Origin of the sequence: Tistrella sp., from assembly GCF_002684955.1 — a bacterium.
Taxonomy (GTDB): Bacteria; Pseudomonadota; Alphaproteobacteria; order Tistrellales; family Tistrellaceae; genus Tistrella; species Tistrella mobilis.
Map to the genome: position 1 here is coordinate 167,555 of NZ_NYWI01000076.1, position 57,210 is coordinate 224,764.

Consider the following 57,210-nt stretch of genomic DNA (forward strand, 5'->3'; position numbering starts at 1 on the left):
CTTCTACGAGGCGATGACCGCGCGCGAGAACCTGGCCTATACCGCCCGCCTCGCCGGAATCGACGGGTCAGAGGCCGCCCGTCGGATCCTGGCGGCGCTGGAGCGGGTGCGGCTGGTGGAGGTCGCCGGCCGGCGGGTCTCCACCTTCTCGCGCGGCATGCGCCAGCGCCTGGGGATCGCCGAACTGCTGATGCGCGACTGCCGGGTGGTGATCCTGGACGAGCCGACCTCGGGGCTGGATCCGCAATCGACCCGCGAGCTGCTGGCGCTGATCCGCAGCCTCGCCGCCGATGGCATGACCGTGCTGCTCTCGTCTCACATGCTGGATGTGGTCGAGACGGTGTGCACGCGGGTGGCCCTGTTCAATCGCGGCCGGATCGGCTTCATCGGCACGGTGGAGGCGCTGGCCGCGCGGATCGGCGGCGGGGTCTATGTCATCGAGGTGGAGGCCGATGCCGGCGACCTGCCGGGCCTGCTGTCGGGGCTCGACGGCATCGAAGCCGTGATCCCCACGGCCCATGGCGGCTGGCAGATCGAGGCCCGTGCCGATCTGCGGGCGGCGATCGCCCGGCGGCTGGTCGAGGCCGGCATCGCGCTCCACACGCTGGATCTGAGGCGCGTGCGGCTGGACGAGGCCTATGGCCGGTTCTTCGAGGAGGCGGACAGAGATGCGTGAGGGATCTCCCTTCACCGGGGTCGGCACGATCGCGCTCAAGGAAGCGGCCGACCATATGACCGGGGCGCGGCTGCATCTGATCATGCTGCTCGTGCTGCTCACGGCCGCCGGCGCGCTTTATGGCGCGATCGGCACCATCCGTGCCGGGGCCACCGACGACACGTTTCTGTTCCTGAAACTCTTCACCACCGCCCGCCAGCCGGTGCCGTCCTTTGCCGGGCTGCTCGGCTTCCTGCTGCCGCTGGTGGCGATCGCCCTCGGTTTCGATGCGATCAATGCCGAACACGGCCGACGGACGATGAGCCGCCTGCTCGCCCAGCCGATTTATCGCGATGCGATCCTGTTCGGCAAATTCCTCGGCGGGCTGCTGGTGATCGCGGTGGCGATGGTGACGCTCTGGCTCGGCACCACGGGGCTCGGCATCCTGTTCCTGGGGCTGCCGCCCACGGGGGCCGAGGTGTTGCGCGGCCTGGCCTATCTGGTGGCGACCATCGCCTATGCCGGGGTCTGGCTGGCACTGGCGATGACGCTGTCGACGGTGATCCGCTCCACCGCCACCTCGGCGCTGGCGGCCCTCTCCATCTGGTTGGTGCTGTCGGTGTTCTGGGGCATGATCGCACCGGTGGTCGCCTCGGCGATTTCGCCGGTCGATCCGCTGAACCCGATGTCGCTGATCGATGCCTTCCAGACCCAGCAGGCGGTGGCGCGGCTCTCGCCTCAGACGCTCTATGGCGAGATTACCGCCATCCTGCTCGACCCGGCGGCCCGGTCGGTGGGGCCGCTGTTCATCGACCAGCTGCGGGGCGCGCTGCTCGGCGCCCCGCTGCCGACGATCGAAAGCCTCGCCATCGTCTGGCCGCAGATGTCGGGGTTGATCGCCGCGATGATCCTGCTGTTCACCGCGGCTTATGTGCTGTTCCAGCGCCAGGAGATCAGGGCATAGGTCACCGGATCCGAAGATCAGGATCTGAGGGCAGCCCGGCCGGCCGTGGTGCCGGCCGGGCCGTCTTCCTCGTCACCCGCGGTCATCTGCAGCACGGCGGCGATGGTGCCGACCACGATCAGGCTGACCCAGCCGGTGGAATAGCTGCCGCTCCATTCAAAGCTGAGCCCGCCCAGCCAGGCACCCAGGAACGCGCCGACCTGATGGCTCAGGAACATCACCCCGAACAGCGCGCCGAAATTGGCCGGGCCGAACAGGCCGTTGATCAGCCCGCTGACCGGCGGCACCACGCTCAGCCACAGCACCCCCATCGCGGCCGCGAAGATCAGCGTGGTCTCGACGCTGACCGGCACCACGAAGAACACGGCGATGGCGGCGGTGCGCAGCAGATAGATCAGCGCCAGCACGTTGCGATTGCCCCAGCGCTGGCAGAGATAGCCGGCACCCAGCGTGCCGAAGGCATTGCAGATGCCGATCAGCGCGATCGCCTGGGCACCCACGATCGGCGGCAGGCCGCAGATGCCGATGAAATTCGGCAGATGGGTGGCGATGAAGATCAGCTGAAAGCCGCAGGCGAAGAAGGCGATGGTGGTGATGATGAAGGTGCGGTTGCCCAGCGCCTGGCCGATCGCCGCCCGGGCATTGACCGGCGGCGCGGCCCCCGCGGCGGCGGGTGCGGGGGCGGGGCCGCGCCGGAACAGCAGCGTCACCACCGCCATCAGCGCCGCAAGCAGGGCAAGGCCGATCATGGCGTCCTGCCAGGTCCAGCGATCGATCATGCCCTGGGCGGCCGGTGCGATCACGAAGGTGCCGAGCGATCCGGTGGCGGCCAGGATCGACACCGCCGTTGCCCGCACCGCCGGGCTGGCCAGGCGCGAGACGATGCCGACCAGCACGCCATGCGATGTGCCGGCGACCGCAAGCCCGATCAGCAGCCCGCCGCCCAGATAGAGCCCGACATGGCTGCCGCTCGCCGCCAGATAGAGGCCGAGACCATAGAGTGCCGCGGCGATCAGCACCACCAGCCGGCCGCCGAAGCGGTCGCAGAGCGCGCCCATGAAGGGCTGGCCGATGCCCCAGGCCAGGTTCTGCACCGCCATGGCGAAGCCGAAGGTGGCGACGGTGATGCCGGTGCCGCGCACCATCGGCTCGACGAACAGGCCGAGGCTTTGCCTCAACCCCATGGACAGCGACAGGATGATACCGGCGGCGACCAGCGACAGGATCAGCGCCGGGGTCCAGGATCGTGCAGCGGCGTGTGGCACGGGGGCGTCCTCCTCGTAAGACATCCCCTCACGATAGAGCCGCCCCCCGCCCTGGAAACTCACTAGTCGGTATACATCAGTTCCCGCGCTGCGGTCGGCGCCGCCGCAGGGAGGCAGCAGGCGACCAGCACCGCCGCCGCCCGGCCGCCGGCCAGGGCATAGGCGGTATCGCGATGGATCAGCGTGTGCACGATCGCGCCTTCCAGCAGGATCATGCCCTGGCGGCCGACCAGATCGGGGTCGGCAACGCCGCCCGCCGTCAGCTCTTCCACCAGCCAGGCCTCGAACCTCTTCTTGTGATCGGCGGCCATCACCACGGCCGGATGGCCGGGCTGGCCGGCCATCTCCAGCGCCGCCCGGGTAAAGCCGCAACCCCGCCATCCGGGCCGCTTCGCAGAATTGGCCAGCGCCGTGAACATGGCCAGGATCCGATCGGGCAAGGGCCGGTCATCGGGCCCCAGCCAGCTGCGGTACCGCTCCACCGTCGGCGCATCGCGCGCGGCCAGATAGGCGGCGATCAGCGCATCCTTGCTGTCGAAATGATAGTACAGCGTCCGCTTGGTGACACCGGCCCGCGCGGCGATCGCATCCACGCTGACACTGCGCAGACCCTGTTCATAAAACAGGGCTTCGGCGGCTTCGATGATGGTGGTGCGGGTGGTGTTTTCCATGGGGGCGGGGCTTTCGGGAGGGAGGCGCCTACGACGCTTCGGGGAGCGGCAGCCTGCCGGCCAGATACCGGGCAAGACTGCGAGAGCCGGTGACGGCTGCCTCCAGGTGGCGGCTGCGTTCATCCTGGCCGGCATCCTCGTCATTGGCGATCGACGCGTGCAGACCCACCAGCCAGGCGATGAACATGGCCCCGGCAACTGATTGCGGGGTCAATTTCACGGCTTGAGCTTCGATCGTCAGGCGACGTTCGTCCAGCAAAAGCGGCGAGGGGCCATCCTCTGTCATCCAGAGGGCTGCGACGTGATCGTCGAGCATGGCCCATTCGGCAGCAAGTTCTGCAACCGCGCAGGACATCCGACCTTCTCCCGTGTCGATGCGTGGACGAAACCCCGCAGTCGGCTGCGGTTTCCGCTGCCGGCCGGGCTGCGATACGATAAACTCCACTGGTCCGTATGATGCAGCATGCATCACATAGATGCATAGTGCGCCTGATCATGCCGCTATGCAAGCCCTCCGTTACGCAGGTGATCGATCCCGATGTCTCCGAACAAGCCGATCCGCAAAGTCTTCACGCTGCCGGCGGACGTTGCTGCCGACATCGAACGGGCCGCCGCGCGCTGGGAGGTGAGCGAAGCGGAGGCCATCCGCCGTCTGCTGGTCGAGGGTCTTCGCAGTCTCGGCAAACCGGAGGTTCTGCTTGAACGCTGCCGCGACGCACTGGCCGAAGGCCGGAGCTTCGGCTGGATCCTGGCCAACATCGTCGACGGCCATCCGCGGCTGGTGTCCTACAGCCTCAACGACGGCCGGCTGGTCATCACGCTGACCGGGAACTGCCTGGTGACGTATGACGAGGCGAGTGGGGCGTGGGATGTGAGGCGGGGAGCGTAGAAGGCTGCCGGCCGGATGGCCTTGGCGATCAGCCTTCCTTTGGCCTCTGAGGGGAGGCGTCTCCACCACGCTGCAGGACTGTCCTAAAGCAACGCCAACCGCGCCATCAGGGCGGGGTTGGACCAGTTCGGGCGGCGTTCCTCGAAGGTGACGCGCAGGCCGCCCGAGGTGGCGTCGAGCAGCAGGACCAGCTGGAGGAAGCGGGGCATGACCTCGCTGCCGACATCGGCGATGACGGCGGCGGCGGCCGCTTCGGGGAGCGGCCAGGGGGTGGCGGCGAGGTGGGTCATGTAGGTGTCGAGCGCGTGGCGCGGCAGAACCAGGCGGTCGGGCACATAGCGCAGGCGCCAGAGCACCGTGGCGGGGGGGCCGTCTTCCGAGAAGCGCAGTTTGAGCCGGCCGCGATGTTCGACCAGATAGTCATGGGCGATCGCCGGGTTGTCGGCGGTAACCAGATGCGCGCGCCGTTCCCCCACCGCCTGCCAGCGGCGGTCGAGCGAGCTGATCGGGTGCTCCGGGTCACTGCCCGGCGGGGTGTCGTCGTCGGACATCTCGGCGGATCTCGTGAGGCCTGGCCTCGGATGAGACCGGATGAGCCATCATAGCGCGATCGGGCCGGTCATGCGACCACGCCGCTGCCGTCCGGGCGCGGCGCCGGGCGTGCATGGGCGGGCAGGCGCATCGGTGGCTCGGTTCGTATCGCGAGACCACCTTGCAGGCCCGAGACCGCGAGGACGTCGTCCATCACCCGCGCCAGCGCCGCGGCGGTGCCGGGCGGCAGGGCGCGGGCGGTGCGCATCACCATGTCGACCCGGCCGGGAGCCGCCAGGCCGTCGAGCTGGATGTCGCCCAGCCGGCTGAGCCGGGTTTCGACCACGAAACGGCAGATGCCGTCGCCGCGTCCGCCGCCTTCTCCGGCGCCGTCATCATCCCGGCGGGGTTGGTGGATGTGGATCTGCACCGGGATGACGGTGGCATTGGCCCAGCTCGGGATCTGGACGCTGCGCCACTCACCGCCCAAAGCCGGGCCGGCGGACGTCTGGGCGCCGCGGCCGGCGCCGTCGAACTCGGACAGCACGGCGCGAGCCGTGTCGGCGGCGTCCATCTCGTTCAACTCGTCGGCGAGTTTGTCCGCCGCTGCGGGGCGGTGGCCTGAGAGCACCTGCTTCATCAGCATCATCAGATTGGCGGCGAAATCCCGGCCGGGTGTGGGCAGCACGGGGGCGAGCAGGCGTTCGGCCGCGGCCGGATGCAGGGTGGCGATCAGTCGCGCGGCATCGGCCAGGGACTGCCAGTCGCCCGGTGCCGCGGTTCCGGGAAGCGGAACGGCAGGTGCGCCGCCGGGGGTGGCACCGCTGCGGCCGGCGGGCGGGGCTTCGGGCGCCACCACCACCGCCAGCCGCGTGCCCGGCGGCGGCAACGGCCCGGGCCGGTCGATCGACAGCAGGCCGAGGGCGGGGGAGACCAGCATCCGGCCATTGCCGTCCCGGCCCAGCACCACGCCGGTCACACGGCTCGCCTCGGGCCCGTGTTCGGGGGCCGGGCGGACCGGCGGCGCATCGTCGGCAGGGATGCGGGCGCTGCGGCCGGCCTCGGCCAGGATCAGCGCCCGGGTGCGTTGCGCCAGTTCGCGGGCGCCGGCCAGATCCTCGCCGGCCGCGACCGGATCGGCGGCCATCGTCGATGCAGGATCGGCCGGCATGGGGGCGGTGGGCCCCGCCTGCACGGCTGTGGTCGAGGCGGCGGGCTGCGCCGGGGAGGTCGGCAGGGGGGCCGCTGCCGGCACGGGCGCCGCCGGTGCGGGCGCCGGTGCCCAGAGCGGCCGGGCCACCGGTGCCGCCCCATCCTCTGCCGGCCACCCGCCCGTCGGAACGTTGAGCGGCTGGAACCCGGCCGCCGACGCCTGCGGCTGCGGCGGCGCCGGGCGCGGCAAATCGGGCTGACGGGGCTGGGACGCCGGTGCCTGGGCGGGGGTCTGATATGCGGTCGGCTCCGCATGGGGGACCGTCGCGCCGGTGGTCGGGGCCGTGCCGGGCCAGGCTTGGATTGGCGGTGGCTGGACGGATGGGGCCTGGACGGACGGGGCCGGCGTGGAGGGGGCTCGCGTGGAGGGGAGCTGGGCCGGCGGGCTGGCGGCATGCCGGGTCGGATCGCCGCCATGGGCCGCGGCCTCCGGCGTCGGCAGGACGGGAGGTCCGGCCGGGCCGGGCATGCGCGGGGCGGCTGCGTCGGCCGGCAGGGCTGCGGGGGCGGGGCGCTGGGCCGGCGACGGCTGAACGGCGGGGTCTGCCGGCATGGCCGCTTCAGGCTGCGGCACCGTCGGTTGGGTCACGGCCGAGGTGGCCGTCGCGGCAGGCGCGGCGCCGGCAGGTGGAGCACCGGCGCTGGCAGCCGCGGCAGGTGGCGCCTGGACATGCGACGTTCCAGCGGCGGGTGCCTCCGGTACGGAGGCTGTCGTGAACGGGCTCTGCACGGGCGGTGGTGCCTGCGGCGGGCGGGCGGCGGATGGCGGGGGCTGTGCAGCCTCTGGCGACGGCGCTGCGGACATGGCCGGCGCCGGGGCTCCCCAGGCCGGGGTTTGCGGCGCGGGGGATGCCGGGCGCCAGGCGGTTTCGGGCGTTGCCACGGCCGGCCGGCCCGGCGCCGCGGGCTGCGGCCCTGGTGCGGTTTCCGGCGTGACCTGTGGCCCCTGGGCGAGGCCTGGCGATGGCGGCGCAGCCGCTGGTGTGCCGGTGGGCGCGGATGGCGGAGACGGCAATGTCGGGCCGGCAGCGCGGGGCGCTTCGGGGAGCTGCGCCAGCCAGGCGGTCGCACTGCCCGCGGGGGCTGGCGGCTGCGGCGGCTGCGTCGATGTCCATGGCTGCGGCCCGGCCGCGGGCGCCGGTGCCCGGCCATCGGATGGCAGGGGGGCGGGCATGCGGGGCGGCAGCGGGCCTGCCGCGGGATGATCGGCCTGCCAGCCCGTCGCGGGCGCGGGCTGTTGCCAGGCGCCGGCCTGCATCGGGCTGGGATCGGGTGCTGCCAGATGCGGTGGCGGCGCGGCTGCGGGTGCCGCTGCACCGGGCAGGGCCGGCGCCGGTGCGGGGATGGCAGGCGTGGCCGGACCCGATTGAGGGGCCGGCATCGACGTGGCGCCGGTCGTGGTGCCGGTCGGGCCGGCCGGCGGCCAGGATACAGGCGCCGGCGTGCTGCCGGTTGCAGGCCATGGCGAGCCTGTCGGCGCCGGGGGGGCGGGCGCGGGGCTGCCTGGTGATGCTGCGGTCGGCAGGGGCTGCGATGGTGCCGGCTGAGCCGGCATCGATTGGAGCTGTGTCGATTGGGATGGTGTCGATAGGAAGGGGGCCGGTTGGGATGGCGCAGCCTGGGGTGAGGCAGGCCGGGGTGAGGCAGGCTGGGGTGAGGCAGGCTGGCCCGATGGTCCCGGCGCCGGCGCAGCCTGGCCGGGGAGGGGCGCCGTTGCCGCCGCCGTCCGTCCGGGCGTGGGGGCCGGCAGTTCCACCGACAGCAGGGTGAGACCGGTGCCGGCCGGTGCGCGGGCGGCCCATTCCACCAGCCGGGCGACCGGGTCGATGCCGGTCGGCTGGGGCCGGGGCGCCGTGGCGGTGGTTCCGCCCAGGGTCGTCGCGGCCGAGGATGTTGCGGCCCGGGATGTCGCGGCCGGGTCGGGCAGCGGCGGCGACAGGCGGAGCGCCAGCAGGGCGCGGTCGCGCTGCGGTGTTGCGGCTGTCTCGGGGATGTCGGGATCGGGGGTGGGCAGGCCCATCGTCTCGACCAATGCGCGGCCGGCGGCATCGAGCAGGGTAACCGGCACCCGGCCGCGATGATCGGGCAGGCGGCCGACCGAGGCATGGTCCACCCGTGCCAGAATCCCGTCATCGGCGAGCAGGCCGGCGGCGAAAGAGGGCGCCGGGGCGGCAGGCGGCGCGGCCCGTGCCGAGGGGGCGGAGGTGGCTGCCGTGGCGGAGGCAGGGGCAGAGGCGGGCGCCGTGCCGTCGCGCGGCGCCGCGGTCAGGGCCAGCTGGCCGAGCGGGGTGCGGACCAGCGGCCGGCCGGCCTCGTCGCGGCCGCGCAGCACCACCGGCAGGGCGATCCGGCCGGCGGTGTCTTCGGGCGGTGTGGGCTGGCGGACCTCGGACCCGCCGGTCGTGGCCGCCATGCGGGCCGTGCCGTCGGGGCCGGTCAGGCGGGGATCGCCGGGGCGGCCGGTCTCGGATCCCTGGAGGCCGGTTGTGCCCTGCTGACGGACGGGCCGGCCATCGGCGGTGATGGCGGCCCGGCCGTCGGGGCTGCGCGGATCGGGGGGCGGTGCGTCCCCGGGGCGGCGGGGAAGCTGGCCGGGCGGCTGGTCGCCGGTGCCGGGGTTGCGGCCGCCGGTTGCGTCGCGCTGCACGGCGCCGTCCTGCCGGCCCCCCGTCCGGCCGGGATCGCCCGCCGGGGTCTGGGAAGGCTGGCCTTGATCCGGCGCGCGTCGCTGGCCCGCGCCGTCACGCCCCGTCGCCCCCTCTCGTCCACCGGCCGGGCGGCCGTCGACGGAGGTGCGGATCAGGGCGGCAGGGATGGCAGGCGGGATGATCTCGACCATGGCGTCCCGGGCGGATGCGCGGATGACCCGGCAGATTTTGCCGGGTCAGGGCAAGTCTTGCCGGGTGCCACGCAAGTTTCGTGCAGAAAACGCCCTGTCGGCCTTGTATTCCGTCAGAGGGTCAGTTCACCGGCGATCTTGTCGACGTCCATGGCCGCCGGGGCGTTGGGATGGCGGATGGTCAGCGGCGTCTGGCGGCGGATGGCCTCGCGCACCAGCTTGTCGCGGCGCACGATGCCGGCAAGCCTGGGCGCGACGCCCAGGAAGTTCTGGGCGGCGTTGCGCAGGGTTTCATAGGTGCGGAAGCCGCCGGCCTGGCTGTCGGCCATGTTGACCACGATCCGCTGGTCGGCCTCGGGGTTGTCGCGCAGCATCGCCTTCACGAAGGCATAGGCATCGGTGATCGAGGTCGGCTCGTCGGTGGTCACCACCAGGGCGGTGCCGGCGGTGGCGGCCAGCGCGCGCACGGACTGGTCGAGCCCGGCGGCCAGATCGATCAGCACGGTATCATACTGGCGTGCGGCCTGAACGATGCCGAGGCGCAGCATGGCGACCCGTTCCGCCGGCAGCCGGCCCAGCGAGCCGGACCCCGAGCGGCCGGGCAGAATGTCGAAGCCGCCGGCCTCGTAGCTGCTGATCGCCTCGGCAAAGCCGATCCGGCCGGTGACGACACCCGCCAGATCGGTGGGCGGCGTCAGCCCCAGCTGGACGTCGACATTGGCGAGGCCCAGATCGCCGTCGAACAGCAGCACCCGCCGCCCGCGGCGGGCGAGCGCGCCGGCGAGCGTGATCGAGAACCACGTCTTGCCGACGCCCCCCTTGCCGGAGGCGATGGCGACGACGTTGCGGGCGCGCAGCTTCGCGGCGGGATGTATGTGAACCGAACGGTCGACGTTCATGGGCGGATCTCGGCGTCTCGGTCGAGCTTGGCGGGGCGGAGGTTCAGCGGATCTCTAAGCAAGAGTTGCGCCAACCCGGTCGCGCTCAACGGGTTCAGTCCTTCGGAAACATGAGCGGTCACGCTGGCCTCCGACAGCCGGACGCGTGCCGCGGCGGCGGCGCAGATCACTGCGCCCAATCGCCTGGCACCGTCGAGCCGGGTGCAGATCGCCCGTCTGGGATGCAGCACCGAGAAGGCGGCCCCCTGGTCGGCGGCCTCGAACGGGTCGATCCCGGCCGGCAGCACCAGCACGGGTTCCAGTTCGGCCGCATCGATCAGGGTGGCGAGTTCCTCGGTCTCTTCGGTGAAGAAGGGGTTCACGCCGGCGGTGTCCACCAGCAGGGTCATCGGTTCTCCCGCCGCGTCGGCCCGGGCACGGGCGGCGACGCGGGCCAGTTCCCGCGACGAGCCGGCGACCAGCAGATCGATGCCGAGCAGGCCGGTATAGGCGGCGAGCTGTTCCACCCCGCCGGCGCGGATGGTATCGGCCGTCACCACCGTCAGCCGCCGGCCCTGGGTGAGGGCACGGGCGGCGAGCTTGGCGACGGTCACGGTCTTGCCGGCACCGGCAAGCCCGATCAGCGCCAGCGCCTGTGGCCGGCCGGCCGTGCGGCCCAGCGGGTCGAAACCCACCACCCGGTCCAGCGCCTGGGCCAGCGCCCTGTCCGGTGCCTCGCCCGCGCGCAGCCGTTCGCGGACCATGGCCAGCAGCCGCCGGCCGGCCTGGCCGCCGATGCCATGGAAGGCGAGCGCCCGTTCGATCTGGGCGAGTTCGGGCGAGACCGCCTTGGAGACGGTCTCCGGATCCTCCTCTGCCGCAGCGGCTTCCCGGCGGGCGGTCGCGGCGGCGGCCGGCGTGATCGATGCGGTTTCCTCGCGCTCGAACTCCAGCTCGATCTCGTCGTCGACATCATCGGCGCGGCTGCGAAGCACGGGCCGCGCCGGGGGCGAGGCGGGCGGCAGATCGGGGGGCGGTGCCACCGGCGGCACGGCGCGCGGGCCGCTGCGCAAGGGCATTTCGGCCGCCCCCGGGCGCCTGCGGCCGGCAGCGGCCCGGCGTTCGGCCAGCACCGCTTCCGCGGCCGGCACGGCGGCAGGCAGGCTGGCGGGCGTGGCGACCGAGGATCGCGCGGCCCCATCCACCGCTGCGGTCACCACCACGCCGCGGCCGTCTTCGGCCGGCACGGTGGCGACGATGATCGCGTCCTCGCCCAGCACCTTGCGCACCTCGGCAAGCGCCTGGGCCATGTTGCGGGCCTGGAAGGTCTTCAGCCGCATGGGCAGACCTCCCGGGGCCGGTCGATGGCTGTCCGGCGGTCACCGGCCCGAAGGCGTCGGAGCTGAGACGTCGACAGCAAACTCATCAGATCTGGGCCACCGTTCGGATGCGGGCGCGGGAATCGATCTCGTTCTGGGACATGACCACGGTCATGGGCCGGAAGCGCTCGATGATTGAACGGACATAGGGTCTGATCATGGGGCTGGTCAACAGCACCGGTGTCTCACCCAGCATCGCCTGACGTTCGAAGCTCTGCCGGACACGCGAAATGAACTCCTGAAGCTTGGTCGGCGCCATGGCCAGCTGTTTCTCGTCGCCCTGGCCGACCAGGCTTTCGGCGAAGGCGTGCTCCCAGTCGGGCGAGAGCGTCACGATCGGCACATAGCCCTGTTCCGAGATGACCGACGCGCAGATCTGGCGGGCCAGGCGGGCGCGGACATGTTCCGTGATCAGCATGGCCGACTGGGTATAGCTGCAGGCTTCCGACACGCCTTCCAGAATGGTCGGCAGGTCGCGGATCGAGATGCGTTCGCGCAGCAGGTTCTGCAGCACCCGTTGCAGCCCGCCCACCGTGATCTGGCTGGGCACGATTTCGGCCACCGTCTTCTGGTGATCGGGGCCCAGATCGTCGAGCAGCTTCTGGGTCTCCAGGCGCGACAGCAGTTCGGGCATGTACTCTTTCACCATCTCGGTCAGATGGGTGGTGAGCACGGTTGCCGGATCGACCACGGTCAGGCCGCGGAAATGCGCCTCCTCGCGCCGGGTCTCGTCGACCCATTTCGCGGGCAGGCCGAAAGTGGGCTCGGTGGTCTCTTCGCCGGGCAGAGAGATCGGCTCGCCGCGCGGATCCATCACCAGAAGCATGGCGGGCCGCAGCTCGCCGCGCCCGGCCTCGATCTCCTTCACCCGAAGGACATAGGTGTTGGCAGGCAGCTGCATGTTGTCCTGGATGCGCACCGCCGGCATCACGAAGCCCAGATCACCGGCGATCTGGCGGCGCAGCGCCTTGATCTGTTCGGTCAGCCGGTGCCCGCGCTCTTCCGAGATCAGCGGCAGCAGGCCGTAGCCCAGCTCGATGCGCACCAGGTCGATGTGCAGCGCCGAGGAAATCGGCTCGTCCATCGGCACCGCCGGCGGCGGCAGTTCTGCCTCGGCGGCTTCAACCGCCAGGCGCTGGCCGCGCTTCATCAGCCGCCAGGTCATGAAACCCAGCACGATCGCGAAGCCCCAGAAGGGCACGGTCGGGATGCCGGGCAGCAGCCCCATGAACAGCAGCAGGCCGGCGGCGACGCCCAGCGCCTTCGGATAGCGGCCCAGCTGGCCGATGATCGCCTGGTCGGCGGTGCCGATGATGCCGGATTTGGTGACCAGCAGGCCGGCGCCGGTGGAAATCAGCAGGGCAGGGATCTGCGAAACCAGACCGTCGCCGACGGTCAGCAGGGTGTAGCTGCGCAGCGCTTCGTCGAAGCTGATGCCCTGCTGCACCGTGCCGATGATGATGCCGCCGACCACGTTGATCACGGTGATCAGCAGGCCGGCGATGGCGTCACCGCGCACGAACTTCGCGGCACCGTCCATGGCACCGAAGAAGGTGCTTTCGTCTTCCAGTTCCTTGCGCCGGGTGCGGGCGGTCGCCTCGTCGATCAGCCCGGCGGAGAGGTCGGCGTCGATGGCCATCTGCTTGCCGGGCATGGCGTCCAGGCTGAAGCGGGCCGACACTTCGGCGATGCGGCCCGAGCCCTTGGTGATGACCACGAAATTGATCAGCACCAGGATGATGAAGACCACCACGCCGATCAGGAAGTTGCCGCCCATCACGAACTGGCCGAAGGCCTCGATCACCTGGCCGGCCGCCGCCGTGCCTTCATGGCCATGGCTCAGGATCAGGCGGGTCGAGGCGATGTTCAACGCCAGGCGGAACATCGTCGAGACCAGAAGGATTGTCGGGAACGAACTGAAATCCAGGGGTTTCTGGATGAACAACGTGATCAGCAGGATCACCACCGACAGGCTGATCGACATCGACAGCAGCAGGTCGAGCGTCCAGGTCGGCACCGGAAAGATCATGACGATCAGGATGCCGAGCATGCCCAGCGCGACGACCAGATCGGCGCTGCCGAGCATGGCGCCCAGCCGGCCGAGCAGACCGCCGCCACCGCCGCCCGGGCCGCCGCCCTGCGGCATGCCGCCGGGGCCGCGTCCGGTTACGGGTGTCGGAAGACCGCCTCGTTCAGCCATCGGTAGCAGTCCTGGTCATGCGTCCATCCCCCGCCACGGTGTGATCGGCCTTGATCAGCGATCATAGGCGCCGGAGCGTTCGAAGTCGCCGCCTGCCGGCGGCGGCACCGCCACGCCTTCCTCGGCATAGAGCTTCAGCTTGTTGCGCAGCGTACGGATCGAGATGCCGAGGATCGTGGCGGCATGGGTGCGGTTGCCCAGGCAGTGCTGGATGGTGTTGATGATCAGGTCGCGTTCCACCTCGGCCACGGTCCGGCCGACCAGGGCACGGGTGGCGTCCTCGTCGTCGGCGGTGACCGGTGCGGCCGGGGCCGCCGGGGCGAAGCCCGCCGGCTGGCCATAGGCCACCGGCGGCACGCCATAGGGGTTGGCATAGGGGTTGTGCGAGGGCACGCTCGCCTGCGGCATGGCAGGGACGCGCTGAGGCTGGAATTCCTGACGACGGGCGGCTGCCGTCGCCAGGCTGGTGCCGTCGGCCAGCATGATCGCCTCGGCCCCGATCTCGGTGCCGCGCGCCAGCAGCACCGCCCGGTGCATGGTGTTTTCAAGCTCGCGGACATTGCCCGGCCAGTCATAGGTCAGCAGCAGGCTGCGCGCATCGGGCGACAGCGGCCGGTCGGGCAGGGCGTTGGCGGCCGCATAGCGCTGCACGAAATGATCGGCCAGCGCCGCCACATCCGATGGCCGCTCGCGCAGTGACGGCAGGCGCAGATTGACCACGTTCAGGCGGAAATAGAGGTCTTCGCGGAAATTGCCGCGGCGGACCTCGTCTTCCAGATTGCGGTTGGAGGTGGCGATCAGGCGGATGTCGACCTTGACCGGCCGGGTGCCACCCACCCGGTCGACCTCGCGCTCCTGGATCACACGCAGCAGCTTGGCCTGCAGGCGCGGGTCCATCTCGCTGATCTCGTCCAGCAGCAGCGTGCCGCCATCGGCCTCTTCGAACTTGCCGACCCGGCGGGCCACGGCGCCGGTAAAGGCGCCCTTCTCGTGGCCGAACAGCTCGCTTTCCAGCAGGTTTTCGGGAATCGCGGCGCAGTTGACCGACACGAAGCGCTGATCGGAACGGCGGCTCTTGCGGTGCAGGAAGCGGGCCATGACCTCCTTACCCGTGCCGCTTTCACCGGTGATCAGCACGGTTGCATCGGCGGGGGCGATCTGTTCGGCCAGCGACACCACCCGTTCCATGGCCGGGTCGCGGAAGATCAGCGCATGATCTTCGGATGCCACCGCCTCCAGCACCGCCGCGATCAGCTCCGGATCCGGCGGCAGCGGGATATATTCGCGGGCCCCCGCCTTGATGGCGCGCACGGCCGCCTGGGCATCCGCCCCCACCCCGCAGGCGACGACCGAGACATGAATGCGTTCCTGTTCAAGGCTGCGGACCAGGCGACCGATGTCGAGACCGACGTCGACCATCACCAGCTCTGCCCCATGGCCGGCGCGCAGATGGTCCAATGCCGCTTCCACGTCGGGAACCTGCGACACCTTGGCGCCGCGCGACACGGCAATGCGCGTCGCCGCGCCGATCTGGCCGCCCAGGGAACCGATGATCAGAAGTCGCATCTCGGGGTTACTCCTGCCGCCGTTACGCCCCGGGGGGCATCACCGGCATTCTTGAACCGGAACTCGTCGTCTTGGGGGGGCCGTCCCGCATGGGCGGCGGCCCCTGGCGTCTTGGTCAGTCGTAGAACTGGATCCGCTTTGCCGGGGGCAGCATCGCGTTCAGGGTCAGCTCCAGCCGGCGGGGGTTTTCCTGCCGGCCGATCGAGGTCGCCCCCGCCAGAAAGATCTGCTTGAACATCTGCTCCTCCATGGAGTTGCGTTCCAGCTTGCCCGCCAGCGGGTTGAATACCATGTTCGCCAGCACCGCGCCGTAGAAGGTGGTGAGCAGCGCCACCGCCATTGCCGGGCCGATGGTGCTGGGATCTTCCAGATTGCCCAGCATCTGCACCAGACCCACCAGCGTGCCGATCAGCCCCATCGCCGGGGCCACCTCGGCCGACCGCTTCAGGATCTGTGCCGACTGCATATGACGGTAGGCCATCTGCGAGATGTCGCGCTTCAGGATCCGCTCCACGTCCTCCACCGGGATGCCGTCCACCACCATGCTCAACGCCCTGTGCAGGAAGGGTTCGCCTTCCAGCTGGTTCAGTGTCTGCTGCAGGCCCAGCACGCCCTTGCGCCGGGCCTGATCCGCCAGTTCCACCACCTGCATCGCCGCCTTCGACGGATCGACCGGCTTCGACACCATGGTCTTCACCAGCAGCTTCTGGGCCCGGATCACCTCGGCCAGAGAGAAGTTGACCATGGTGATGAAGAAGGTGCCGCCGATGACGATCAGGATCGACGGAACGTCGATGAAGGCGCCGACCGAGCCGCCGAGGATGATGGCCGCCGCCACCAGAAGGAAGCCGACGATAAGGCCGATGACGGTTGCGAGATCCATGAGGTCCTGGGTTCCGGTCCGGTCCGACGTGGAAGGCGGTGGGGGCGAGGGCAGGCGCTGGAGGTTGACGTCAGAAAAGAACGGTGTGCGGACCGGAAGGTCAGCCGCGATCGGTCTTGATGATTTCGGTCATGGTCACGCCCAGCCGGTCTTCCACGACGACCACCTCGCCGCGGGCCACCAGCCGGTCGTTCACGTAGATGTCCACCGCCTCGCCGACCTTGCGGTCCAGCTCCACCACCGCGCCGCGGCCCAGCTTCAGCAGCTGGTTCACCTGCATGGTGGCCTTGCCCAGCACCGCCGAAACCTGCACCGGCACCTGATAGACGGCTTCGAGGTCGGCGGCACTGCGCGGCACGTCGGGGACCTGCTGGTCCATTTCGTCGCGCGAGCTGTCCCGGCGGCGTTCGCCGTCGAATTCTTCGAGGCTCAGATTGTCCTTGTCGTCGGCCATCGATGATCTCCGCGCCGCGGCGCCGGTTGAGGGGGAAAGAGGGACGGGGTGGGTGAAAGGAGAAGGTCAGGTGATCATTCGGACGGAGCATGCCCCGGCGTCAAGTGCTGCATGCCGGAACCGTGCCCTGGCGCCGTTGCCTCCGCCAGGGCTTCGTCGATCCTCTGCAGAATGTCCTCACGCGAGAGCACGGCCATGCCGCCCGGCCAGACCAGCCGGGCGTCGCCCGGCGCGATGCCCGGATCCGCGATCACCCGGCACTGGCCCAGAACGCCTTCCTCGGCCAGCACCGGCGCCACGCGCGCGCTCATCACCGCCTCGGCGGCAGGGTGGACATGCAGCACCGCCTCGCCGGTTTCGGCAATGCCGGCAATGCAATCACGCAACATGGTCTCGATCCGGTCCAGACGCTGTTCCTCGGTGCAGCCCAGCTTGACCGCGATCATGCGGGCCAGCCGGACCAGATCGGCGGTGGTCGCATCCAGCCGGTCGTGCCAGCCATGGATCGCCTCGGCCGACTGGCGTTCCAGCCGCTGGATGGCCTGCAGGGTCTGCTGTTCGATCGCAGCCATCGCCTGGGCGGCACCCGCCCGCCGGCCTTCCTCGAAGGCGGCGGCCTGGGCCTCGGCGAGCTGGGTTTCCGAGAAGGTCGGCGGCGGGGGTGGCGGCGGCGGCACGGGCGCGGCTTCGACCACCGGCTCGGGCTTCTTCTTGCGCGGCCGCCCGAAATCGATGTCGTCGTCGAAGCTGACGTCGAAGGTGAACTTCTTGTAGCCCGCCATGTCTCTGCCGTTCCTCCAGGGCCGGATGCCGTGACTGCGGATTCTCAGTAGACCAGGACGTCGTCGCCCTTGCCGTCGGCAATGACGATTTCGCCCTTGTCGGCCAGGTCCTTGGCGACCATCACCATATAGGCCTGTGCCTCGTCGACGTCGCGGAGCCTGACCGGGCCCATCGCGGCCATGTCTTCGCGCAGCATCTTGCCGGCACGTTCCGACATGTTCTGGACGAACAGCTCGCGGATCTTTTCCGAGGCGCCCTTCAGCGCCAGCGCCAGCTTGTCTTTGTCGACGACGCGCAGCACCGTCTGCACCCCGGTGGGGGCCAGATTGCCCAGATCCTCAAACGTGAACATGAGCGAGCGGATCTTCTCGGCCGAATCCTTGTTGCGGCCTTCCAGCGCATCCAGGAAGCGGGACTCGGCCTGACGGTCGAGATTGTTGAAGATCTCGGCCATCATCTCGTGGGCGTCGCGGCGGCTGGTCCGGGCCAGGTTGCTCATGAACTCGGCCCTGAGCGTGCGCTCGACGCCGTCGAGCACCTCTTTCTGAACCGGCTCCATGCGCAGCATGCGCATCACCACTTCCATGGCGAAATCATCGGGCAGGGCGGCCAGGATCCGGGCGCTGTGTTCGGGCCGGACCTTGGAGAGCACCACCGCCACGGTCTGCGGATACTCGTTCTTCAGGTAATTGGCCAGGATCTGCTCGTTCACATTGCCGAGCTTGTCCCACATGGTGCGACCCGCGGGACCGCGGATCTCTTCCATGATCGCCTCGATCCGCTCCTTCTCAAGCCCCGAGGCCAGAAGCAGGCGCTCGGTGGTCTCGAACGTGCCGACCAGGGTGGAGGTGGACGAGATCTGCTCGGCGAAATCGACCAGCAGCCCCTCGACCATCTCGGAGGAGACCTTGCCGAGCGAGGCCATCACCTGCGAGATCTCGCGGATCTCGTCGTCCTCCATCATGCGGAAAAGCTTGGCGGCATATTCATCGCCCAGCGCCAGCAGCAGGATGGCGGCTTTTTCGGGGCCGCCCAGCCCCCGGAGTTCACTCTTGCCACGTGCCATGGAGGCTCAATCCTCTTCCCGGATCCACGAGCGGATCACGGCCAGTGCTTCTTCGGGATGGCGGTCGACGATTTCGGCGATCTTGCGGATCGAGGACTGCCGCACCCGGCCCTCGACCTGGCTGATGTCGATCATCGCCTCGCTGCTTTCGATGGCGGCGGCCAGCGCCCGTTCGGCGGTGGGGCCGGCCAGAGCCGGAACCGGGCTGCCGTCGGGGCCGGGCAGGGCGGCCATGGGCGTGCCGTCGGGGCCGGTGATCATGGTCACGCCGCCCACGCCCGCCATGCCGCCGGCACCGGCGCCCGCACCGGCGGGCTGCGGGCCCAGCCGGCCGACCAGCGGCCGCAGCACCAGCAGGATGACCAGCAGCGCCACGATCGCCAGCACCACCATTTCGGCGATGCGCATATAGTCGCTGGTCCCAAGGCCCAGCAGCCCCGTATCGGTCACGGCTTCCTGGCTGCGGGCAAAGGGCAGGTTCACCACCTCGATCCGGTCGCCGCGCTCGTCGTCGGCACCGACGGCCGAGCGTACCAGCTGGGTCAGGCGTTCCATCTCGTCGGCGGCGCGGGGCTGATAGGTCTGGGTACCGTCGTCGGCAGTCACATAGGTACCGTCCACCAGCACCGCGACCGACAGGCGCTTGATCGCCCCGCCCTCGCGGATCTCGTTGCGCACGGTGCGCGAGATCTCGTAATTGACCGTCTGGCCGTCGCGGTTGGACTGGGTGCGGTTGCCGCCGGCTCCCTGGCCCTGCTGGGCGTCGGGGATGTTGTTGGCGGCAGTGACCGCGTCGTCGCCGGCTTCGGTCGACAGTTCGTTTTCGCGATTCACCTGGCGCGAGCGGATGACCTGGCCGTCAGGGTCGAAGGTCTCCTGCGAGATGGTGACCCGGTTGTGGTCGATCTCGGCATGGACTTCGACCTGCACCCGGCCGGGGCCGACCGATTCCTCGATCAGACGGGTGACCTGGGCACGCAGCTGGCTTTCGACGTTCTGGCGGGTCTCTTCGGCGGCGGTGAGGGCGGCGCCCGGGGCGCCCTCGGTGCCGCCGTCGCCGCGGGCGAGCAGGGTGCCGCGGTCATCGGCGATCGCCACCCGTTCCGGGCGCAGCCCCGGCACGGCGGCCGCAACCAGCTGCTGGATGGCCCGCACCTGGCCCTGGGTCAGGCTGCGGCCGCCCTTGGGGCTGACCACGATCGAGGCGGTGGGTTCGGCCTGATTGCGCGAGAACAGTTCCCGCCGCGGCAGCACGATATGGACCCGGGCGGCCGAAACCGCATCGATGGTCATGATCGTGCGCTGCAACTCGCCTTCCAGCGCGCGGACCAGGTTGACGTTCTGGGCGAAATCGGTGGTGCCCAGGCCTTCGGAGCGATCGAAGATCTCGTAGCCGATCGACCCGCCCTTGGGCAGGCCGCCTTCGGCCAGGGTGAGGCGCAGCCGGGCGATCTGATCCTGCGGCACCATGATCCGGCGGCCGTCGGGGCTGAGCGTGTAGGGCACGCCCGACTGTTCCAGCTCGGCCACGACCGAGGCCGCATCGGCAGTGTCGAGGTCGCCATAGAGCAGGCCCATGGTCGGGCTGCCCAGCCGGGTGGCCAGGAAGACCGCGAAGATCAGCAGACCGCCCGCCACGGCACCCAGTGCCGCAAGCCGCGCCGGCCCCAATCCCTTCAGTGCCTGCATCCAGGCCTTCAGCGTATCCGCCATGAGACCCGTTCCACTCCGTCTCGCAATGCCCCGATCGGGGCGCCCGACGATCCTCTTCCGGCGATGCCTGACCCCGGGTCCGGGGATCGGCACGCAGGAAGAAGCCGGGCGATGCAGTGCACCGCCCACCCCTGTTTACGCGATCTTTGGTGAACAGAAGGTTAATGCCCGGCAGATTTTGCCGGGTGGGCGGCAAAAATTTCCGCCCGGATCATACTGTGGTTCAACGCAATGGCAATGTCTTGTTTTTGTAGAAAATGCAAGGAAATCCACGGCGATGATATCCGTGGACCGGGACCGCGCCGGCAGGGGGGAGATGGCGGGCGGAGGATCGATGTCTTAACGAAAGGTAAGCATTTGCCGGGATCGTGTGGCCAGATCAACCCTTGCGTCCGCGACGGGAACGGCTGGCGATCAGCCGGCTGGCCTCGGCGCCATGGGTCTGGCGCCAGCTTTCGAACTCTTCGAGGCTGAGGGCATAGCGCCGGCAGATCTCGTCGAGGGCGGCGGCACCGGCCATCACCGCCGCCACGACCTCGATCTTCCGTCGGGCGACCCACCTGACCCCGTTGCCGGGCGGCAGGTCGAAACGCAGCGTGGTGGACCGCTTCTGCCGGGGAGGCTTCTCCGGCAGGACAAGAACATTGCCGTCGGTGGCCTCGGCAATGTCGGGCGCTGGGGATACCAGCTTTAACCTGGGTGTGGTCATCGGAAGGGCGGTCTCGCAACGGTTGCGGGGCATGGGGCGACCTCGCCCGAACACCCGACACGGATCCGATGCTAGTCCGATGTGTTTAACAAAATCTGAAGGCCGGCAGAACGACGCCGGGCACCGCGGCTCACGCCCCCGTTTCGGGAGGGCGGGGCGCGATGCCCGGCGTCGTTGGCGTGGGTGCCGCCAGGATCAGCGCTTGGTGCTGATGATTTCCTGCAGCATCTCGTCGACGGTGGTGATGATCTTCGAGCTGGCCGAATAGGCGCGCTGGGTGATGATCATGTCGGTGAATTCCGACGCCAGGTCGACATTCGAGGTCTCGAGCGAAGAGGGCGAGATCAGGCCGGCGCCGCTCTGGCCCGAGGCGCGCAGGTTGAAATTGCCCGACTTGTCGGTCTGGGCAAAGACGTTGCCGGTGCGCTCCTGCAGGTTCTGCGGGCTGGCGAAGGTCGCGATCGGCAGCTTGTAGAGCTGCTTCTGCTCGCCATTGCTGAACGAGGCGACCACGAAGCCGTCGGCGTCGATCTTCACCTCGGTCAACTCGCCCGACGAGGCGCCGTTCTGGCTGAGGTCGCGGACCTCGTAGTCGCCGGCATACTGGCGCAGACCATCGGCCTGGCCGGTGCCGAGCGGGCCGGCGGTGCCCCAGTCGATGGTGATGTCCGACGAGCCCGCGCCGGCCGCCCAGTCGATATGCAGCGCATTGGTCAGCGAGGGCGTGACGGTGTTGAGCGTGCCGTCGGAATTGAAGGTGACGACGCCGGCGGCGATCTGCGCCTGCGGGGTCGGCGCGGTGGTGACGACGTCGTTCTTGTCGACGGCGTTGATTTCAACCGCCCATTCGTTGTTGCCGACCTTCAGGAAGTTGACCATCAGATCGTGGCCGCGGCCCTGGCCGTCATAGACGCGCACCGAGCGGCTGAAATCGGACGACACCGCCCCCGAGCTCATGTTGAGCGCGCTGTTGGTGGCATCATAGGTTGCGGCGACCGGGGTGCCGGCGGTGTCGAGGGCGAGGGAGCCGCTGGCCGCGGTTCCGGACACGTCCAGCGTCCGGCGCGGATCATAGGCCGAGATCGAGATCGTGCCGGCGGTGGCGGTGCCGCCCAGTTCGGCGACGAAGCTGCCGGTGCCTTCCACCAGATCGGCCAGTTCTGCCAGGGTCGAGAACTCACCCGCACCCGTGCCCGCGGTGAAGGTCACCGTGTTCACGCCATCCGACAGGGTGATCGTCTGGCCGGCGGTGACGACGCCGGCGGCGATCAGATCGTCGGAGGTGGAGACGCCGGGGGTCGAGGTGCTGGTCGAGGTGGCGCCGGTATAGGTCTCCTGGTTGGTGTTCAGGTTGACCGCGACCGTCATCTCGGTGGTCGCCACCGCCGTGCCGCTGATCTGGCCGACATTCACCGTCTCGAGGCTCGAAATGTCCGCCGAGGAGGTGGTGTTGGTCACATTGCCCGCCTCGCCCGGCAGGCGGCCGCCCGAATCGAGCGGCCAGCCCTGCAGATAGAAACCGGCGGCATTGCGCAGATAGCCCTGTTCGTCGGGCACGAAAGAGCCGGCGCGGGTATAGAGCACCTCGTTGGTGCCGGTGGCCTTGCCTTCGACGACGAAGAAGCCGTCGCCCGAGATCGCCACGTCCAGCCCCGAGGTCGTGCCCTGCACCAGGCCCTGCTGGTCGATCAGCTGCTGCACGCTGGCGCGCACGCCGCCCGGGGCATAGAAGGACTCGGAACCGCTGTCGGTGACCAGGGTCTGGAAGTTGGTGTTCTTCGCCTTGTAGCCGACGGTGTTGACGTTGGCGATGTTGTCCGAGATGACGCCCATCGCCGTGCTCTGGGCACCCAGGCCCGACACACCGGAATAGAGCGAGCCGTAGAGACCGAAGCTCATCAGGGGCACTCCTCAATCATGGGGGCGGGGCACGTCCGCCCGCCTGATTCTGACTTTCGGGCCGGGGTATCTGGTCCACCGGCCGATGGTTCTGACGGGCTGCCGTCCTGGCGACCCGCCCAAGCTCTGAAGGTCGGCGCGGTCTGCGCCGTCGCTTCCCGAGATCCTTAAGCCGCGGCCGCTTCCTGAGCCGCGAGAAGTGTCGACTGGTCGATGAGACCGGAGTTGTAGAGCTGCTGGAGGGCCTTCAGCGTGGCGTCGGCCTCGCTGGTCGCGGCCGAGGCATCGCGGATGCCGGTCACTTCGGAGAGCGGGATTTCCACCCCGTTCACGTTCAGCACGACATTGCCGTTGGTGATGCCGACGCTGTCGACGGTGCCGGTGATGGAGGTGGTGACCGCGATCGTCTTGCCCTTGGCATCGAGCGCGGTGACGCTCATCCGGTACTGGCCGTCGTCCAGCAGCTTGCCCTCGCTGTCCTTGCCATCCCATTCATAGTTGTGCACGCCCGCCGTGGTCTCGCCCGCTTCGGAGCGGACCACCTTGCCGCTTTCGTCGATGATGTTGACCGTCACCTTTTCGGCGTTCTCGGGCAGGCGGTAGTGATAGCTGGCGCTGCCGTCGGTCATCTGGATCGTGTCGCCATTGGCGTCGACGACCTTGCCGATATACGAGGCGGCGTTCGCAACCTGCTGGCCTTCCGACAGCGAGATCAGGCTCTCCAGATTGCTGTTGGACTGGACGAGCTGCTCGGTCTGCGTGAACAGGACCAGCTGGTTGGTGAATTCGTTGGTGTCGAGCGGATTGGTCGGATCCTGGTTCTTGAGCTGCGTGGTCAGCAGCGTCAGGAACTGATCGAAATCATCGGCGAGCTTGTTGTTGGCGATCGTCGCCTTCGACGTCGTCGCGGTGGTCGCCGTGGTGTTCGTGACGGAGCTGGTCGCCATGATGTCCTCTGCTCCTCTCGCCTCAGATCCGCATGTCGACGCGGCGGCCGTCGATGGTGGCCACCTGGTCCGCCGCCAGGCCGTTCAGACTGCCGATCCCGGCCAGCGGGTCGCGATCGATATTCGTGTCGCGGTCGCGGCGCGGGGCGCCATTGCCGCGGCGGTCGCCGTCGCCGGCCATTCCGCTAAAGCCCTGGCCTGCGAAGTTCTGGCCTGCAAAGCCCTGGCCCTGCTGACCGGAGCCCTGCTGCCCCGCCATCTGCTGTCCCCCTGCCTGGTTGGCGAGCGAACGGTCGACGTCGTAGCGCAGCGCGCCCGGCTCGATCTTGAACCCGGCCTGGGTAAGGCTGCGTTCCAGATCGCCCGCATCGGCGGAGAGGGCGTCGACGGCTTCCGGCTTTTCGGCCGAGAAGCGGGCACTGATCCGGCCCTGGGCGTCGATCTTCATTTCGACCCGGACCCGGCCGAGATCGGCCGGCATCAGGGTCATCACGAAGTGGCTCTCACCACCTGCCAGCGGCATACCACCTGCCGGAGACATGCTGCCTGCCAAGGCCGTATGCATGTGCTGTGCCACCTGCATCGCCGGCCGGCCCGGTGCGGCATCCTGCATCGGCAGGGCCTGGGTCTGGCCGGTCCAGCCGGTGCGGAGCTGGCCGGTTTCGGGCAGACCCATCGCCGCGGCCAGATCGCCGCCGGCCGCCGTGGGGCGGCTCACCTCGTCGAAACTGGTCATGGCCGAAAGGGCTGCCGCACCGGCCGGAAGCGCCTGAATCGGGGCCTGAACCCTGGGATTTGCGGCCTCGCGGGCCGGTTCGGCGGCGGAACGCGGGGCCGCGGTCGGCTCGGCATCGGTCTGCCGGGAGCCGGCGGCTGCATCCGGTCGGGCGGTCATCGGCTCCGAGGCCCGATCCGTCCGGGCCGCCGCAACGGGGGCGGCATCGGCTGCGGCGGGTGCCGCCGGGGCTGCCGCCATTTCCGTGCGGCCGGCCGGCGGATCCTGCCGGGGCGGGAGGGTCTGACCGGCTGCGCGGGCATTTCCTGCCGGGGCGGCAGTTTCTGCCGTCGGGGCCGGGGCCGGCGCGGCAACCCTTGCCGTCTGCGGCGCCTGAGCTGCCGGAGTTTCGACGGCCGGAGCCCGATCGGTCGGGACCCGGCCGGCCTGCACCTGAGCAGCCGGTGCCTGCATGGTCGGTGCCTGCATGGTCGGGGCGCTCCGGCCATCGGCCGCCGGCACAGTCGCTGCCTGTGCCGTCGTCACCCGAGCAGGCGCCGCCTGAACGGTGTCGTCGGTGATGGTCGCCGTCTCGGGCATATCGCGCCGGGCCGGGGTGGTTTCCGCCATCGATGCCGCCTGCGGGGCCGGCTTCGTCTCGGCAGAGGGGGCCGTCGGTGCGGTGCGGGCATCGCCGGCGACCGGGCCGGCGTCGTTCGCCATCACCGTCGGGGCCATCGTGGTCGGCTGTGCCGGCATCTCCACCTGCGGCCGCGCGGCCGGGCGGGCATCCGCCACGTCACGCGGCGCGACGGTCGGCGTCGTGTCGGCCGCCGCCATCTCGGGCGTCGTCGTCGCGCCGGCCGTCGCACGAACCGTGACCGGGCGGTCGACGGCCGGGCCATCGATCACCGGTGCCGTTTCCAAACCGGTCATGGGGGCAGCCGGGCGGCCGGCCGGTGCAGGGGTCCCGGCTGCCGCCGGCTCTGGCGAAACCGGCTCTGGCGAAACCGGCGCCGCATCGGGGGTGGCGCTGCGGCCGGTCGCGACCGTGGTCGTATCGGTATGGGCGGTGAAAGCGACGGTGCGGCCGGCCGGACGCGCCAGACCGACGGGCAGATCCATCCGCGCCGCCAACTCGCCGCCCATCATGTCCACGGCCTGGTCGGCGACGACCGACTGGCGGGTGCGGGTGGTGACCACGCCGTCATTGCCGGCCCGGACCGTCACCGCCAGAACGGCGTCGTCGCCTGCCGGCGGGTTGTCGAGCGCCGCCGAAACCGCCTCTTCGAAGCTGATCGCCCCCGGCACTGTGACGGTTCGTCCGGCCCCGGCTGCATCGGGCAGGGCGGGCGTTTCGGGCGGGGCGGGCGCTGCCGCGGGCGGCTGGACCACGCCGGCGACCACGACCTCGTCGGGGGTCAGCGTCAGGGGTGCCGCAGCCGTCGTCGCGGGCGCAAGGATTGCCGGTGCAGGGGCCGCGGCGCTCGCGACCGCCGCCAGCGTCGCCGGATCGATCTCGTCGTCGTCATCGGCGATGGCGCGGGGGGCGCGCGGCGCCTGGCCGGCGGGGGCCTCTATGCCGGCAGCTCGCCCGGGTCGGAGGTCGACGCCGCCCTCGGGCACGGCCGGTGCGCTGTCCATGCGGATGCGGGCGGTATCGATCACCACCGCGGCCGCGGTCACCGCGCGGGCGGCCAGATCCTGGCCAAGCGGCAAGGATGCGGCAGTATCGTCGTCGATATCGGTATCGCTCCGGGTATCGGGTGCCCCTGCTTCTGTGCCCACCCCTGCTTCCGTGTCCGCCGGCGCCGCCGTGTCGACAAGGAACTGGGGCGCCGGGCGATCGACGGCAGCAATTGCCGGCCGCGGCAAATCCTGCCGGGGGGAAACTGCCGGATCGGTGGCGTGGCGCGGAGGCTCCGCCGTGGGGCGCGGAGGCTCCGCCGTGGCCTCGGCGCCTGCCGCTGCGTGCGTCACGGGCGGTGTGTTCGCGGCCACCGGGGTCTGCGGCGCCTCTGCCGCCATCGGGGTGGCGGGGGCGGCGGGCGGGGATGCGGGCGGCGTATCGGCGCCCTGATCCACCGTCACACCGACCGTGCGGCCGGCCGGGGCAGGAATGGCGGGACCGGATGCCGAGGGGGCTGTGGGCTGGGCCGTAGCAGAGGGCTGGGCCGGGGCACGCACCTCGCCCGCCACATCGGCGGCTGCCGTCACATGTGCGGCAAGCAGCGCCTGGAAGGCGGCTGCACTGTCGTCCGACACCGTCACGGCCTGGGGGGCAGCCGAGCCGCCGGCAGATCCGGTGGAACGGCCGACCAGGCCCGACAGAAGTTCGGTCAGCGATGCGGGGGCAACAGCGGACATCGGCAACGACTTTCGACCGGGGGGCCGCACCCCGACGGTCGGGAATGCGTGCGCCCCCGGAAACAGCAAGTACCGTGCCAGTCACGGGTCGGATATGCGGGTGTGCGCGAGAGGTCAGTCCGCCCGTCGGGCGTCGGGTGCGGCCAGCGGCAGGTCGAAGCACGAGGTGGTGCCCCGGCCCTCGGTGCTTTCAAGCGTCAGCGTGCCGCCCTGCAATTCCACCAGCATGCGGCTGATCGTCAGGCCGAGCCCGGTGCCCTTGACCTGGGTTTCGGCGCCGCCATTGCGCGCCTGCTCGTAGGGGCGCATCAGCCGCGCCAGATCTTCCGGAGCGATGCCGGGGCCTTCATCGCTGATCGCCACGATGAAGCGATCGTTCTGCACCCGGTTGTCGACGGTGATCGACCCGCCGGGCGGGCTGTATTTGATGGCGTTCGACAGCAGGTTCAGCATCACCTGCTTGAGTGCCCGATCGTCGGCGACGATCTCGGGCGAGGGGCGCAGCGGCGTCCAGGCGATCCGCACCCGCTTTTCGATCGCAAGCCCGCCGACCACGCGAATGGTCTGCGACAGCACCGGATTGGCGGCCATGGCGGTTGGCGTGACGTCGTATTTGCCGGCCTCGATCTTGGCCATGTCGAGCAGGTCGTTGATGATCGAGAGCAGGTGCTTGCCGCTGCCGTGGATCGAGTTCAGATAGCCCAGATAGGTCTCGTTGCCGATCGGTCCCAGAACCTGCTGTTCCATCAGCTCGGCAAAACCGATGATCGCGGTCAGCGGCGTGCGCAGCTCGTGGGTCAGCGTGGCCAGAAACAGCGATTTCTGCTGAAAGGCGCCCTCGGCCGACAGCCGCTGGGCGTAGTTTTCCTCGGCCAGCCGGACCAGTTCTTCCGCCTGCTGTTCCAGAAGGCTGCTCTGATGGGTCAGTTCGGCCTCGTGTGCGGCCAGGCGGTCGGCCTGATCGAGGGCGGTCGCCACCGTCACGCCCAGATCCATCACCGCACCCAGGGCGTCGAGCTGCCGCTGCAGAACGGCGGTGGCGTGGGCATCCATGCGCGGGCAGCCGTCCAGCGCCAGAACGGCGATCGTGGTGCCGTCTTTCGCCCGGATCGCGGCCAGCAGCAGATCCTCATCACCTTCGCCGCCCAGCTGACGTGTCACCCGGTCGAACAGATCCTGGGAACCGGGGCTGCCGCGCCCATCGGCCTGTGTGCCCGCAAGGACACGCGGGCCGCGTTCATCCAGCCCGACCAACAGACCGGCGGTTGCGTCAAGCGCCGAGGCCGCGGCCGTTACCAGCTGGCTCAACGCCGGCGCAGACTCCGATCCGAGAACCCGATAGCGGCGCAGCGTCTCGATTTTCCGCCGGTCGGTGGTCAGGTCGAACGTCATCTCTCCTGCGCGGCCCGGTCGCCGCCCGCGGTGGCGCGCCCGTTCCACAGTGCAGGGCGCATGATGTGTCCTGGTTAACCCGTGGTGACGGTCCTGTCCACAGCATTCCGCGTGACGAATATGGGACTCAGCGACCACTGATGTCTGGGGGCATATCCGTGTACGCCTGTTGGTGGTATTCCACCCGTGATAGCAGGGCGACCATGCGCCGGTCGTGGATGCCGGCGGCGTCGAGCGCCCCCACGCAGGCCCGCAGATAGTCGGCCGACGAGCCCAGCTCGCCGGTGGCATGGGCGATGATCCGGGCGGTCTGGTCTTCGGTCAGCCGGCCGGCATAGCGTTCATGGGCGGGGTTGATCACGAAAGTCAGGGCCGGCACGGGCCCGTCGGGTGTCTGGGCCGATACCCAGCGCGGCAGGTAAGAGGCGGTCAGCATCTCGCGCCGCCAGATCAGGGCAAGTTCGGCGCGCCAGTCGGCCGGGTCGGGCATCAGGGTCATGGCGGTGCACGACCCGCCGCGGTCGAGCGCCAGCATCAGCCCGGGCTGATCGGGCGTGCCGCGGCCGAAGGGCATCCACAGGCAGAAGCTGCGGTGCAGCCCCACCACCCGCGCGCGCCGCCGCTCGGTGATCGCCACGCAGGGGTTCCACATCAGCGAGCCATAGCCGAACAGCCGCGGCGCGCCGCCCGCGAAGGCGCCGGGCGGGGCGGTGTCGAGCATCTCTTCCAGCGATTGCGCCAGCTCGGCATCGTCCAGAATATGGATGTGCGGATAAAGCCGGGCGAAGCGGCGGCGGATCTCGTCGGCCTGCAACATTTCGCGGGTGACGCCATGCGGCCCGCCGCCGGCGAGCGGCCCATCCGCCGTTCCGGAGCCAATCGTTCCGGAGCCGGTGGTGGTTCCCGAAGCGGCGGTGGTCTCGGAAAGGGCGGCCGCACGCCCGTTGTCGGGTGAGGTCATGCCGTGGCGTCACCGATGATGGCCGGCGGCCTGCGGAAGTGTGGCGCAGGCCCCGTGGAGAATGACAGTATAGCGACGCAGCGACCTTTTGTCTCGGCGCGCCGCAGCGGCGAGCGCAATTGATCGGCATGCGAAATAATACAACAGTCTTGCGTATCTTGCCTCTCAGAGGCTAACACTTGGACGACACGAACGGCCCCGGGCAGGGAAACGGCCGGTGAAGACCGGCACAGCCGAGGGCCGCGCCCCAGGAGGAAGCACATGCCCATGCGTATCGAAGAGGGCGCCGAACTCTGGCGCCCCTCGGCCGAGACCGTCGAGGCCGCGCGCATCACAGATTTCATGCGCTGGCTCGCGGCCGAGCGCGGCGTCGAAACCGGCGATTACGAGGCGCTGCGCCGCTGGTCGGTGACCGAGCCCGCGGCCTTCTGGCAGGCGCTGATCGACCGCTTCGGCATCCGCTTCTCCAACCCGGCCGAAACCGCGATCGCCTCGGAAGAGATGCCGGGGGCGGTGTGGTTTCCGGGGGCGACGATCAACTATGCCCGGGTCGCCTTCGATCAGGCCCGGCCGGGCGAGGTCGCGATCTTCCACCAGTCGGAAGTCCGCCCGCTCCAGGCGCTGACCTGGGACGCGTTCGAGGTGAAGGTGCGGGCGCTGATGGGCCGGCTGCGCGCCATGGGCGTGAAGCCCGGCGACCGGGTCGCGGCCTATCTGCCCAACACGCCCGAGGCGGCGATCGCCTGCCTGGCGGCGACCGGCGTCGGCGCCATCTGGTCCAGCTGCTCGCCCGATTTCGGCACCCGATCGGTGCTCGACCGTTTCGGCCAGATCCGGCCGAAAGTGGTGTTCGCGGTGGACGGCTATGCCTATGGCGGCCGGCAGTTCGACCGGCGGGCGGTGGTGAAGCAGATCTTCGAACATCTGCCCGATGCCGAGCATCTGGTCTTCCTGCCCTATCTGAACCCGGCCGATCGCGGCCTGCCGGTCGAGAGCGCCGTGCTCTGGGACGATCTGGTCGAGGGGCCCGAGGCGATGGCCCTTGCCGCGACCCAGGAATTCGAAGAGGTGCCGTTCGAACACCCGCTCTGGATTCAGTATTCCAGCGGCACCACCGGCCTGCCCAAGGGCATCGTCCACAGCCATGGCGGCATCGTGCTGGAGCATGTGAAGAGCCACGGCCTTGCGGGTGATCTGAAGCCCGGCGACCGCTTCATGTGGTTCACCACCACCGGCTGGACGATGTGGAACAGCCAGCTGTCGGGGCTGCTGGTCGGCGCGACGCTGGTGATCTATGACGGCAACCCGGCCTGGCCCGACCCCTATCCGCTCTGGCGGCTGATCGAGAAGACGAAGCTCAACGTCTTCGGCACCTCGGCCGCCTGGCTGACGGCCCAGGCCGCCGCCGGGGCCGAGCCCGGTGCCATGTTCGACCTGTCGGCCCTGCGCTCGATCGGTTCCACCGGCTCGCCGCTGCCGCCCGAAGGCTATGCCTTCGTCTACGAAAAGGTGAAGCGGGATCTGTGGCTGAACGCGATCAGCGGCGGCACCGACACCTGCGCCGCCTTCGTCGGCGGATCGGTCATTCTGCCGGTCAATGCCGGCGAGATGCAGGCGCGGGCGCTTGGCGTCGATGTCGCGGCGCTGGACGACGAGGGCCGCGAACTGATCGACGAGGTGGGCGAACTGGTGATCCGCCGGCCGATGCCTTCGATGCCGGTCATGTTCTGGAACGACGAGGACGGCAGCCGCTATCGCGAAAGCTATTTCGAGATGTATCCCGGCTGGTGGCGCCATGGCGACTTCCTGAAGATCACCAAGCGCGGCACCGCGGTGATCTATGGCCGGTCGGACAGTACGCTCAACCGTCACGGCATCCGCATCGGCACGGCGGAGGTCTATCGCGTGGTCGACAATCTGCCCGGCGTGCGCGACAGCCTGATCGTGAATCTGGACCTGCCTCATGGCCGGTTCTTCATGCCGCTCTTCGTGTCGCTGGAAGAGGGGGCGAGCCTGGACGAGGCGTTGCAGAACCGGATCCGCCGCGAGATCCGCGAGGCCTGCTCCCCCCGTCATGTGCCCGATGTGATCGTCGAGATCCCCGACGTGCCCTATACGCTGACCGGCAAGAAGATCGAGGTGCCGGTACGCCGCATCCTGATGGGGGCGCCGATCGAGAAGGCGGCCAATCCGGGGGCTATGCGCAACCCGGAAAGCCTCGACGTCTTCGTCGCCTATGCCGACGAGGTCCGCCGCCGGATCCGCGATGCGGAAGAGACTGCGGCCTGAGCCGGGCTTTGCCCCGCCGCCAGCGCGGCGGGGCGTTTCCTCTGAACTCTTCATGGTTTCTTATCCGGGACGGCCCATATTCTAACCTCATGACGGCCCGACCAGCTGGTTGCGGAGGGGCCGGCTGGGGAGGGGGATGGATGGCCAATATCCTGACCGGTGAGACCGCGATCTCGCTGCCGGCGCTGTTCGCAGCGCTGCCGGTCGCGGTGGTGCTGATCGGTCGCGACGGCCGCATTCTCGCCGCCAATCCTGCGACGGCGGCCCTGCAGAAGGGCCCGCCCGAGGCGATGCTGGGCCAGCACGTCGCGCATATCCATCCCGACGCGCCGCGCAATATGGCACGTGACCTCTGGTTCGCCGAGGCGGGTATCGAGGTTCCGGATCATGAGACCATTTTCGGCGACCGGCAGTATCAGGTATCGGTCCGTGCCGTCCGCAACGACGCGGGCGAGGTGGCGGCCTTCGTGGTCGCCTTCACCGATATCAGCCGGTTGAAGCGGGTTGAACGGCGCCTGTCCGAAACAAACCGGCGGCTGAAGGCGCGGGTCTGGGAAGACCACCTGACCGGCATTCCGTCCCGCCGCTATCTGGATGCGGCCCTGGCGCGCGAGGTTCGCCGTGCCCGACGTGGCGGGCAGGCGCTGTCGATCGTGATGGCCGATATCGACCGGTTCAAATCCTATAACGACCGCTATGGTCATCCGGCCGGCGACGACTGCCTGCGTCTGGTGGCGCAGGCCGCTTCGGCGGCGCTGGGCCGGGGCGAGGACGAACTGTGCCGCTATGGTGGCGAGGAGTTCGTCGCCATCCTGCCCGGAACCGGCACCGATGGTGCCGCCGATGTCGCCGAGCGGATGCGCCGCGCGGTGGCCGACCAGGCGATCCCCCATGACGGGGTGCCGTGGGGCCATGTGACCATCAGCCTGGGGGTCGCCAGCCTGCCGGCCGTCGATCATGGCAGCCATCGCGACCGTGATGCCCTGATCGCAGCCGCCGATGCCGCCCTCTACGCCGCCAAGGCGGCCGGCCGCGATCGGGTGGCGCGGGCAGGGCAAGACGGCGCCGATTGAAGCCGCTTGCATGGCAGCGGCGGCGCCCTAGACTGCCGCCATGGTCGATTTCCGCAGCCTGGAGAGCTTCGTCTGGATCGCCCGCCTCGGCAGTTTCCGGGCGGCGGCGGACAAGCTGAATGCGGCACAACCCTCGGTTTCGGCGCGTATCGCCAAGCTGGAGCAGGAGCTGGGCGTCCAGCTCTTCGATCGCAGCGCCCGCAATGTGACGCTCACCTCGAAAGGGCGGGTGCTGCTGGACTATGCCGAACGGCTGCTGGGGCTCAGGGCCTCGATGCTGTCGGCTGTGGCCGATATTTCGGGGCTGGGCGGCACCATCCGCATGGGGGCGGCCGAGACCATCGTCCACACCTGGCTGCCGCGGCTGATCGAGCGGATCCACAAGCATTACCCGGGTGTCACGCTGGAGCTGGAGGTCGATACCTCGCTCAACCTGCGTGACGGGCTGGTCAATCGCGGGCTGGACATCGCCTTCCTGCTGGGACCGGTCAGCCAGCCGACGGTACAGAACCGGCCGCTCTGCCACTATCCCCTGGCCTGGGTGGCGAGCCCCAGGCTGGGGCTGCCGCGCGACGGCGCGGTCACGCTCGACACCCTCGCCAACTGGCCGATCATCACCTATCCGCGGCTCAGCCGGCCCTATATCGCCATTCAGGACATGATGCACGGCCTGCCCGGGCGCCGGCCGCGGATCTACGGCTCCAGCTCGCTCGCCACCATCGTGCGGATGACCCTGGACGGCATCGGGATCAGCGCCATCCCGCCCCGGATCGTGCGCGAGGAACTGGCGTCCGGCGCCCTGCATCTGGTGGAAACCGATGCCGCCGCCATGCTGCCGGGGATGGATTTCACCGTATCCTGGCAGGCCCAGGCCGACACGCCCCTGGCCCGTGCCATTGCCGAAGCCGCGATCGAGACCGCGGCAGGCGATACCGAGGCCTGAGGGGGCTCGGTCCGGGTGGGGTCAGCCCGCCTCGCGGATCAGGTCGTGGACGAAGCGCAGCTTGTCGATCACCGCAGGCGCCAGCACAAAGGGATAGAGATCCTGCTGGCCCATGCTGCGATTGAGGCTGTTGACGGCATAGGTCAGCGGCAGCCAGGCCTCGATCAGCGGTGCGAAATCGCGCTGGCGATAGGCGTCGAAATCATAGGCGACGTCGCTGGGGGCGGCGGGATCCAGGATGTTCTGCGGCTTCAGGCGGATGCCGAAGGCATGCGCCGTTTCCAGCGTGTCGACGATGTGCAGGTAATGCGCCCAGGTCTCGGCGAAATCCTCCCAGGGGTGAGAGGCGGCATAGGTCGACACGAAACGTTCCTGCCAGTCGGCCGGCGGGCCTTCGGCATAGTTGCGGGCCAGCGCTTCGGCATAGTCGCAGCTCTCGTCGCCGAACATCGCCCGGAACCGGTCCAGCCGGCTGAGGGACGGATCGGCGTCGCGGATCAACCGGTTCCAGTAATAATGGCCGATCTCGTGGCGGAAATGGCCGAGCAGGGTGCGGTAGGGTTCGCCCATGTCGCGGCGGATCCGCTCGCGCTCGGCATCATCGGCCTCGGCGACGTTGATGGTGACCAGCCCCTCGGCATGGCCGGTCATGATCCGCGGCGCCTCGGGGTCGACATCGGCCAGGAAGTTGAAGGCAAGCCCCCCGACCGGATCCTCCCATTTGGCTGCGACCGGCAGGCCCAGGCGGAGCAGGGCATAGATCAGCCGGTGTTTGGCCGCCTCCAGCCTCTGCCAGGCCGCGAGATTGGCCGGCACGGCCAGGTCCGGCACGGTGCGGTTCAGCCGGCAGGCCTTGCACCAGGCATGCGGGCTGCTGGTCGGGATCAGCCAGTTGCAGGCGTCGTGGGTGGCATTGGCGCAGAAGCGGAACATCTGATCGGGCATCGCCAGCGGCCGCCAGCGCCCGCCGGTTTCAGGCTCCAGCGCGCTCAACGTCGTGGCATCCGGCAGATAGCCCAGCCGGTGCCCGCAGCGCAGGCAGGTTGTGTTCTCGAAGAACAGGGTCTGGCTGCAGTTCTGGCAGGAAAAAAGCTTCATTCGGGCGGGGCATCCGATCTTGTCGCGCAACCGGTCCGCTGCACACGGATTGCGTGCGGCAGACCGGTCATCCGCAACGATATGAGAGACGCGCGAAGTGTGTCCAAGCCTTTTCTGATCGGAATGCCGGGTGGCTTCATCCAAGTCCGCGGCAGAGATTGGCGATCATGCGCGGGCCCGCCTCGTCCTGAAGGCTGAGCAGGCTTTCGGGGTGGAACTGCACGGCGCGGATCGGCTGCTCGCGGTGGCGCAGGGCCATCACGATCCCGGCCTCGTCGACGGCGGTCGCTTCCAGGCAGTCGGGCAGTTCTGCGGCGAACAGGGAATGGTAGCGGCCGATGGTGATCTGCTCCGGCAGGCCCTCGAACAGCAGATCGGGGATAAGGATGCGGATGCGCGACGGCTTGCCGTGCATCGGCACCGGCAGGCGGCCCAGCCGGCCGCCGAAATACTCCACGATCCCCTGCAGGCCCAGGCAGACGCCGAAAATCGGGATGCGGGCGGCGGTCAGCAGGTCGAGCGTGGCGTTCATGCCGAAATCCGCCGGCGATCGGGGCCCGGGGGAGAGCACAGCCAGATCGGGGGCCAGGCGGGCGGGCAGGTCGGCCGCGAGCGGCGCGCGCCAGGTGACGGTTTCCGCGCCGGTCGCCTTCAGATAGGCCGAGAGCGTGTGGACGAAACTGTCCTCGTGGTCGACCAGCAGGATCCGGCGGCCCTTGCCCGGACGGGGCGGCACGGCCTCGCGGCGCTCCTGATCCGGACGCTCCAGCACGTCGATCATCGCCGAGGCCTTGAGCACGGTTTCAGCCTCCTCCGCGGCCGGTTCGCTGTCGAAGAGCAGGGTGGCGCCGGCGCGGACCTCGGCCACGCCCGCCTTCACCCGGATGGTGCGGAGCGTAAGGCCGGTGTTCATGTCGCCGTCGAAGCCGATGCGGCCGATGGCGCCGCCATACCAGGCGCGAGGGCTCTTCTCCATCCGCTCGATCCAGCTCATGGCCGCGCGCTTGGGTGCGCCGGTCACCGTCACCGCCCAGCAATGGCTGAGGAAGGCGTCGAGCGCGTCATAGCCGTCGGCCAGCATGCCCTCGACATGATCGACCGTGTGGATCAGGCGGGAATACATCTCGATCTGGCGCCGGCCGACGATGCGCACGCTGCCCGGGACCGAGACCCGCGACTTGTCGTTGCGGTCGACATCGGTGCACATGGTCAACTCGGCCTCTTCCTTGGCCGAGGCGAGCAGGGTGCGGATGCGCTCGGCATCTTCGATCGCGTCGCGCCCGCGCGCGATGGTGCCGGAAATCGGGCAGGTCTCGATCCGTCGCCCCGTCACCCGGACATACATTTCGGGGCTGGCGCCGATCAGATGCTCCGACCGGCCCAGATTGATCAGAAAGCCATAGGGGGCGGGGTTGCGGCGGCAGAGGCGCCGGAACAGTTCCGACGGCGGTGTCGTCGCCGGACGGCGGAAGACGCGGCCGGGCACCACTTCGAACAGATTGCCGGCGGCGAATTCGGGCAGGGCGGCTTCGACCACCGCGGCATATTCGCCCGGGCCCATGTCGTCGGCCGCGGCATTGGCGGCAGGCGGCGCCGCGATGTCGGCATGCACCTCGCGCGGCAGATCGTCGGTGGAGGCGCCGTCGACGGTGAAGTCGTAGGCGATCGACCAGGCCCGGCGGGCGGCGTGATCGACCGAGATCACCCGGTCGGGCAGGTAGAGCACGATGTCGCGATGATCCGACATCCGCTTGCGGACCAGGGGGATACGCTCGAAGGCCAGCGCGATGTCGTAGCCGAAGGCGCCATAAAGGCCGAGATGCGGATCCTCGGGGCTCGCGAACAGATCGATGATCGCGCGGATCGCCGAGAAGGCCGAGGGCTGGCGGCTGCGGTCTTCTTCCGGAAATTCGGCCGGGCCGTCGAGAATGCGGGCGGTGACCTGGTCTTCGTCGATCATCAGCCCGGTGACATGGGGGTGATCGCCCAGCGCCCGGGTGATCGCCGGCAGCAGCACCCGGCCGCGGGCATTCAGCGCCCGGATGTCGACCTCGGCACCGGCAAGCCCGGTCATGCGCGCGGTAAAAACCAGCGGCGGATCGGTGAAGCCCAGATCGAAACGGACATAGCGGCCCGGATAGTCGTAAGAGGACGCAAGCAGCACGCCGGGCCGGGTGTCGAGCGCATCGATCAGCGGCTGGGTGGCACCGTCATGGGGCAGGGCCTCGACATGGCGGCGCACGATCACGCCGCCGGCGGTGCGCCAGCTGGACGGGGCGGGGATGGTCTCGGCGGTCATGCGGCGGGCTCTCCTTTGCCGTGGAACAACCGGATGGTCCGGCCGGATGGGCGGGAGAGCGGGCAGGGGTTGCGGCCCGCCCGCGTGCGGGCATGGGCGGCAGTCTCGGCCGGACCCCCGTCTTCCGGGGCGGCCGTGCGGTCGGTCAGACGCGCGTGATCGGCGACCCCGGTCGAACGGGGCCCCGCCACTGGCGGCCATGGATGGCCGGATATGTGCGCATCGTGATCATGACCTGAAGCATTGCCGAAATCGGGGCGCGCCGTCAACGCCCGGCATGCGGCAACCCGTCGCGGGCAGGGGCGGGAGGATCTTTCCGATTCGGGCTTGTGGAATCTGCGTATCTTCATATATTCAAAGGTATGAAGATCGAAGCCATGACAGAGACCGCCGAGCGGGTCGCCGAGTTGATGAAGACGCTGTCGCATCCGAAGCGTCTGCTGATCCTGTGCAACCTGGTGGAAGGCGAACGATCGGTCGGCGACCTCGCCCGGCTGACCGATATGCGCGAGACCGCGGTGTCGCAGCAGCTGGCCCTGCTGCGCCGGGACGGCATCGTCGCCCCCCGGCGGGAGGCCCAGAGCATCCTCTATCGCCTGGCCCGGCCGGATGTTGCGAAACTGCTCGGCTTTCTCTACGCAACCTATTGCACGCCTTCGGAAACCACCGAAAGTGCGGCACCCATCACGGAGAGCGTGGCATGACGCCCGAGATGATCCAGAGCTGGAGCATTGCCCTGATCGGCGGCGTGCTGATCGGGGCGGCCGCGGTCTGGCTGATGGCGGCCCAGGGGCGGATCATGGGGGTGAGCGGCATCCTGGCCGGCCTGCTGCCGCCGAAGCCTGCGGCGGGCGGTGATCGCGGCTGGCGCATCACCTTCGCGCTGGGGCTGATCGGCGGCCCGCTGATCGTTCAGGCGGTGACCGGCGCCCCGGCGATCGGCGCCCCGGTGGTGTCGCTGCCGCTCCTGGTGGTGGCGGGGCTGCTGGTCGGCTTCGGCACGGTGATCGGCTCGGGCTGCACCAGCGGCCATGGGGTCTGCGGCCTGTCGCGGCTGTCGCCGCGTTCACTGGTCGCGACCGGCACCTTCATGGCCACCGGTGCGTTGACCGTGCTGGTGATGCGCCACCTGATCTGATCAGGCCAGAATATTGAGACAACACGCTATCCGCATAGCCTGCGGATCAAGGAGACGTTCATGCTCAAGCTCGCCTCAGGGTTGATCACCGGTCTGATCTTCGGTGCCGGTCTGGCGCTTGCCGGGATGACCGATCCGGCGGTGGTGCTGGGCTTCCTGGATGTCGCCGGTGCCTGGAATCCGGCACTCGCCTTCGTGATGGGCGGGGCGGTGATCGTGACCTTCATCGGCTTCCGCATCCTGCGCGGCCGCCGTCATCCGCTGCTTGGCACCGGTTTTTCCTGGCCGACCGCAACCGCGATCGACCGGCGTCTGGTCGGTGGTGCGGCGATCTTCGGCATCGGCTGGGGGCTCGCCGGCTATTGCCCGGGTCCGGCGATCGCCTCCCTCGCCGGCGGCCGGATCGAGGTGGTGATCTTCGTGGCGGCCATGCTCGCCGGCATGATTGCCGCCCGCTTCATCTCCGCCGCGCCGGCTTCGGCGTCTCCGGCCTCCGCGTCCCCCGCTGCCCTGAAGAGGTGATCCGATGTCCGCGACCGCGTTCCAGCCCGATTTCGCCATCCCCGCCGCCGTGGCGCCCGAGGTCGAGAGCTTCTTCGACCCGGCCACCTTCACGGTCACCCATGTGGTCGCCGATCCGGCGACGAAGCGGGCGGCGATCGTCGATCCGGTGCTCGACTACGACCCGGCCTCGGGCCGGACCTCGACGCAGTCGGCCGATGCCGTGATCGCCCATGTCCGCGCCCGGGGCCTGACCGTCGACTGGATCCTCGAGACTCATGTCCATGCCGATCACCTGTCTTCGGCGCCCCATATCCGGGACGCGCTGGGCGGACGGGTCGGGATCGGCGCCAATATCCGCACCGTACAGAAGACCTTCGGCGACGCCTTCAATGCCGAGCCCGGCTTTGCCCGCGACGGCAGCCAGTTCGACCACCTGTTCGCAGACGGGGAGCGGTTCGCCATCGGTTCGATCGAGGCGGTGGCCCTGCACACGCCCGGCCATACGCCGGCCTGCATGACCTATGTCATCGGCGATGCCGGCTTCGTGGGCGACACGCTGTTCATGCCCGATTACGGCACCGCGCGCTGCGATTTCCCCGGCGGCGACGCCCGGGTTCTCTATCGCTCGATCCGGCGCCTGTTCGCGCTGCCGGGCGAAACCCGGCTGTTCATGTGCCACGACTATCTGCCCGAGGGGCGCAGCGACTATCGCTGGGTCACGACCGTGGCGGAAGAGAGGGCGCGCAACATCCATGTCCACGAAGGCATCTCCGAAGACGATTTCGTGGCCATGCGCCAGGGCCGCGACGCCACCCTGTCCATGCCCCGGCTGATTCTGCCCTCGGTGCAGGTGAACATGCGGGCGGGCGGGATGCCGCCGGCCGAAGCCAATGGCGTCGCCTATCTCAAGATCCCGGTGAACCTCTTCTAAGGCATCAGGATTCGGCCGGAAACCAAAGGGTCCCGACCGGGCCCGCAGATGACGGAAGATGAAAACATGAAGGCGAATGTCGGCGGTCTCGACCGCGTGCTGCGCATCGTCGTGGGCCTGGCCCTGCTGTCGATGCTGCTCTGGGGTGACGAGAGCTGGAAGTGGTACGGGCTGATCGGCCTGCTGCCGCTCGCCACCGGCCTGGTGCGCTGGTGCCCGGCCTATACGCTGTTCGGCATCCGCACCTGCCCGCTGGCGCGGCGCTGACCGCATAAACCCCGTCCCCCGCCTGAAGAAGGTCGACCTCGCCATGGCCCGTTTCCGTCCGGCCGCGCTCGACTGGCTGCGGCGCTATGACGGCCGGACGGCCGGCGCCGACGGGCTTGCCGCGGTCATCGTGACCATCATGCTGGTACCGCAGAGCCTGGCCTATGCCATGCTGGCGGGCCTGCCGCCGGCGGCGGGGCTCTATGCCTCGATCCTGCCCCTGATCGCCTATGCCGCCTTCGGCAGCAGCCGGACGCTGGCGGTGGGGCCGGTGGCGGTCATCTCGCTGATGACCGCGGCCGCCACCGCCGAAGCCGCAGCGGCGACCGGCATCGCGCCTGCCGCAGCGGCCCTGCTGCTGGCAGGGCTGTCGGGGCTGATGCTGCTCGCCATGGCGGCGTTGCGCCTGGGCTTCGTCGCCAATTTCCTCAGCCACCCCGTGGTCGGCGGTTTCATCACCGCCTCTGGCCTGCTGATCGCGCTGGGCCAGACCGGCCATCTGCTGGGCGTTTCCGCCCGCGGCGACACGCTGCCGGCCATTCTGACGGCACTTTACGACGGGCTGACCTCCCGCGGCATCAACCTGCCGACCCTGGTGGTGGGGGGGCTGTCGCTCATCTTCCTGTTCTGGTGCCGCAAGCGGCTGAAGCCGCTGCTGGTCAAGGCCGGCTTCGGGCCGCGTGCGGCCGATGCCGTCGCCAAGGCCGCCCCGGCCGTGGCGGTGCTCGCCTCGATCCTGGCGGGGGGGCAGCTGGATCTGGCCGCCGCGGGGGTGAAAGTCGTGGGCGCGCTGCCCGCAGGCCTGCCGCCGCTGACCCTGCCGCCGCTGGAGGCCGATGCCGTGCTGGCCCTGCTGGGCCCCGCCGCGCTGATCTCGCTGATCGGTTTTGTGGAGAGCATTTCCGTCGCCCAGACCCTGGCGGCCAAACGCCGGCAGCGGATCTCGGCCGATGCCGAGCTGGTCGGGCTGGGGGCAGCCAATGTCGCCGCTGCGGTCACCGGTGGCTATCCGGTCACCGGCGGTTTCGCCCGGTCGGTGGTGAATTTCGATGCCGGGGCGGAAACCCCGATGGCGGGCGTGTTCACCGCGGCCGGCATCGCGCTCGCCGCCCTGTTCCTCACTCCGGCCTTCCGCGATCTGCCGCAGGCGGTGCTGGCGGCGACCATCATCGTTGCCGTGCTGTCGCTGGTCGATCTCAAGGCACCGCTCAGGGCCTGGGCCTATTCCAAGGCCGATGGCATCGCCATGGCGGTGACCATTCTGGGCGTGCTGCTGGCGGGGGTGGAGGCCGGCATCCTGGCGGGGGGCGTCGCCTCGCTCGCGCTGTTCCTGCGCCACAGCGCCCGGCCGCATATGGCGGTGGTGGGACAGGTGCATGGTAGTGAACATTTTCGCAATATCGACCGCCACCGGGTCGCGATCTCCGAGACCGTGCTCACGGTGCGGATCGACGAAAGCCTCTATTTCGCCAATGCGCGGGCGCTGGAAGACCGGATTTCGTCGCTGGTCGCCTGCAGGCCCGCGCTTCGCCACGTCGTGTTGATGTGCCCGGCCGTGAACCTCATCGACCTTTCGGCATTGGAAAGCCTGGAGGCGATCAATCGCCGCCTGGCCGAGGCCGACATCAGCTTCCACCTGTCGGAAGTGAAGGGGCCGGTGATGGACCGGCTGGCGCGCAGCCATTTCCTGGACGAACTGACCGGCCGGGTGTTTCTCAGCCAGCATGCGGCGATGCAGGCGCTGGATCCGGAGATGACCCGGGCCGCTGACGGACTTGTGCGGGATGCCGCTTCCTGATCCTGTTGCCGCAAGTTGCAACAGACCACACGTGGCTATGCCTGGAGAACATCAATAATGTCGCCCTTGCAGCAGTGATCGTCACTGCAAGAGGGCGAGGAAACTGCACCTCGTCTTCGTTGCCACCGGAGAAAAAGGTGTCGATTATGACGAATACCATTGCGGACCTGAAGGCCCTTGCCGTCACGTCTTCCAACATGGAAGTCGAGGTGCTGGGCTACCACGCCGTTGCCGATGGCGGCGGCGGTCTGTTCGCCTGGCAGGCGGGTGCCACCGCCACCGATGACGGCGGGCTGTGGATCGAAAGCACGGTCGCGACCGGCGGTCTCTGGCAGCGGATCGTGGACAGCGCCGCTCCGGTCAGCGTGCGCTGGTGGGGTGCCCGCGGCGATGGCAGCACCGACGACACCGCAGCCATCCAGGCGGCGCTGGATGCCGGCTTCTCTGCGGTGCATCTGCCGGCCGGCGTCTATCCGGTTTCGGCCACGCTGACCGTGCCGGTGGGGACGATCGTCACCGGCGAGGGCTCGGGTGGCTTCCGCCCGACCGACGCCCGCACCACCATCGTCAAGACCAATGGCGACACCGGTGGCGATGCGGTGATGGAGACGGGGCAGTCCTGCACCATCCGCGACCTGAAGCTGCAGCCGCATAACGAGGCGGCGGTGACCTATGAGCGCGCGGTCTATCCCACCGGCACCGGCAACACTTCGATCGGCCTGAAGGCCGGCTCGGCCAGTACGGTCGAGGACGTGGTTTCGCTGGGCTTCGCCGATTCGGCGATGGTTCTGGGCACCACCACCAAGCTGATCCGCTGCCACATCTTGCGCTCGCGCCGGGGTATCACCACCAGCGGCTCGGACGGCATGATCACCAACAGCGTGACGATGTTCTGCCACGAGGCCGGCATCCTGCTCACGACGAACTACTGGATCATCACCGGCTGCCGCATCGAATGGAACGCCACCTACGGCATCCAGTCGAACAGCGGCGAGCACACCTTCACCGCCAACCTCTTCGACCGCAACGGCTGGGCCGGCCTGTACCTGAACGGCGGCTGGGGCAATGTGGTCACCGGCAACTACTTCTCGCGCAACGGCGCCGGTGGCGACGGCAGCATGGGGCGCTGGAACTGGGCGATCCCGGGCCATCGTGCCTATCTGGCACCGCCCACGCCGGCCGACAGCTGCCACATCAAACTCAACTATCAGCGCGACTGCACCATCACCGGCAACCGCTATCGTGCCGGCGTGGATGACGGCGGCAGTGGTGCCTTCGCCCCCGGCTATGTCTACAACATCGATGGCAACTTTGGGGCCACGTCGAACGTCACGATCTTCGCCAATGCCGGCGAGGGCGGGTCGACCGGCGCATTCGGCGGCTATGCGCTGAGCTATCCGGCCGGCTCGGGCCTCTTCGGCGGAACCGATACGGCGGATCAGCAGCTGGGTTATGGTCGGAATGTGCGTCTGGGTCGCGTTGCCACCCCTGGCACATCGACGCCGCGGCTGCCCTATGGCCTGCCGCAGGCGGCCTCGGTCGACGTGCCGATCGACCACGCGATCGGTGGGCGGATCAAGGTCTGGACCAATTCCTGGAACAGCAGCCCGTCCTATGCCGAAATCACCTTCACCCGCGCCTCGGGGACTGCCACGACGGCGACGGTGGTGATCGACAACGTCATCGGCACCAATGTCAGCGCCGCGGCCATTTCGACCGATCCTGCGGTCATGACGGTGACCTTCGCAGGCACCCGCTTCTACAACGTCTCCTACGACCTGCACACGATGTGAGGTCAGACCCGCCGGCTTCGTGCCGGCGGGTTTTTTTCTGCCTCACATGCCGGTGATGCCAAGCTTCACCAGCGTGTCGCCATCCAGTCGTCCGGTAACCGGCAGGCGGCTGTCGCCCTGGAAGGTCCTGATCGCAGATCTGGTCCTCTCTCCCAGAATGCCGTCCGCCGGCCCGGCATCATAGCCGCGGGCATTCAGGGCGATCTGCGCCCGCAGAACCATGTCGCGCAGCTCCTGACGGGTGGCCGCGACGGCATTGCCGGCCGCCGGGCCGGACGTGGTGGCCGAAGACCTGTTGCCGGAAGAGGTCTGGCCCGGTGCGGTGTAGAGCGGTGCCGTGTAGCTGGGGGCCGGGTAGGTCGGCACCGTATAGCCGGGCGTGCTGCGATAGCTGCTGGATGAATAGTGCGAGCGGTGGCTCGAATGGCTGCGATGGCTTGAATGGCTGCGGTGGCCGGCAAAGCGGTTCAGGCCGGCACCTGCCGCATCGAACGGGTTGTCGAACACGGGAACAGGCAGGCTTCCGTCCGGGCCGAATTCGGGTGCGGGGCCGCGCGCGGCAAGTGCCGGTTGTGGCAGAAGGCCTGACAGCATGGCCGGCAGGGAGAGCCCCGCCAGGGCCGTGAAGGTCTTTCTGATCAGACGGGACATGACGGTCTGGTTCCCTGATGGGCCGCGGGCGGCCAGTGGTCGAGCGGCTCGACATCGCGTCCGATCCATCGGCTGTCGGCCGAGGTGAAAAAGCCGGCGCAGTCCTGCCGGGCCGGGCAGGGGGCGCAGACCGGGGCAAAATCATTCTTCCAATCCGAAATCGACGCCCGGGCGAAAGCGAGAAGATCGGCAGGAAGCACGCAGAGCGGCAGGTTGTAGATCGATACCGTCATGCCGAGCGCCGCCAGCCGATGGACGGCGCGGGACAGGGCACCGGCATAGTCGGCCGGATCGATCCAGATCAGCGCGCGATTGCGCCGGGCGAAGCCCATCGGTTCCAGCCCCATGAAGGCGATGTGGGCCGCGAAGGGCAGGGCGCGATAGATGAAGCGCGCAAGCGCTTCCAGGCGCGCCACGGTCGGTCGGGTCAGGACCACACGGATCTCCACCGTCGCGCCGACCGCTGCAAGATTGTACAGGCCCGTCATGGTCTCGGCGAAGGCGCCTTCGGCCTGCACCACATGGTCATGCAGGCTGGCGACGTCGCCATAAAGGGGGATGCCCCAGGTCACTGCCTCGGGGGCGGCACCGGCCATGGCGCGTGCCAGGCCGGGATCGGCGAAACGCCGGCCATTGCTCAGCACATGCAGGGATGTTGCCGGCAGATGCCGGCGGGCGCTCCGGATCACCTCGATCAGGCCGTCATCGAGCAGGGTCGGCTCGCCGCCGGATATGCCGAGCTGGGTCTCTTCGGGGTCGATCAGCGTGATGATCCGCGTCAGATGTTCGACGCGATGCGTGTCGTCGACCTCACGCGGGGGCTGGGAGCACATGAGGCAGAGGCTGTTGCAGCGTTCCGTGGCAAGCAGGGTGTTCGCACGCGAGCCGCGCCGCCAGAGTATGGTGACGAGCCCGCCTTCGGGGGCGAGCCCGACGACGTCACCCGGCGCCACCAGATCCCGTCGGCTTCCGCCGCCCCACCAGGGGCCATGATACCCCACCGGCGGCGCGGCATGGCCGGCCCCGAAGACGCCGGCGGCAAGAGCCTCGATGCCGACAGGCAGAATGCCCGCGGCAAGATCATCCTGCCAGAGCAGGCAGTGCTCAATCGGCACCCGGCCGGTGGCGAGAACATCGATATCCGCGACCTTGGCGACGTCGACGGCGGCCGCGGGGCCGGTATGGATCAGGCGCTGATGCAGGGGCAGGGACATGGCGTGCAGCCTCTCCGATCAGTCGAGGCGGATATCGCCGCCAGGCTCGGCCGGCTGTCGACGGCCGATCCAGGCTGCGAAGATCCGGTTGACCTCGGCATCGTTCGCTGCAATCCGGGCGAAGAGCAGGCGAAACAGCGCCTTATGGCGTGCACAGTGATCGCTGAAAGCGCGATGGCCGACCGGATCGCCCTGCGTTGCCAGATGGTGAACCGGGTCATTGCCACAATAGGGCAGAAAGGCGCAGCTCCAGCATCCGGGCAGGCTTTCCGCCAGACCGGCGGCGAGGAGGGCGCGGAGGGTGCCGCTGCCGGCAAGCTCCCGGAACGGCGTGTGAACGTCCCCGATCCTCAGCCGATGATCCCCGTTTGCCGCCAGCATCCGCGCCTCGTCCGAGACATAGACGCCGCCATCATGGTTATAGACCAGTACGCCGTGCCCGGCACCTGCGGGGGAGCGGAGATCGACATAGCCGCCGCCGAAGGGGGTGAGGATGTGGGTCAACAGGATGGCGGCATAGGCTTCTTCGATGTGCCGGCCGGCACGGCAATGTTCGATGCAGCGATCGAGCGCCCGGCGATAGAATTCGATGAAGCCGGTGACGGAAGGGGCAAGGCCGGGTTGGCGGCGGGCGAAGCCGTAGGGGGCGACCGGCCGCAGGAAGACCGAGCGGAAGCCAAGGTCGACATAGGCGTCCACGACCTCGTCGGGCCGGTCGAGCGCGTCGCCGGTGATGGTCGCAATCGCAGCGACGGCTTCGGCTCCCAATATCCCGCGCGCGCGGTCCAACGCGCGTCGGGTGGCATCGAAGGCGCCGCCACCAGGCCGCCGGCGATGGCGGTCATGCAATGCGGCGGGGCCGTCGATCGAGGTCGAAAGCGCAATCTCGTGCTCCAGGCAGAAGCGGAGCATGTCGTCATCGAGGCGCTGCAGGGTAGAGACCATCGAGAAGGTGAGCGGTCTTCCGTCTGACCCGGCGCGATCTCGGGCAAGGGCCACGATCTGCCGGACCCGGTCGAACGCGAAGGCCGGTTCGCCGCCCTGGAATTCGATGGTGAGCGCGGGGGCGGGGCTTTCGAAGATCCGGTCGACCGCAGCTCGGGCCGTCTCTTCCGACATGTCGAAGCCGGCGGCAGAGGGGCCGCGGCGCGAGACCTGGCAGTAGTCGCAGCCGTGGTCGCAGCGCAGCGTCACCACGCAGATATGCAGCGACGGTCCCTCGGCGACGAACCGCTTCCGGGTCGCAAGCTGAGCTGCTGTGATGCGCCGGGTCGTGGCGGTCAGCGGGTCGTGCAGGAAGCCACGGGCGAGCAGGTCGTCCCGGATATCGGGTGCGAGTTCGGTCGGATCCTCCATCAGGCGGCGGAAGTCCGTCTGGTTCAGAAACGCGAAATCACCGCCGTCATGGGTGACGAGGACCTGCCCCTGCGGGATGGCCAGCCGCTCGAAGCGCAGGGGCATGAGGTCGAGCTTGTTCATCCGGACGCCAGCGCCGCCATGGCCGTGCTGAAGACGGCGTCCCGCATGCCGGCAGTGCGATCGCGCAACATGACCCGCAGGGATTGATCCGTCAGTCGGTCCAGAAAACGAGCGGCGAGTGCCGCATCGACCGGCGCGCCGTCCGGAGATCTGCGGGCAAAGGCCACGAGCCGGCTGCCCTCGGGCGCATCGGGCACAAGCCAGATCAGGGCCTCTGCCGCCATTTCATAGGCCGTGTGAAGAACGGCTTCGGCCGGATAGGCGGCGTCGAGCCGGAGAAGCTGCTCCGGCTCGACGGCTGCTGGAATCTGGCTGGCGGGTAAAGGCATAGCAAGGAGGTCCATGACGGCAGAACGTCTGGTGACGCTAATCCCGCATGGTCACTCTTTGCAATTGAAAAGACAGATCTGCCGTAAAATTACAGCTTAAGATTGTTGGTCGCTTACCGTGCCAGCACCGTCGCGGCCTGTTTGGTGGTCTGAACCGCGCCGGCGACGCGGCTGACCGCGTCGGTGATGCCGTCCAGGCTGCGGGTGACGGTGTCGACTGCGGCGGCGGTGGTGTGCATATTGGCCGACAGGTCGCGTGTGACGACGCTCTGTTCCTCGACCGCGGCCGCGGTGGTGGTGACATGGTCGCGGACGGTGAGGATCGAGCCGCGGATGGTGCGCAGCGCTTCCGCCACCTCGCCCGACAGCCCCTGCATGCCCTCGATTTCGGTCGAGATGCGGGTGGTGGCGTCGGCCGACTGGTTGGCGAGGGTCTTGACCTCGGTTGCGACCACCGCGAAGCCGCGGCCGGCCTCGCCCGCGCGGGCGGCTTCGATCGTGGCGTTGAGCGCGAGCAGGTTGATCTGGCCGGCAATGCCGCGGATCACCTCGACCACGCCTTCCATCGAGCGGGCGACACCGTCCAGCCGCTGGGCGGCCTCGTCGGCGCGCGTGGCCCGGTCGACTGCGCCATCGGTCGCTTCGCGCGACTTCACCATGCTCTGCGAAATCTCGGCGATCGAGGCTGCCAGTTCTTCCGTCCCCGCCACCATCATCTGAACCGCGCCGCTGGTCTGGCCGGCGGCCGTGGCGGCCGCACCGGCCTCGTTGGTGGAGCGGTCGACCGCGTGGTCGATCTCGGCGAAATTGTTGTCGATCAGGGTCTTGAGATCGGTCAGCATGCCGATCTGCCGGGTGATGTCGGTGGCGTATTTCACTACCTTCACCGGCCGACCCTCGGCATCCAGGATCGGGTTGTACGAGGCTTCGATCCAGACCGTGCGGCCGCCCTTGGCGACGCGCTTGAACTGCCGGGCCTGGTACTCGCCGCGCCGCAGCGCCGTCCAGAACGCCTTGTAGTCGGCCGAGTCGCGCTCGGCGGGCTCTACGAACATCGAATGCTGGCGGCCCTGGATCTCGTCCAGCCGATAGCCGATGACGTTCAGGAAATTATCGTTCGCCCACAGCACCTTGCCGTCCAGATCGAACTCGATCACGGCCAGTGCCTTGCGGATCGCCCGGATCTGCCCGTCCAGATCGGCGGCGGCGGTCTTCTCGGCGGTGATGTCGGTGGCGTATTTGACCACTTTCACCGGCCGGCCCGCGCCGTCGAGCACCGGGTTGTACGAGGCCTCGATCCAGACGACCTTTCCGCCCTTGCCGATCCGGCGAAACTGACGTGCCTGATACTCGCCCCGGCGCAGCGCGTCCCAGAAGGCGGTATAGGCCGGGCTCTCGCGCTCCGCCACATCCACCAACATGCGGTGGTTCTGGCCCTTGATCTCGTCGAGCGTATAGCCGACGAGGGTCAGGAAATTGGCGTTGGCATCGAGTATCCGGCCATCCATATCAAACGTAATCATGGCCTGGGAACGGTTGATGGCGGCAATCACTGCCTCGGCATCGCTCCGTCGACGCGGCGACAGGAAATCGAACATGTGGTCGTCCCTCACGATCTGGGCTTTGATGGTCTGTACGACGTCTTTGACGTGCCCCGGATCTTGGTCGCGAAGGTTGAAGGGCAGTCTCATCTTCGCAGCGCATCTATGAGACAGGTGCGGAGCAGGCGTGAGGACATGATGACGCTGATCATCTTAAATTTTCATTAGCGGCAGACGCCGACTGTTCTGAATTTTCTGCGGCAACGCAAAATGCATCAATTCATCAACCAAGAGAAGAAAAGGGGGTGGGGTCCTTTTTTGTCTTGCCCCGCTGGCGTGCGGGGGCGGCCACTCAAGCCGCGCCTTGCCCGAAGACTATGCAACCATGGTGACTGATCGAAAATTCCGATCAGTCACCATCCAAACGAATCATTGGACCCGCTCAGTCGGGACGGCGTAGCCTGACGGACACGGAGATGCCATGGGAGGGCGTCTCCGGCCCCCAGTTGACGACAGGACGGACGGGACGAGATGGCGGCAGGCACCAGGCATGCGGCGACGGGAGAGCTGTGCGTCGACCGGGCGGATCCGGCGATCTGCCGGGCAGAGATCCGCAGCGGCGCCTTCACCGGGCAGACGGCGGGGCTCGCCCCCGGTTTCGTGCAGGGCAATGTGATCATCCTGCCCGCCGCGTATGCCGGGGATTTCCTGCGCTTCGCCCAGGCCAACCCCAAGCCCTGCCCGCTGCTGGCGGTGGGGGAGCCGGGCGATCCGATGCTGCCCGGGCTGGGCGCAGATATCGACATCCGCAGCGACGTGCCGCGCTATCGCGTGTTCCACGGCGGCGTCGCCGCGGCAGAGGAACCCACCGATATCGGTGATCTCTGGCAGGATGATTTCGTCACCTTCGTGATCGGCTGCTCCTTCTCGTTCGAAGAGGCGCTGATCCAGGACGGGCTGGAGGTGCGCCATATCGCCCGCGGCCGCAATGTGCCGATGTATCGCAGTTCCATTCCGCTGACGGCCGCCGGCCGTTTCGGCGGCGGCATGGTGGTGTCGATGCGGCCGTTCAGGGCGGCCGACGCCATCCGTGCGATCCAGGTGACGAGCCGCTTCCCGGCGGTCCACGGCGCGCCGGTACATCTGGGCGATCCGGCGGAGATCGGCATCACCAACCCGGACCATGCCGATTTCGGGGACGATCCGATCATGGAGGCGGGGGAAATTCCGGTCTTCTGGGCCTGCGGCGTCACGCCCCAGGTGGCGGTGGAAGCGGCGAAGCCGCCGATCGCCATTGCCCATGCCCCCGGACATATGCTGATCACCGATCTGCGCAATGCGCGGCTGGCGGTGATCTGACGAGCCGACAGGCCCGATCGACGAGATCGGGTGGCGACGTGATCGGGCGGCAATGCAACCGCCCGACGACCGACACAGGAGTTCAGGATCAGATGACCAGCATCAGCAAGGCCCTTCTCGCCGGCGTCACACTTCCGGCGGCCGCCCTCGCCATTCTGGCGGCACCGGCATCGGCCGCCGACATTCCGTCCGCGAAGCTCAGCTTCGTGGGCAGCTGGAGCGGGCTCAGCCTGCACAAGAATTTCGAGAAGCCGTTCTGGTCCGAGACCCTGCCCACCGACAGCAAGGGCGCCGTCGAGGTTCAGGTCACCACCTTCGATCAGATGGGCCTGGCCGGTGCTGAGGTCTACCGCCTGCTGTCGCGCGGCGTGTTCACCATCGGCGCCACCGTCGCCGACTACTCGATCGAGGATGCGCCCGAGATCGAGGGCCTGGACATGCCGATGATCGCGCCGGGTGTCGCCGATGCGAAGAAGGTGGTGGAGGCCTATCGCCCGACCCTGAACGAGGCCTTCGGCAAGCGTTTCAATGCCGAGATCCTGGCGGTCGTGCCCTATCCCAGCCAGATCGTGTTCTGCAACGCGCCGATCGCAAGCCTGGCCGATCTGAAGGGCAAGAAGGTCCGCGCCAGCGGCCGCACCACCGCCGAATTCCTGAACGCCATCGGCGCCGAGGGCATCACGCTCGCCTTCTCGGAAGTGCCGGCCGCCCTTCAGCGCAAGGTCGTCGACTGCGCCGTCACCGGCTCTCTGTCGGGCTACAGCTCGGGCTGGCACGAGGTCTCGACCCATCTTCTGCCCATGCCACTGGGCGGCTGGGACTATGTCGTGACCGCGGTCAACAAGGACAAATGGGCCGAGGTCGACCCGGCGACGCAGAAGTTCATCCAGCACGAGATCGCGACCAAGTTCGAAACCCCGGTCTGGAACGCCGCGGTGGGCGAGACGGTCGAAGGCATCGCCTGCCTCACCGGCAAGGGCAGCTGCACCCGCGGCGAGCCCGGCAAGATGACCCTGGTTCAGGTCACCGACGGCGATCGCGATCTGGCCCGCAAGGTGCTGACCGAGACCATCCTGCCCGGCTGGGCGGGCCGCGTGGATCCGGCGGTGGTCACCGCCTGGAACCAGGGCGTCGGTGCGGTCACCGGCCTCACGGCGGCGAAGAAGTGATCGCAGCTCTCGCGTAAGATCAGTCTCCGTCCCACGCCACCAGCCGCCGCAGGAACCGACCCCATGGCCAGAACCGCCTCTACCGGTCCGCTCGTCCGAACCCTCGATTGCCTTCTGGGCATATCGACCAGGATCAGCCGGGCAGGGGTCTGGGCCTGCGGCGCGCTGCTGTTTGCCGCCGTGGCGATGATCGTGATCGAGATCGTGCTCCGCGCCTTCGGCTCGTCGCTGCACGGCGCACATGAACTCTCGGGCTATGTGCTGGCCATCGTCACCTCCTGGGGGCTGGCCTGGGCGCTGATCGAAAAGGCGCATATCCGGATCGACGTGATCTATATGCGGGTCGGCCCCCGGCTGCGGACCGTGCTCGACCTGATCGCGATCCTGATGATGGCGCTGTTCGTGGTGGTGCTGCTCTCCCAGGTCTGGGAACTGGTTGCCGGCACGCTGAAGCGCGGCTCCACCGCCAACACGCCGCTGCAGACGCCGCTCTGGATCCCGCAGATGCTGTGGATGGCTGGCCTGGTCTGGTTCGCCTTCACGGTTTTCGTGCTGGCCGCCCGCACCGTGCTCGGCGCGCTGACCGGCGATCGCGATGCCGTGGCCCGCGTCTGGGGCAATCGCAGCATCGAGGAGGAGATCGCGGAGAACGACCACTCGACGCGCGGCTGACCTGCCGCCGCCGGCATCTCCGTACCCCTCCGCCTCGCTCCGCCCGTCAGCCTCCTCAGGGGAATCTCGTCCCGTGCTCGGCATCGCCCTTGTCGTCCTGCTCGTCCTGCTTCTGCTCAGCGTGCCGATCGCGGCCACACTGGTCGGCCTCGGCCTGTTCCTCGACCAGACTTTCTCGTTCTTCCCGCTCTACAAGGCGATGGGCGAGGTGTTCTGGAGCGCGAGCAACAGTTTCCTGCTGATCGCGGTGCCGCTTTTCGTGCTGCTGGGCGAGATCCTGGTCCGGGCCGGCATCGCCGGGCGCACCTATGCAGCCCTCGACAAATGGTTGTCCTGGATGCCGGGCGGGCTGCTCCACGCCAATATCGGCACGGCGACGCTGTTCTCGGCCACTTCGGGTTCGTCGGTCGCGACCGCGGCGACGGTGGGCTCGGTCGCCATGCCCCAGGCCAAGGCGCTCGGCTATGACGACCGGCTGTTCGCGGGCTCGATCGCGGCCGGCGGCACGCTCGGCATCATGATCCCGCCCTCGATCAACCTGATCGTCTACGGCTTCCTGACCGAAACCTCGATCCCGCGCCTGTTCCTGGCCGGGCTGATCCCGGGCCTGCTGCTCGCGGCCCTGTTCATGGCGACCGCGGCCGCCGCCTGCACGCTCCGCCCCGAGCTTGGCGGCCCCCGCCGTCCGGCGCGCTGGTCGGAACGGTTCCGGGCGCTGCCCGACCTGTTGCCGGTGCTGGGCCTGTTCGCGGTGATCGTGGGCTCGATCTATGCCGGCTGGGCGACGCCGACCGAGGCGGCGGCGCTGGGCGTGGTTGCGGCACTGGCGCTGTCGGTCGCCAACCGCACCTTCAATCTCCGCATGCTGAAAGAGGCGGTGGAAAGCGCGGTCAAGACCACGGCGATGATCATGCTGATCATCATCTCGGCCTATTTCCTGAACTTCGTGCTCGCCGGCGCCGGCGTCACCCGCCAGCTGGCCGCCCTGATCGACGGTCTGGGCTTCGGCGCCTATGGCATGCTCGCCTGCATCATCCTGCTCTATGTGATCCTGGGCTTCTTCATCGAGACCCTGTCGCTGATGGTCATCACCATCCCGATCGTGGCCCCGGTGGTGATCGCGCTCGGCTTCGATCCGATCTGGTTCGGCGTGCTGCTGATCCTGATGATCGAAATGGCGCTGATCACGCCGCCGGTCGGGCTCAACCTCTATGTCGTCCAGGGCGTGGGCGGGGGCATCTCGCTCAACCGGGTGATGACCGGCGCGCTGCCCTTCGTCGCCGCCATGCTGGTGATGGCGCTGCTGCTGGTGCTCTTCCCCGACATCGCCCTCTATCTGCCGGGGGCCATGGCGGGCTGATCCCCCCGCATCCCGCCCCCCCCCACATCCCGCATCCCGCATATCGCAGATCACCGCCAACCTCCGGGCCCGATCGCCCGTTCAGAGGAGACGCCCCCCTCATGTCCGTCATCAGCCTCGACACCACCGAAGGCACCCGCCGGATCGACGTCACCGAACTGGTCATCGCCGGCTGGGCCGGCCGCGACCGCCATCATGTGGAGGAACATATCCGCGAGCTGGAGGCGATCGGCGTGCCCCGCCCGTCGCGGGTGCCGCTGTTCTACCGGCTTTCCGCCCAGATGCTGACCCAGGACGAGACCATCGAGGTTCTGGGCCCCGACAGTTCGGGCGAGGCCGAGGCGGTGCTGGTCGGCGATACCGACGGCACGATCTGGGTGACGGTCGGCTCCGATCATACCGACCGGCGGGTGGAGGCCTATTCGGTCGCCGTTTCAAAGCAGATGTGCCCCAAGCCGGTCGCCCGCGACGCCTGGCGTTTCGACGAGGTCGCCCCCCATTGGGACCGGCTGATCCTGCGCTCCCGCGCCGTCTTCGGCACCCGGACGGTGCTTTATCAGGAAGGCCCGGTGAACGGATTGCTTGACCCGCGGGAGCTGGTTCGGGACTACAATGCCGGCCGGGACGGTCTGGCCCCCGGCCAGGCGATGCTCTGCGGCACGCTCGCGGTCATCGGCGGCATCCGCCCGGCCGATGCTTTCGAGGTCCAGCTGGAGGACCCCGTGCTTGGCCGGCGGATCACGCACCGCTATACCCCGAAGATCCTGCCCGTGGTCGCCTGACCCCGCGGTACCAGGCCTTCGCCTTCATAACAGTCCGACGAGGAAGCGCGCGAGATGACCTATCCGACCCCTCTGTCCCGGATCGCGGCCGGGTTCAACGACGGCAGCGTCTCGGCCCTGAAGCTGGCCGACACCGCGCTCGCCCGCATTCATGACGAGGGGTTCGCGCCGGGCGCGCAGATCTTCACCCGCGTCTATGACGCCTCTGCACGCGCCGAGGCCCTGGCCGCCGACCACCGCCGCGCGGCCGGGCTGTCCCAGGGGCCGCTGGCCGGCCTGCCGATCTCGATCAAGGATCTGTTCGACGTGGCGGGCGAGACCACCATGGCGGGCTCGGTGGTGATGAAGGATGCCGCCCCGGCCATGGAAGATGCCCCGATCGTGGCCCGGCTGCGTGCGGCCGGCGCGGTGATCACCGGCAAGACCAACATGACCGAATTCGCCTTCTCGGGCGTCGGGCTCAACCCGCATTACGGCACGCCCGGCAATGTCTTCGATGCCGCGCGCATCCCCGGCGGCTCGTCGGCCGGTGCCGGCATTTCGGTGGTGAAGGGCATGGCGGCGGCCGCCATCGGCACCGATACCGGCGGCTCGATCCGCATCCCGGCCAATTTCGCCGGCATCGTCGGCTTCAAGCCCTCGCAGGCGCGGGTGCCGCTGGACGGCGCGCTGCCGCTGTCGTCCACCCAGGATTCGATCGGCCCGCTGGCCCCCACCGTCGCCTGCTGCGCGCTGGTCGATGCCGTGCTGGCGGGCGAGGCGCCGCGTATCCTGCGCCCCCGGGCGCCCGAGACGCTGACCTTCGCCGTTGCCCGCGGCCTGCCGATGGACGGTGTCGACGACCAGGTCGCCAATGCCTATGACGCGGCCCTGAAGCGGCTGCGTGATGCCGGCGTCCGGCTGATCGAGCTGGAACTGCCCGAGATTGCCGAAGTGCCGCAGCTGAACGCGGCCGGCGGCTTCTCGGCCGCCGAAAGCTGGGCCTGGCACCGCGCGATCATCCAGACCGGCGCCGAGCGCTATGATCCGCGGGTGCTGTCGCGCATCCGCCGCGGCGAGGTGATGGGGGCGGCCGATTACATCGACCTGATCAAGCGCCGCCGCCGGATGGTGGCCGCCGCCGATCTGGCGCTCCGCCCCTTCGACGCGCTGCTGATGCCGACGGTGCCGATCGTGCCGCCGCGGATCGCGGATCTGGCCGATGATGCCGATTACACCCGGCTGAACCTGCTGGTGCTGCGCAACCCGACCTTCGGCAATGTGCTCGACCTCTGCGGCGTCACCCTGCCGATCGCAGAGCCGGGTGCGCTGCCGGCCGGGCTGATGCTGCTGGGCCGCAACGGCGCCGATCACGACCTGCTCGACGTGGCGGCCGGTGTGGAGGCGCTGGTCGTCCGCACCCACGCCGCCTGAGCGCCCCTGGCTCCCCCGCGCCATGGAAACGCTGCTCGCCGACCTCTCCGTCCAGCTGTTGCCGATCGCGGCCCGCGTGGTTGCGACCGCGATCGTCGTCATGGGCGTCTCGCTGCTGGTTCAGCATGCGGGCCCCGCCCTCGGCGGCATCGCCGCCGGGCTGCCCATCGTCATGGGGCCCGGCTTCTTCTTCCTGATCGGCCACCACCCGCCGGATTTCCTGCATGATGCGGCGGTGGCGACGCTGATGGCGCTGGTGGCGACCCTGATCTTCGTCGCCTGCTTCATCGTGGTGGCGAAACGGGCAGGGCCTTTCGCCTCGGTCGGCGCGGCCATCCTCGCCTGGTGCGTGGTGGCCGCGGTGACCGCGGCCCTGCCGGTGGAACTGGTGGTGGCGCTGCCGCTCTATGTCGTGGTCGCCATTCTGGCGCTGCGCTTCTGCCGCCATGCAGCCGGCGACGGCCCGGCCCCGCGGGGCGCGCGGCGCATCGCCGATCTTGTCCTGCGCGGCATCCTGGCCGGCACGCTGGTCGCCAGCGTCTCGGTGGTGGCGGCCCTGGCGGGGCCGGTCTGGGCCGGGCTGCTGATGGGCTTCCCGATCGGCATGATCACCATCTCGCTGACCGTCCACCAGCGCTATGGCGGCGAAACCGCCCGCCAGACCATGCTTGCGGCGCTGGGCGGCATGAGCAGCCTTGCCGTCTTCACCACCGTCATGGCCCTTGCCGTCACCTCCACCCCGCCGATGACCGCCTGGATACTGTCGCTGGCGGCCTCGCTGCTGCCGCCGATGGGCCTGGCGGCCCGGCAGATCCGGCGGGGCCGCTCGAATGGGGTTTGAAGGCGAACGGGGTTTGAATACGTCGTGATGTGGACACCGGGCTTGGCACCGCCGCCCGGTCGTTCCATCCTCTCCGCGATCCCGTTCGATGCCTCGCGGAGAGACCGATGTCCGACAAGCCTGCCGCCGCCACCCCCGCTTCTGTGCCTGCGTCCACGCCTGTGCCGAGTGCCATTCCGGCGCCCGGGCGGGATCCGCAGCTGTTCAAGCCGATCAGCTTCCGCAGCGTCACCGCGCGCAACCGGATCATGATTGCGCCGATGTGCCAGTACAGCGTGCCGGACGGGCTGGTGGGTGACTGGCATCTGGCGCATCTGGGCGGCTTCGCCAAGGGCGGGGCGGGCATCGTCTTCGCCGAGGCGACCGGTGTGCTGCCCGAAGGGCGGATCACGCCCTGGTGCCCGGGGCTGTGGTCGGATGCGCAGGAAGCGGCCTTCGCCCGCGTGGTCGATTTCGTGGCCGGGCAGGGCGCGGTGCCGGCGATCCAGCTGGCCCATGCCGGGCGCAAGGCGTCGACCGATGCGCCCTGGCGGGGCGGCGGGCTGCTCGACCCCGATCAGGGCGGCTGGCAGCCGGTGGGCCCGACCGATGCCGCCTTCTCGCCCGCCCATGCGGTGCCGGCGGCGTTGACCGAAGACGGCATCCGCCGCATCGCCGATGCCTTCGCGGCCTCTGCCGCGCGCGCCCGCCGGGCCGGATTCCGGATCATCGAGGTCCATGGCGCCCATGGCTATCTGCTGCATTCCTTCCTGAGCCCCTTGTCCAACACCCGCGACGATGCCTTCGGCGGCGATGCCGACCGGCGGATGGCGGCGCTGATGCTGGTGCTGGATGCCGTGCGGTCCGAATGGCCGGCGGAGCTGCCGCTGTTCCTTAGGCTTTCCTGTTCCGACTGGGTCGAGGGCGGGCTCGATATCGCGGCCTCGGTCGAGATCGCGAAGCGGGTGAAGGCGCGGGGCGATGTCGACCTCATCGACTGTTCCTCGGGCGGCGGCGATCCGCGCCAGAAGCTGCGGGCCTATCCCGGTTATCAGGTGCCCTTCGCCGAGGCGATCCGGCGCGAGGCGGGCATCGCCACCGCCGCCGTCGGGCTGATCACCCAGCCCGAACATGCCGAGGAGATCGTCGCCAATGGCCGTGCCGATCTGGTGGCGCTGGCCCGCGTGACCCTGGGCGACCCGCATTGGCCGCTCCGCGCCGCCAAGGCGCTGGGGGCGGAACTGCCCTGGCCCGACCAGTACAGCCGCGGCATTCTTCAGCTCTGACCGGGCTTCTGACCCGACCGCTCCGGCGGTCGGGATCGTCCGTGTAAGAGTTATGTTATACTAT

The 57,210-nt window shown here is 69.0% G+C and carries 48 protein-coding genes (1 of these 48 running past the window's edge); 21 read left to right on the forward strand and 27 right to left on the reverse strand.

Features of this window, described 5'->3' with window-relative positions; genetic code table 11:
* Both CMO28_RS26165 and CMO28_RS26170 read left to right on the forward strand, forming a co-directional pair.
* Positions 1-676, forward strand: partial view of an ABC transporter ATP-binding protein gene (locus CMO28_RS26165; protein WP_082828503.1) — the 3' portion only. It extends 317 nt beyond the left edge of the window; only the last 676 of its 993 coding nucleotides appear in the window; the start codon falls outside the window, past its left edge; it ends in the stop codon at positions 674-676.
* Entirely contained in the window at positions 669-1,619 is a 951-nt protein-coding gene (locus CMO28_RS26170; protein ID WP_014744751.1) for an ABC transporter permease, read from the forward strand. The genes CMO28_RS26165 and CMO28_RS26170 overlap by 8 nt, the downstream gene beginning before the upstream one ends.
* 17 nt (positions 1,620-1,636) lie before the next feature.
* On the opposite strand, the gene CMO28_RS26175 is transcribed toward CMO28_RS26170, so the two are convergent.
* The 3 genes from CMO28_RS26175 to CMO28_RS26185 form a co-directional block, all read right to left on the reverse strand.
* Positions 1,637-2,884, reverse strand: a complete 1,248-nt coding sequence (locus CMO28_RS26175; RefSeq protein WP_296719338.1) for an MFS transporter — start codon at positions 2,882-2,884, stop codon at positions 1,637-1,639.
* Between the two features lie 62 nt (positions 2,885-2,946).
* Complete coding sequence (locus CMO28_RS26180) at positions 2,947-3,555, reverse strand: TetR/AcrR family transcriptional regulator (protein WP_296719340.1); 609 nt, start codon at positions 3,553-3,555, stop codon at positions 2,947-2,949.
* A gap of 28 nt (positions 3,556-3,583) precedes the next feature.
* On the reverse strand, positions 3,584-3,871 hold the full coding sequence (locus CMO28_RS26185) for a hypothetical protein (protein WP_296719343.1): 288 nt from the start codon (positions 3,869-3,871) through the stop codon (positions 3,584-3,586).
* A gap of 222 nt (positions 3,872-4,093) precedes the next feature.
* Between CMO28_RS26185 and CMO28_RS26190 the strand changes: the two genes are divergently transcribed.
* The gene (locus CMO28_RS26190; protein ID WP_062763881.1) at positions 4,094-4,444 is read left to right on the forward strand and encodes a hypothetical protein; all 351 of its coding nucleotides are present in this window, start codon (positions 4,094-4,096) and stop codon (positions 4,442-4,444) included.
* An 83-nt stretch (positions 4,445-4,527) separates the two neighbouring features.
* On the opposite strand, the gene CMO28_RS26195 is transcribed toward CMO28_RS26190, so the two are convergent.
* From CMO28_RS26195 to CMO28_RS26275, 17 genes are all read right to left on the reverse strand, one after another.
* On the reverse strand, positions 4,528-4,995 hold the full coding sequence (locus tag CMO28_RS26195; RefSeq protein WP_296719346.1) for a hypothetical protein: 468 nt from the start codon (positions 4,993-4,995) through the stop codon (positions 4,528-4,530).
* A gap of 68 nt (positions 4,996-5,063) precedes the next feature.
* Positions 5,064-9,026 (reverse strand): hypothetical protein, encoded by a 3,963-nt coding sequence (locus CMO28_RS26200; protein WP_296719349.1) that lies wholly within the window; start codon positions 9,024-9,026, stop codon positions 5,064-5,066.
* Positions 9,027-9,139: 113 nt separating this feature from the next.
* Positions 9,140-9,925 (reverse strand): MinD/ParA family protein, encoded by a 786-nt coding sequence (locus CMO28_RS26205; protein WP_014744756.1) that lies wholly within the window; start codon positions 9,923-9,925, stop codon positions 9,140-9,142.
* On the reverse strand, positions 9,922-11,244 hold the full coding sequence (locus CMO28_RS26210) for a hypothetical protein (RefSeq protein ID WP_296719352.1): 1,323 nt from the start codon (positions 11,242-11,244) through the stop codon (positions 9,922-9,924). Before CMO28_RS26210 ends, CMO28_RS26205 begins: the two co-directional genes overlap by 4 nt.
* An 85-nt stretch (positions 11,245-11,329) precedes the next feature.
* Positions 11,330-13,483: a flagellar biosynthesis protein FlhA gene (gene flhA / locus CMO28_RS26215; protein WP_323755127.1), complete on the reverse strand. Its 2,154-nt coding sequence runs from the start codon at positions 13,481-13,483 to the stop codon at positions 11,330-11,332.
* 54 nt (positions 13,484-13,537) lie between these two features.
* Positions 13,538-15,049, reverse strand: coding sequence for a sigma-54-dependent transcriptional regulator (locus tag CMO28_RS26220; RefSeq protein ID WP_296719355.1), 1,512 nt, complete (start codon positions 15,047-15,049; stop codon positions 13,538-13,540).
* A 115-nt stretch (positions 15,050-15,164) separates the two neighbouring features.
* Positions 15,165-15,932, reverse strand: a complete 768-nt coding sequence (locus CMO28_RS26225) for a motility protein A (protein WP_296719358.1) — start codon at positions 15,930-15,932, stop codon at positions 15,165-15,167.
* A 100-nt stretch (positions 15,933-16,032) separates the two neighbouring features.
* Positions 16,033-16,386, reverse strand: coding sequence for a flagellar motor switch protein FliN (gene fliN / locus CMO28_RS26230; protein WP_296719361.1), 354 nt, complete (start codon positions 16,384-16,386; stop codon positions 16,033-16,035).
* Positions 16,387-16,460: 74 nt separating this feature from the next.
* Entirely contained in the window at positions 16,461-17,168 is a 708-nt protein-coding gene (locus CMO28_RS26235; RefSeq protein ID WP_296719364.1) for a FliH/SctL family protein, read from the reverse strand.
* 44 nt (positions 17,169-17,212) lie between these two features.
* A complete protein-coding gene (fliG, locus tag CMO28_RS26240) occupies positions 17,213-18,235 on the reverse strand; it encodes a flagellar motor switch protein FliG (protein ID WP_014744763.1) in 1,023 nt (340 codons plus the stop codon).
* Positions 18,236-18,241: 6 nt separating this feature from the next.
* The gene (gene fliF / locus CMO28_RS26245; protein WP_296719369.1) at positions 18,242-19,948 is read right to left on the reverse strand and encodes a flagellar basal-body MS-ring/collar protein FliF; all 1,707 of its coding nucleotides are present in this window, start codon (positions 19,946-19,948) and stop codon (positions 18,242-18,244) included.
* Positions 19,949-20,327: 379 nt separating this feature from the next.
* Positions 20,328-20,657, reverse strand: a complete 330-nt coding sequence (locus CMO28_RS26250) for a DUF1153 domain-containing protein (RefSeq protein ID WP_081598994.1) — start codon at positions 20,655-20,657, stop codon at positions 20,328-20,330.
* 195 nt (positions 20,658-20,852) lie between these two features.
* A complete protein-coding gene (locus CMO28_RS26255; RefSeq protein WP_296719373.1) occupies positions 20,853-22,556 on the reverse strand; it encodes a flagellar hook protein FlgE in 1,704 nt (567 codons plus the stop codon).
* Between the two features lie 167 nt (positions 22,557-22,723).
* Positions 22,724-23,503, reverse strand: a complete 780-nt coding sequence (locus CMO28_RS26260) for a flagellar hook assembly protein FlgD (RefSeq protein WP_296719376.1) — start codon at positions 23,501-23,503, stop codon at positions 22,724-22,726.
* A gap of 22 nt (positions 23,504-23,525) precedes the next feature.
* Positions 23,526-26,585, reverse strand: a complete 3,060-nt coding sequence (locus tag CMO28_RS26265) for a flagellar hook-length control protein FliK (RefSeq protein WP_296719380.1) — start codon at positions 26,583-26,585, stop codon at positions 23,526-23,528.
* A gap of 114 nt (positions 26,586-26,699) precedes the next feature.
* Positions 26,700-27,977 carry a sensor histidine kinase gene (locus tag CMO28_RS26270; protein ID WP_296719383.1) on the reverse strand — a complete coding sequence of 426 codons (1,278 nt, stop codon included), beginning with the start codon at positions 27,975-27,977 and terminating at the stop codon, positions 26,700-26,702.
* Between the two features lie 127 nt (positions 27,978-28,104).
* On the reverse strand, positions 28,105-28,938 hold the full coding sequence (locus tag CMO28_RS26275; protein WP_296719387.1) for a gamma-glutamylcyclotransferase: 834 nt from the start codon (positions 28,936-28,938) through the stop codon (positions 28,105-28,107).
* A gap of 261 nt (positions 28,939-29,199) precedes the next feature.
* Here CMO28_RS26275 and CMO28_RS26280 point away from each other — a divergent pair, with 261 nt between their 5' ends.
* The 3 genes from CMO28_RS26280 to CMO28_RS26290 all read left to right on the forward strand — a co-directional run bounded on the left by CMO28_RS26280 (position 29,200) and on the right by CMO28_RS26290 (position 33,243).
* Positions 29,200-31,227, forward strand: coding sequence for an acetoacetate--CoA ligase (locus CMO28_RS26280; protein WP_296719389.1), 2,028 nt, complete (start codon positions 29,200-29,202; stop codon positions 31,225-31,227).
* A gap of 140 nt (positions 31,228-31,367) precedes the next feature.
* Positions 31,368-32,300, forward strand: coding sequence for a diguanylate cyclase (locus CMO28_RS26285; RefSeq protein WP_296719392.1), 933 nt, complete (start codon positions 31,368-31,370; stop codon positions 32,298-32,300).
* Between the two features lie 40 nt (positions 32,301-32,340).
* On the forward strand, positions 32,341-33,243 hold the full coding sequence (locus CMO28_RS26290) for a LysR family transcriptional regulator (RefSeq protein ID WP_062765414.1): 903 nt from the start codon (positions 32,341-32,343) through the stop codon (positions 33,241-33,243).
* 21 nt (positions 33,244-33,264) lie between these two features.
* Here the strand turns inward: CMO28_RS26290 and CMO28_RS26295 are convergent, their stop codons facing one another.
* The gene (locus tag CMO28_RS26295; RefSeq protein WP_296719396.1) at positions 33,265-34,341 is read right to left on the reverse strand and encodes a zinc-binding metallopeptidase family protein; all 1,077 of its coding nucleotides are present in this window, start codon (positions 34,339-34,341) and stop codon (positions 33,265-33,267) included.
* A 136-nt stretch (positions 34,342-34,477) separates the two neighbouring features.
* Positions 34,478-36,640 carry an anthranilate synthase component I gene (locus CMO28_RS26300; protein WP_296719398.1) on the reverse strand — a complete coding sequence of 721 codons (2,163 nt, stop codon included), beginning with the start codon at positions 36,638-36,640 and terminating at the stop codon, positions 34,478-34,480.
* Positions 36,641-37,017: 377 nt separating this feature from the next.
* On the opposite strand from CMO28_RS26300, the gene CMO28_RS26305 reads away from it, so the two are divergent.
* The 7 genes from CMO28_RS26305 to CMO28_RS26335 all read left to right on the forward strand — a co-directional run bounded on the left by CMO28_RS26305 (position 37,018) and on the right by CMO28_RS26335 (position 43,071).
* Positions 37,018-37,344: an ArsR/SmtB family transcription factor gene (locus CMO28_RS26305; protein WP_296719402.1), complete on the forward strand. Its 327-nt coding sequence runs from the start codon at positions 37,018-37,020 to the stop codon at positions 37,342-37,344.
* A complete protein-coding gene (locus tag CMO28_RS26310; protein WP_014744778.1) occupies positions 37,341-37,778 on the forward strand; it encodes a YeeE/YedE family protein in 438 nt (145 codons plus the stop codon). Before CMO28_RS26305 ends, CMO28_RS26310 begins: the two co-directional genes overlap by 4 nt.
* A gap of 60 nt (positions 37,779-37,838) precedes the next feature.
* Entirely contained in the window at positions 37,839-38,300 is a 462-nt protein-coding gene (locus tag CMO28_RS26315; protein WP_296719407.1) for a DUF6691 family protein, read from the forward strand.
* Between the two features lie 4 nt (positions 38,301-38,304).
* Positions 38,305-39,213 carry an MBL fold metallo-hydrolase gene (locus CMO28_RS26320; RefSeq protein ID WP_296719409.1) on the forward strand — a complete coding sequence of 303 codons (909 nt, stop codon included), beginning with the start codon at positions 38,305-38,307 and terminating at the stop codon, positions 39,211-39,213.
* A gap of 48 nt (positions 39,214-39,261) precedes the next feature.
* On the forward strand, positions 39,262-39,480 hold the full coding sequence (locus CMO28_RS26325) for a DUF2892 domain-containing protein (protein WP_416370984.1): 219 nt from the start codon (positions 39,262-39,264) through the stop codon (positions 39,478-39,480).
* A gap of 43 nt (positions 39,481-39,523) precedes the next feature.
* The gene (locus CMO28_RS26330) at positions 39,524-41,278 is read left to right on the forward strand and encodes a SulP family inorganic anion transporter (protein ID WP_296719412.1); all 1,755 of its coding nucleotides are present in this window, start codon (positions 39,524-39,526) and stop codon (positions 41,276-41,278) included.
* 146 nt (positions 41,279-41,424) lie between these two features.
* A complete protein-coding gene (locus tag CMO28_RS26335; protein WP_296719414.1) occupies positions 41,425-43,071 on the forward strand; it encodes a glycosyl hydrolase family 28-related protein in 1,647 nt (548 codons plus the stop codon).
* A gap of 42 nt (positions 43,072-43,113) precedes the next feature.
* Here the strand turns inward: CMO28_RS26335 and hxsA are convergent, their stop codons facing one another.
* The 5 genes from hxsA to CMO28_RS26360 all read right to left on the reverse strand — a co-directional run bounded on the left by hxsA (position 43,114) and on the right by CMO28_RS26360 (position 48,342).
* Positions 43,114-43,722: a His-Xaa-Ser repeat protein HxsA gene (hxsA, locus tag CMO28_RS26340; RefSeq protein ID WP_296719417.1), complete on the reverse strand. Its 609-nt coding sequence runs from the start codon at positions 43,720-43,722 to the stop codon at positions 43,114-43,116.
* Complete coding sequence (hxsC, locus tag CMO28_RS26345) at positions 43,710-44,936, reverse strand: His-Xaa-Ser system radical SAM maturase HxsC (RefSeq protein WP_296719423.1); 1,227 nt, start codon at positions 44,934-44,936, stop codon at positions 43,710-43,712. The genes hxsA and hxsC overlap by 13 nt, the downstream gene beginning before the upstream one ends.
* An 18-nt stretch (positions 44,937-44,954) precedes the next feature.
* The gene (hxsB, locus tag CMO28_RS26350; protein WP_296719426.1) at positions 44,955-46,415 is read right to left on the reverse strand and encodes a His-Xaa-Ser system radical SAM maturase HxsB; all 1,461 of its coding nucleotides are present in this window, start codon (positions 46,413-46,415) and stop codon (positions 44,955-44,957) included.
* Positions 46,412-46,759, reverse strand: a complete 348-nt coding sequence (locus CMO28_RS26355; RefSeq protein ID WP_296719429.1) for a hypothetical protein — start codon at positions 46,757-46,759, stop codon at positions 46,412-46,414. The genes hxsB and CMO28_RS26355 overlap by 4 nt, the downstream gene beginning before the upstream one ends.
* A gap of 98 nt (positions 46,760-46,857) precedes the next feature.
* On the reverse strand, positions 46,858-48,342 hold the full coding sequence (locus tag CMO28_RS26360) for a methyl-accepting chemotaxis protein (protein ID WP_296719432.1): 1,485 nt from the start codon (positions 48,340-48,342) through the stop codon (positions 46,858-46,860).
* Positions 48,343-48,816: 474 nt separating this feature from the next.
* On the opposite strand from CMO28_RS26360, the gene CMO28_RS26365 reads away from it, so the two are divergent.
* The 8 genes from CMO28_RS26365 to CMO28_RS26400 all read left to right on the forward strand — a co-directional run bounded on the left by CMO28_RS26365 (position 48,817) and on the right by CMO28_RS26400 (position 57,146).
* Complete coding sequence (locus tag CMO28_RS26365) at positions 48,817-49,644, forward strand: putative hydro-lyase (protein WP_296719434.1); 828 nt, start codon at positions 48,817-48,819, stop codon at positions 49,642-49,644.
* Between the two features lie 92 nt (positions 49,645-49,736).
* Complete coding sequence (locus CMO28_RS26370; RefSeq protein ID WP_296719437.1) at positions 49,737-50,813, forward strand: TRAP transporter substrate-binding protein; 1,077 nt, start codon at positions 49,737-49,739, stop codon at positions 50,811-50,813.
* 63 nt (positions 50,814-50,876) lie between these two features.
* Positions 50,877-51,485: a TRAP transporter small permease subunit gene (locus CMO28_RS26375; RefSeq protein ID WP_296719440.1), complete on the forward strand. Its 609-nt coding sequence runs from the start codon at positions 50,877-50,879 to the stop codon at positions 51,483-51,485.
* Positions 51,486-51,558: 73 nt separating this feature from the next.
* Positions 51,559-52,845: a TRAP transporter large permease gene (locus tag CMO28_RS26380; RefSeq protein WP_296719444.1), complete on the forward strand. Its 1,287-nt coding sequence runs from the start codon at positions 51,559-51,561 to the stop codon at positions 52,843-52,845.
* A 101-nt stretch (positions 52,846-52,946) separates the two neighbouring features.
* Entirely contained in the window at positions 52,947-53,627 is a 681-nt protein-coding gene (locus tag CMO28_RS26385) for a DUF2848 domain-containing protein (protein WP_296719447.1), read from the forward strand.
* Positions 53,628-53,681: 54 nt separating this feature from the next.
* Positions 53,682-55,040, forward strand: a complete 1,359-nt coding sequence (locus tag CMO28_RS26390) for an amidase (protein ID WP_296719449.1) — start codon at positions 53,682-53,684, stop codon at positions 55,038-55,040.
* 22 nt (positions 55,041-55,062) lie between these two features.
* Positions 55,063-55,881 carry a hypothetical protein gene (locus CMO28_RS26395; RefSeq protein WP_296719452.1) on the forward strand — a complete coding sequence of 273 codons (819 nt, stop codon included), beginning with the start codon at positions 55,063-55,065 and terminating at the stop codon, positions 55,879-55,881.
* A gap of 107 nt (positions 55,882-55,988) precedes the next feature.
* A complete protein-coding gene (locus tag CMO28_RS26400) occupies positions 55,989-57,146 on the forward strand; it encodes an NADH:flavin oxidoreductase/NADH oxidase (protein ID WP_296719455.1) in 1,158 nt (385 codons plus the stop codon).
* Positions 57,147-57,210 lie beyond the last annotated feature (64 nt).

Excerpts from the sequence above, each read along its gene's own strand:
- CMO28_RS26325 (WP_416370984.1), top strand. The coding sequence starts at position 39,262 with ATGACGGAAGATGAAAACATGAAGGCGAATGTCGGCGGTCTCGACCGC.
- CMO28_RS26275 (WP_296719387.1), bottom strand. The coding sequence starts at position 28,938 with ATGACCTCACCCGACAACGGGCGTGCGGCCGCCCTTTCCGAGACCACC.
- CMO28_RS26185 (WP_296719343.1), bottom strand. The coding sequence starts at position 3,871 with ATGCTCGACGATCACGTCGCAGCCCTCTGGATGACAGAGGATGGCCCC.
- CMO28_RS26220 (WP_296719355.1), bottom strand. The coding sequence starts at position 15,049 with ATGCGACTTCTGATCATCGGTTCCCTGGGCGGCCAGATCGGCGCGGCG.
- CMO28_RS26195 (WP_296719346.1), bottom strand. The coding sequence starts at position 4,995 with ATGTCCGACGACGACACCCCGCCGGGCAGTGACCCGGAGCACCCGATC.
- CMO28_RS26330 (WP_296719412.1), top strand. The coding sequence starts at position 39,524 with ATGGCCCGTTTCCGTCCGGCCGCGCTCGACTGGCTGCGGCGCTATGAC.
- CMO28_RS26400 (WP_296719455.1), top strand. The coding sequence starts at position 55,989 with ATGTCCGACAAGCCTGCCGCCGCCACCCCCGCTTCTGTGCCTGCGTCC.
- CMO28_RS26305 (WP_296719402.1), top strand. The coding sequence starts at position 37,018 with ATGACAGAGACCGCCGAGCGGGTCGCCGAGTTGATGAAGACGCTGTCG.
- hxsA (WP_296719417.1), bottom strand. The coding sequence starts at position 43,722 with ATGTCCCGTCTGATCAGAAAGACCTTCACGGCCCTGGCGGGGCTCTCC.
- hxsB (WP_296719426.1), bottom strand. The coding sequence starts at position 46,415 with ATGAACAAGCTCGACCTCATGCCCCTGCGCTTCGAGCGGCTGGCCATC.
- CMO28_RS26200 (WP_296719349.1), bottom strand. The coding sequence starts at position 9,026 with ATGGTCGAGATCATCCCGCCTGCCATCCCTGCCGCCCTGATCCGCACC.
- CMO28_RS26365 (WP_296719434.1), top strand. The coding sequence starts at position 48,817 with ATGGCGGCAGGCACCAGGCATGCGGCGACGGGAGAGCTGTGCGTCGAC.
- CMO28_RS26370 (WP_296719437.1), top strand. The coding sequence starts at position 49,737 with ATGACCAGCATCAGCAAGGCCCTTCTCGCCGGCGTCACACTTCCGGCG.
- CMO28_RS26250 (WP_081598994.1), bottom strand. The coding sequence starts at position 20,657 with ATGACCACACCCAGGTTAAAGCTGGTATCCCCAGCGCCCGACATTGCC.
- CMO28_RS26270 (WP_296719383.1), bottom strand. The coding sequence starts at position 27,977 with ATGACGTTCGACCTGACCACCGACCGGCGGAAAATCGAGACGCTGCGC.
- CMO28_RS26300 (WP_296719398.1), bottom strand. The coding sequence starts at position 36,640 with ATGACCGCCGAGACCATCCCCGCCCCGTCCAGCTGGCGCACCGCCGGC.
- CMO28_RS26385 (WP_296719447.1), top strand. The coding sequence starts at position 52,947 with ATGTCCGTCATCAGCCTCGACACCACCGAAGGCACCCGCCGGATCGAC.
- CMO28_RS26290 (WP_062765414.1), top strand. The coding sequence starts at position 32,341 with ATGGTCGATTTCCGCAGCCTGGAGAGCTTCGTCTGGATCGCCCGCCTC.
- flhA (WP_323755127.1), bottom strand. The coding sequence starts at position 13,483 with ATGGCTGAACGAGGCGGTCTTCCGACACCCGTAACCGGACGCGGCCCC.
- fliG (WP_014744763.1), bottom strand. The coding sequence starts at position 18,235 with ATGGCACGTGGCAAGAGTGAACTCCGGGGGCTGGGCGGCCCCGAAAAA.
- CMO28_RS26225 (WP_296719358.1), bottom strand. The coding sequence starts at position 15,932 with ATGGATCTCGCAACCGTCATCGGCCTTATCGTCGGCTTCCTTCTGGTG.
- CMO28_RS26235 (WP_296719364.1), bottom strand. The coding sequence starts at position 17,168 with ATGGCGGGCTACAAGAAGTTCACCTTCGACGTCAGCTTCGACGACGAC.
- CMO28_RS26295 (WP_296719396.1), bottom strand. The coding sequence starts at position 34,341 with ATGAAGCTTTTTTCCTGCCAGAACTGCAGCCAGACCCTGTTCTTCGAG.
- CMO28_RS26335 (WP_296719414.1), top strand. The coding sequence starts at position 41,425 with ATGACGAATACCATTGCGGACCTGAAGGCCCTTGCCGTCACGTCTTCC.
- CMO28_RS26315 (WP_296719407.1), top strand. The coding sequence starts at position 37,839 with ATGCTCAAGCTCGCCTCAGGGTTGATCACCGGTCTGATCTTCGGTGCC.
- CMO28_RS26210 (WP_296719352.1), bottom strand. The coding sequence starts at position 11,244 with ATGCGGCTGAAGACCTTCCAGGCCCGCAACATGGCCCAGGCGCTTGCC.
- CMO28_RS26360 (WP_296719432.1), bottom strand. The coding sequence starts at position 48,342 with ATGTTCGATTTCCTGTCGCCGCGTCGACGGAGCGATGCCGAGGCAGTG.
- CMO28_RS26285 (WP_296719392.1), top strand. The coding sequence starts at position 31,368 with ATGGCCAATATCCTGACCGGTGAGACCGCGATCTCGCTGCCGGCGCTG.
- hxsC (WP_296719423.1), bottom strand. The coding sequence starts at position 44,936 with ATGTCCCTGCCCCTGCATCAGCGCCTGATCCATACCGGCCCCGCGGCC.
- CMO28_RS26390 (WP_296719449.1), top strand. The coding sequence starts at position 53,682 with ATGACCTATCCGACCCCTCTGTCCCGGATCGCGGCCGGGTTCAACGAC.
- CMO28_RS26205 (WP_014744756.1), bottom strand. The coding sequence starts at position 9,925 with ATGAACGTCGACCGTTCGGTTCACATACATCCCGCCGCGAAGCTGCGC.
- CMO28_RS26260 (WP_296719376.1), bottom strand. The coding sequence starts at position 23,503 with ATGGCGACCAGCTCCGTCACGAACACCACGGCGACCACCGCGACGACG.
- CMO28_RS26375 (WP_296719440.1), top strand. The coding sequence starts at position 50,877 with ATGGCCAGAACCGCCTCTACCGGTCCGCTCGTCCGAACCCTCGATTGC.
- CMO28_RS26395 (WP_296719452.1), top strand. The coding sequence starts at position 55,063 with ATGGAAACGCTGCTCGCCGACCTCTCCGTCCAGCTGTTGCCGATCGCG.
- CMO28_RS26180 (WP_296719340.1), bottom strand. The coding sequence starts at position 3,555 with ATGGAAAACACCACCCGCACCACCATCATCGAAGCCGCCGAAGCCCTG.
- CMO28_RS26310 (WP_014744778.1), top strand. The coding sequence starts at position 37,341 with ATGACGCCCGAGATGATCCAGAGCTGGAGCATTGCCCTGATCGGCGGC.
- CMO28_RS26280 (WP_296719389.1), top strand. The coding sequence starts at position 29,200 with ATGCCCATGCGTATCGAAGAGGGCGCCGAACTCTGGCGCCCCTCGGCC.
- CMO28_RS26320 (WP_296719409.1), top strand. The coding sequence starts at position 38,305 with ATGTCCGCGACCGCGTTCCAGCCCGATTTCGCCATCCCCGCCGCCGTG.
- fliF (WP_296719369.1), bottom strand. The coding sequence starts at position 19,948 with ATGGCGGATACGCTGAAGGCCTGGATGCAGGCACTGAAGGGATTGGGG.
- fliN (WP_296719361.1), bottom strand. The coding sequence starts at position 16,386 with ATGGCCGACGACAAGGACAATCTGAGCCTCGAAGAATTCGACGGCGAA.
- CMO28_RS26355 (WP_296719429.1), bottom strand. The coding sequence starts at position 46,759 with ATGGACCTCCTTGCTATGCCTTTACCCGCCAGCCAGATTCCAGCAGCC.
- CMO28_RS26170 (WP_014744751.1), top strand. The coding sequence starts at position 669 with ATGCGTGAGGGATCTCCCTTCACCGGGGTCGGCACGATCGCGCTCAAG.
- CMO28_RS26190 (WP_062763881.1), top strand. The coding sequence starts at position 4,094 with ATGTCTCCGAACAAGCCGATCCGCAAAGTCTTCACGCTGCCGGCGGAC.
- CMO28_RS26265 (WP_296719380.1), bottom strand. The coding sequence starts at position 26,585 with ATGTCCGCTGTTGCCCCCGCATCGCTGACCGAACTTCTGTCGGGCCTG.
- CMO28_RS26255 (WP_296719373.1), bottom strand. The coding sequence starts at position 22,556 with ATGAGCTTCGGTCTCTACGGCTCGCTCTATTCCGGTGTGTCGGGCCTG.